General features: G+C 61.5%; 56 protein-coding genes (2 of these 56 cut by a window edge). 32 read left to right on the top strand and 24 right to left on the bottom strand.

Annotation, left to right across the window (positions count from 1 at the left end):
* From murG to lpxC, 7 genes are all read left to right on the top strand, one after another.
* Positions 1-161, top strand: the final stretch of a protein-coding gene (gene murG / locus REH34_RS10850) for an undecaprenyldiphospho-muramoylpentapeptide beta-N-acetylglucosaminyltransferase (RefSeq protein ID WP_226502927.1). 910 nt of this gene lie to the left of the window's left edge; 161 of the gene's 1,071 nt are visible here — the last part of the coding sequence; the start codon falls outside the window, past its left edge; it ends in the stop codon at positions 159-161.
* Positions 154-1,608, top strand: coding sequence for a UDP-N-acetylmuramate--L-alanine ligase (murC, locus tag REH34_RS10845; RefSeq protein WP_226502928.1), 1,455 nt, complete (start codon positions 154-156; stop codon positions 1,606-1,608). The genes murG and murC overlap by 8 nt, the downstream gene beginning before the upstream one ends.
* On the top strand, positions 1,605-2,564 hold the full coding sequence (locus REH34_RS10840; protein WP_311971637.1) for a D-alanine--D-alanine ligase: 960 nt from the start codon (positions 1,605-1,607) through the stop codon (positions 2,562-2,564). Before murC ends, REH34_RS10840 begins: the two co-directional genes overlap by 4 nt.
* 3 nt (positions 2,565-2,567) lie before the next feature.
* Positions 2,568-3,434: a cell division protein FtsQ/DivIB gene (locus REH34_RS10835; RefSeq protein ID WP_311971636.1), complete on the top strand. Its 867-nt coding sequence runs from the start codon at positions 2,568-2,570 to the stop codon at positions 3,432-3,434.
* A 14-nt stretch (positions 3,435-3,448) separates the two neighbouring features.
* A complete protein-coding gene (gene ftsA / locus REH34_RS10830; RefSeq protein WP_226502931.1) occupies positions 3,449-4,711 on the top strand; it encodes a cell division protein FtsA in 1,263 nt (420 codons plus the stop codon).
* Positions 4,712-4,769: 58 nt separating this feature from the next.
* Positions 4,770-5,960: a cell division protein FtsZ gene (gene ftsZ / locus REH34_RS10825; RefSeq protein ID WP_226502932.1), complete on the top strand. Its 1,191-nt coding sequence runs from the start codon at positions 4,770-4,772 to the stop codon at positions 5,958-5,960.
* A 112-nt stretch (positions 5,961-6,072) separates the two neighbouring features.
* Positions 6,073-6,984 (top strand): UDP-3-O-acyl-N-acetylglucosamine deacetylase, encoded by a 912-nt coding sequence (gene lpxC, locus REH34_RS10820; RefSeq protein WP_226502933.1) that lies wholly within the window; start codon positions 6,073-6,075, stop codon positions 6,982-6,984.
* 659 nt (positions 6,985-7,643) lie between these two features.
* On the opposite strand, the gene REH34_RS10815 is transcribed toward lpxC, so the two are convergent.
* Positions 7,644-8,099, bottom strand: coding sequence for a DUF721 domain-containing protein (locus REH34_RS10815; protein WP_226502934.1), 456 nt, complete (start codon positions 8,097-8,099; stop codon positions 7,644-7,646).
* 261 nt (positions 8,100-8,360) lie between these two features.
* Here REH34_RS10815 and secA point away from each other — a divergent pair, with 261 nt between their 5' ends.
* From secA to REH34_RS10800, 3 genes are all read left to right on the top strand, one after another.
* On the top strand, positions 8,361-11,105 hold the full coding sequence (secA, locus tag REH34_RS10810) for a preprotein translocase subunit SecA (RefSeq protein WP_226502935.1): 2,745 nt from the start codon (positions 8,361-8,363) through the stop codon (positions 11,103-11,105).
* Between the two features lie 116 nt (positions 11,106-11,221).
* Complete coding sequence (gene argJ / locus REH34_RS10805; RefSeq protein ID WP_311971635.1) at positions 11,222-12,439, top strand: bifunctional glutamate N-acetyltransferase/amino-acid acetyltransferase ArgJ; 1,218 nt, start codon at positions 11,222-11,224, stop codon at positions 12,437-12,439.
* A 68-nt stretch (positions 12,440-12,507) separates the two neighbouring features.
* Positions 12,508-13,449: a Nudix family hydrolase gene (locus tag REH34_RS10800; RefSeq protein ID WP_311971634.1), complete on the top strand. Its 942-nt coding sequence runs from the start codon at positions 12,508-12,510 to the stop codon at positions 13,447-13,449.
* Between the two features lie 108 nt (positions 13,450-13,557).
* On the opposite strand, the gene REH34_RS10795 is transcribed toward REH34_RS10800, so the two are convergent.
* From REH34_RS10795 to REH34_RS10785, 3 genes are all read right to left on the bottom strand, one after another.
* Complete coding sequence (locus REH34_RS10795; RefSeq protein ID WP_311971633.1) at positions 13,558-14,121, bottom strand: cob(I)yrinic acid a,c-diamide adenosyltransferase; 564 nt, start codon at positions 14,119-14,121, stop codon at positions 13,558-13,560.
* 2 nt (positions 14,122-14,123) lie between these two features.
* Complete coding sequence (locus tag REH34_RS10790; RefSeq protein WP_311971632.1) at positions 14,124-16,151, bottom strand: ATP-binding protein; 2,028 nt, start codon at positions 16,149-16,151, stop codon at positions 14,124-14,126.
* A 132-nt stretch (positions 16,152-16,283) separates the two neighbouring features.
* Positions 16,284-17,201, bottom strand: a complete 918-nt coding sequence (locus tag REH34_RS10785) for a putative 2-dehydropantoate 2-reductase (RefSeq protein ID WP_311971631.1) — start codon at positions 17,199-17,201, stop codon at positions 16,284-16,286.
* 222 nt (positions 17,202-17,423) lie between these two features.
* On the opposite strand from REH34_RS10785, the gene REH34_RS10780 reads away from it, so the two are divergent.
* Complete coding sequence (locus tag REH34_RS10780; RefSeq protein WP_226502941.1) at positions 17,424-17,903, top strand: YajQ family cyclic di-GMP-binding protein; 480 nt, start codon at positions 17,424-17,426, stop codon at positions 17,901-17,903.
* A 124-nt stretch (positions 17,904-18,027) separates the two neighbouring features.
* Positions 18,028-18,873, top strand: a complete 846-nt coding sequence (locus REH34_RS10775) for a mechanosensitive ion channel family protein (RefSeq protein ID WP_226502942.1) — start codon at positions 18,028-18,030, stop codon at positions 18,871-18,873.
* 100 nt (positions 18,874-18,973) lie between these two features.
* Here REH34_RS10775 and REH34_RS10770 read toward each other — a convergent pair whose 3' ends face one another.
* Positions 18,974-20,509 carry an AmpG family muropeptide MFS transporter gene (locus tag REH34_RS10770; protein ID WP_226502943.1) on the bottom strand — a complete coding sequence of 512 codons (1,536 nt, stop codon included), beginning with the start codon at positions 20,507-20,509 and terminating at the stop codon, positions 18,974-18,976.
* A gap of 55 nt (positions 20,510-20,564) precedes the next feature.
* Complete coding sequence (locus REH34_RS10765) at positions 20,565-20,921, bottom strand: MGMT family protein (protein WP_311971630.1); 357 nt, start codon at positions 20,919-20,921, stop codon at positions 20,565-20,567.
* 82 nt (positions 20,922-21,003) lie between these two features.
* Between REH34_RS10765 and REH34_RS10760 the strand changes: the two genes are divergently transcribed.
* The 5 genes from REH34_RS10760 to groL all read left to right on the top strand — a co-directional run bounded on the left by REH34_RS10760 (position 21,004) and on the right by groL (position 25,684).
* Positions 21,004-22,023: a DUF481 domain-containing protein gene (locus REH34_RS10760; RefSeq protein ID WP_226502945.1), complete on the top strand. Its 1,020-nt coding sequence runs from the start codon at positions 21,004-21,006 to the stop codon at positions 22,021-22,023.
* A 126-nt stretch (positions 22,024-22,149) separates the two neighbouring features.
* Positions 22,150-22,881 carry a DUF2470 domain-containing protein gene (locus REH34_RS10755; RefSeq protein ID WP_311971629.1) on the top strand — a complete coding sequence of 244 codons (732 nt, stop codon included), beginning with the start codon at positions 22,150-22,152 and terminating at the stop codon, positions 22,879-22,881.
* A gap of 63 nt (positions 22,882-22,944) precedes the next feature.
* A complete protein-coding gene (locus REH34_RS10750; protein ID WP_226502947.1) occupies positions 22,945-23,436 on the top strand; it encodes an FxsA family protein in 492 nt (163 codons plus the stop codon).
* Between the two features lie 255 nt (positions 23,437-23,691).
* On the top strand, positions 23,692-23,985 hold the full coding sequence (locus REH34_RS10745; protein WP_226502948.1) for a co-chaperone GroES: 294 nt from the start codon (positions 23,692-23,694) through the stop codon (positions 23,983-23,985).
* 52 nt (positions 23,986-24,037) lie between these two features.
* On the top strand, positions 24,038-25,684 hold the full coding sequence (gene groL, locus REH34_RS10740) for a chaperonin GroEL (RefSeq protein WP_226502949.1): 1,647 nt from the start codon (positions 24,038-24,040) through the stop codon (positions 25,682-25,684).
* Positions 25,685-25,779: 95 nt separating this feature from the next.
* Here groL and REH34_RS10735 read toward each other — a convergent pair whose 3' ends face one another.
* Together REH34_RS10735 and pta are read right to left on the bottom strand one after the other, a co-directional pair.
* Entirely contained in the window at positions 25,780-26,673 is an 894-nt protein-coding gene (locus REH34_RS10735) for an acyltransferase (RefSeq protein ID WP_311971628.1), read from the bottom strand.
* A gap of 6 nt (positions 26,674-26,679) precedes the next feature.
* Positions 26,680-28,776 (bottom strand): phosphate acetyltransferase, encoded by a 2,097-nt coding sequence (pta, locus tag REH34_RS10730; protein WP_311971627.1) that lies wholly within the window; start codon positions 28,774-28,776, stop codon positions 26,680-26,682.
* Between the two features lie 187 nt (positions 28,777-28,963).
* On the opposite strand from pta, the gene REH34_RS10725 reads away from it, so the two are divergent.
* Together REH34_RS10725 and REH34_RS10720 are read left to right on the top strand one after the other, a co-directional pair.
* Positions 28,964-29,449 carry a peptidylprolyl isomerase gene (locus tag REH34_RS10725; protein ID WP_311971626.1) on the top strand — a complete coding sequence of 162 codons (486 nt, stop codon included), beginning with the start codon at positions 28,964-28,966 and terminating at the stop codon, positions 29,447-29,449.
* A gap of 165 nt (positions 29,450-29,614) precedes the next feature.
* On the top strand, positions 29,615-30,097 hold the full coding sequence (locus REH34_RS10720) for a glutathione peroxidase (RefSeq protein WP_226502953.1): 483 nt from the start codon (positions 29,615-29,617) through the stop codon (positions 30,095-30,097).
* 151 nt (positions 30,098-30,248) lie between these two features.
* On the opposite strand, the gene cysZ is transcribed toward REH34_RS10720, so the two are convergent.
* Complete coding sequence (gene cysZ / locus REH34_RS10715; RefSeq protein WP_226502954.1) at positions 30,249-30,977, bottom strand: sulfate transporter CysZ; 729 nt, start codon at positions 30,975-30,977, stop codon at positions 30,249-30,251.
* A gap of 207 nt (positions 30,978-31,184) precedes the next feature.
* Between cysZ and REH34_RS10710 the strand changes: the two genes are divergently transcribed.
* Both REH34_RS10710 and trxB read left to right on the top strand, forming a co-directional pair.
* Entirely contained in the window at positions 31,185-31,784 is a 600-nt protein-coding gene (locus tag REH34_RS10710; RefSeq protein WP_226502955.1) for a peroxiredoxin, read from the top strand.
* Positions 31,785-31,957: 173 nt separating this feature from the next.
* Positions 31,958-32,923, top strand: coding sequence for a thioredoxin-disulfide reductase (trxB, locus tag REH34_RS10705; RefSeq protein WP_311971625.1), 966 nt, complete (start codon positions 31,958-31,960; stop codon positions 32,921-32,923).
* Between the two features lie 93 nt (positions 32,924-33,016).
* Here the strand turns inward: trxB and REH34_RS10700 are convergent, their stop codons facing one another.
* Positions 33,017-33,358 carry a HopJ type III effector protein gene (locus tag REH34_RS10700; RefSeq protein ID WP_311971624.1) on the bottom strand — a complete coding sequence of 114 codons (342 nt, stop codon included), beginning with the start codon at positions 33,356-33,358 and terminating at the stop codon, positions 33,017-33,019.
* A 109-nt stretch (positions 33,359-33,467) separates the two neighbouring features.
* Entirely contained in the window at positions 33,468-34,382 is a 915-nt protein-coding gene (locus tag REH34_RS10695; protein ID WP_311971623.1) for an AraC family transcriptional regulator, read from the bottom strand.
* 554 nt (positions 34,383-34,936) lie between these two features.
* On the opposite strand from REH34_RS10695, the gene REH34_RS10690 reads away from it, so the two are divergent.
* From REH34_RS10690 to REH34_RS10675, 4 genes are all read left to right on the top strand, one after another.
* The gene (locus tag REH34_RS10690; RefSeq protein ID WP_226502959.1) at positions 34,937-36,184 is read left to right on the top strand and encodes an MFS transporter; all 1,248 of its coding nucleotides are present in this window, start codon (positions 34,937-34,939) and stop codon (positions 36,182-36,184) included.
* A 109-nt stretch (positions 36,185-36,293) separates the two neighbouring features.
* Positions 36,294-36,995 carry a fumarylacetoacetate hydrolase family protein gene (locus tag REH34_RS10685; protein WP_311971622.1) on the top strand — a complete coding sequence of 234 codons (702 nt, stop codon included), beginning with the start codon at positions 36,294-36,296 and terminating at the stop codon, positions 36,993-36,995.
* A 35-nt stretch (positions 36,996-37,030) separates the two neighbouring features.
* Positions 37,031-37,801, top strand: a complete 771-nt coding sequence (locus REH34_RS10680) for an SDR family oxidoreductase (protein ID WP_226502961.1) — start codon at positions 37,031-37,033, stop codon at positions 37,799-37,801.
* A 26-nt stretch (positions 37,802-37,827) separates the two neighbouring features.
* Complete coding sequence (locus tag REH34_RS10675) at positions 37,828-38,784, top strand: 2-hydroxyacid dehydrogenase (RefSeq protein ID WP_311971621.1); 957 nt, start codon at positions 37,828-37,830, stop codon at positions 38,782-38,784.
* Between the two features lie 13 nt (positions 38,785-38,797).
* Here the strand turns inward: REH34_RS10675 and REH34_RS10670 are convergent, their stop codons facing one another.
* The 5 genes from REH34_RS10670 to REH34_RS10650 form a co-directional block, all read right to left on the bottom strand.
* Positions 38,798-39,094, bottom strand: coding sequence for a DUF1244 domain-containing protein (locus tag REH34_RS10670; RefSeq protein WP_311971620.1), 297 nt, complete (start codon positions 39,092-39,094; stop codon positions 38,798-38,800).
* 100 nt (positions 39,095-39,194) lie between these two features.
* Positions 39,195-39,566, bottom strand: coding sequence for a dihydroneopterin triphosphate 2'-epimerase (gene folX / locus REH34_RS10665; RefSeq protein ID WP_226502964.1), 372 nt, complete (start codon positions 39,564-39,566; stop codon positions 39,195-39,197).
* Positions 39,566-40,129 (bottom strand): GTP cyclohydrolase I FolE, encoded by a 564-nt coding sequence (gene folE / locus REH34_RS10660; RefSeq protein WP_311971619.1) that lies wholly within the window; start codon positions 40,127-40,129, stop codon positions 39,566-39,568. Before folE ends, folX begins: the two co-directional genes overlap by 1 nt.
* 24 nt (positions 40,130-40,153) lie before the next feature.
* The gene (gene folM / locus REH34_RS10655) at positions 40,154-40,852 is read right to left on the bottom strand and encodes a dihydromonapterin reductase (RefSeq protein ID WP_311971618.1); all 699 of its coding nucleotides are present in this window, start codon (positions 40,850-40,852) and stop codon (positions 40,154-40,156) included.
* Between the two features lie 108 nt (positions 40,853-40,960).
* Positions 40,961-41,542, bottom strand: coding sequence for an antibiotic biosynthesis monooxygenase (locus REH34_RS10650; protein WP_226502967.1), 582 nt, complete (start codon positions 41,540-41,542; stop codon positions 40,961-40,963).
* Between the two features lie 269 nt (positions 41,543-41,811).
* Between REH34_RS10650 and REH34_RS10645 the strand changes: the two genes are divergently transcribed.
* Entirely contained in the window at positions 41,812-42,759 is a 948-nt protein-coding gene (locus REH34_RS10645; RefSeq protein ID WP_226502968.1) for a MerR family transcriptional regulator, read from the top strand.
* Between the two features lie 147 nt (positions 42,760-42,906).
* Here the strand turns inward: REH34_RS10645 and REH34_RS10640 are convergent, their stop codons facing one another.
* Positions 42,907-43,509 (bottom strand): hypothetical protein, encoded by a 603-nt coding sequence (locus REH34_RS10640; RefSeq protein WP_226502969.1) that lies wholly within the window; start codon positions 43,507-43,509, stop codon positions 42,907-42,909.
* A 62-nt stretch (positions 43,510-43,571) separates the two neighbouring features.
* Complete coding sequence (locus tag REH34_RS10635; RefSeq protein WP_311971617.1) at positions 43,572-44,045, bottom strand: PAS domain-containing protein; 474 nt, start codon at positions 44,043-44,045, stop codon at positions 43,572-43,574.
* Positions 44,046-44,220: 175 nt separating this feature from the next.
* Between REH34_RS10635 and REH34_RS10630 the strand changes: the two genes are divergently transcribed.
* Positions 44,221-44,676: a flavodoxin gene (locus REH34_RS10630; RefSeq protein WP_311971616.1), complete on the top strand. Its 456-nt coding sequence runs from the start codon at positions 44,221-44,223 to the stop codon at positions 44,674-44,676.
* Here the strand turns inward: REH34_RS10630 and REH34_RS10625 are convergent.
* Positions 44,666-45,562 (bottom strand): LysR family transcriptional regulator, encoded by an 897-nt coding sequence (locus tag REH34_RS10625; RefSeq protein WP_226502972.1) that lies wholly within the window; start codon positions 45,560-45,562, stop codon positions 44,666-44,668. The two genes, REH34_RS10630 and REH34_RS10625, sit on opposite strands and share 11 nt — an antisense overlap.
* Before the next feature lie 107 nt (positions 45,563-45,669).
* Between REH34_RS10625 and REH34_RS10620 the strand changes: the two genes are divergently transcribed.
* From REH34_RS10620 to REH34_RS10610, 3 genes are all read left to right on the top strand, one after another.
* The gene (locus REH34_RS10620; protein ID WP_311971615.1) at positions 45,670-46,056 is read left to right on the top strand and encodes a CidA/LrgA family protein; all 387 of its coding nucleotides are present in this window, start codon (positions 45,670-45,672) and stop codon (positions 46,054-46,056) included.
* Positions 46,046-46,732 (top strand): LrgB family protein, encoded by a 687-nt coding sequence (locus tag REH34_RS10615; RefSeq protein WP_311971614.1) that lies wholly within the window; start codon positions 46,046-46,048, stop codon positions 46,730-46,732. The genes REH34_RS10620 and REH34_RS10615 overlap by 11 nt, the downstream gene beginning before the upstream one ends.
* A gap of 288 nt (positions 46,733-47,020) precedes the next feature.
* On the top strand, positions 47,021-47,914 hold the full coding sequence (locus REH34_RS10610; protein ID WP_311972069.1) for an alpha/beta hydrolase: 894 nt from the start codon (positions 47,021-47,023) through the stop codon (positions 47,912-47,914).
* A gap of 310 nt (positions 47,915-48,224) precedes the next feature.
* On the opposite strand, the gene REH34_RS10605 is transcribed toward REH34_RS10610, so the two are convergent.
* Entirely contained in the window at positions 48,225-49,031 is an 807-nt protein-coding gene (locus tag REH34_RS10605) for a transglutaminase family protein (RefSeq protein ID WP_311971613.1), read from the bottom strand.
* A gap of 155 nt (positions 49,032-49,186) precedes the next feature.
* Between REH34_RS10605 and REH34_RS10600 the strand changes: the two genes are divergently transcribed.
* On the top strand, positions 49,187-50,209 hold the full coding sequence (locus tag REH34_RS10600) for a Glu/Leu/Phe/Val dehydrogenase dimerization domain-containing protein (RefSeq protein WP_226502976.1): 1,023 nt from the start codon (positions 49,187-49,189) through the stop codon (positions 50,207-50,209).
* A 95-nt stretch (positions 50,210-50,304) separates the two neighbouring features.
* Here the strand turns inward: REH34_RS10600 and REH34_RS10595 are convergent, their stop codons facing one another.
* A complete protein-coding gene (locus REH34_RS10595; RefSeq protein ID WP_311971612.1) occupies positions 50,305-50,571 on the bottom strand; it encodes a YebG family protein in 267 nt (88 codons plus the stop codon).
* Between the two features lie 273 nt (positions 50,572-50,844).
* Between REH34_RS10595 and REH34_RS10590 the strand changes: the two genes are divergently transcribed.
* Positions 50,845-51,291 carry a phosphate-starvation-inducible PsiE family protein gene (locus REH34_RS10590; RefSeq protein ID WP_311971611.1) on the top strand — a complete coding sequence of 149 codons (447 nt, stop codon included), beginning with the start codon at positions 50,845-50,847 and terminating at the stop codon, positions 51,289-51,291.
* Positions 51,292-51,421: 130 nt separating this feature from the next.
* Here REH34_RS10590 and REH34_RS10585 read toward each other — a convergent pair whose 3' ends face one another.
* The 3 genes from REH34_RS10585 to fecA form a co-directional block, all read right to left on the bottom strand.
* The gene (locus REH34_RS10585) at positions 51,422-51,745 is read right to left on the bottom strand and encodes a DUF3509 domain-containing protein (RefSeq protein ID WP_226502979.1); all 324 of its coding nucleotides are present in this window, start codon (positions 51,743-51,745) and stop codon (positions 51,422-51,424) included.
* Between the two features lie 251 nt (positions 51,746-51,996).
* Positions 51,997-52,404 (bottom strand): HPF/RaiA family ribosome-associated protein, encoded by a 408-nt coding sequence (locus REH34_RS10580; protein ID WP_226502980.1) that lies wholly within the window; start codon positions 52,402-52,404, stop codon positions 51,997-51,999.
* Positions 52,405-52,548: 144 nt separating this feature from the next.
* Positions 52,549-54,817: the 3' portion of a TonB-dependent Fe(3+) dicitrate receptor FecA gene (gene fecA, locus REH34_RS10575; protein ID WP_311971610.1), read on the bottom strand. The gene runs 86 nt beyond the window's last position; the window shows 2,269 of its 2,355 coding nt (coding positions 87-2,355); the start codon falls outside the window, past its right edge; its stop codon occupies positions 52,549-52,551.

The raw sequence follows: 54,817 nt of genomic DNA, 5'->3' as shown, positions 1-54,817 counted from the left end.
CACAAGCGACAACCGGCGCGGCCCAACTGGCCGAGCGCCTGAAAGAGGTTTTGATGCAACCCGAGAAACTCAACCAAATGGCCGCCACCGCGCGCCGTCTGGCGAAACCCGATGCCACCCGTAATGTCGTCGATGTCTGCCTGGAGGTGGCCCATGGTTGAAAACCAGAAAGGCATCCCACAGCCAGAAATGCGCCGTATCCGCCGTATCCACTTCGTCGGTATTGGCGGCGTGGGCATGTGCGGTATCGCCGAAGTGTTGCTCAACCTTGGCTACAGCGTGTCCGGCTCCGACCTCAAGGCCTCGCCGGTTACCGAGCGGCTCAAGTCCTTCGGCGCCGAAATCTTCATCGGCCACCGCGCCGAGAACGCCGCTGTGGCTGACGTGCTGGTGGTGTCCAGCGCCATCAACCCCAGCAACCCCGAAGTCGCCACCGCCCTGGAGCGTCGCATTCCAGTGGTGCCGCGCGCCGAGATGCTCGCCGAACTGATGCGCTATCGCCACGGTATCGCCGTGGCCGGCACCCATGGCAAGACCACCACTACCAGCCTGATCGCCTCGGTGTTCGCCGCCGGTGGCCTGGATCCGACCTTCGTCATTGGTGGCCGTCTGAACGCTGCGGGCACCAACGCACAGTTAGGCACCAGCCGCTACCTGATCGCCGAAGCCGACGAGAGCGACGCCAGCTTCTTGCATCTGCAGCCCTTGGTCGCCGTGGTCACCAACATCGACGCCGATCACATGGACACCTACGAGGGTGACTTCAACAAGTTGAAGAAAACCTTCGTCGAGTTCCTCCACAACCTGCCGTTCTACGGTTTGGCCGTGGTGTGCCTGGATGATCCGGTGGTGCGCGAGATTCTGCCGCAGATCGCTCGGCCGACCGTGACCTATGGCGTCTGCGAAGAAGCCGACGTGCGCGCGATCAATATTCGCCAGGACGGCATGCTCACCCACTTCACCGTGCTGCGCCGCGACCGCGAGCCGCTCAATGTGTCGGTGAACATGCCGGGCCTGCACAACGTGCTGAACGCCTTGGCGACCATCGCCATCGCCTCCGACGAGGGCGTCAGCGATGAAGCCATCGTCCAGGGCCTGTCGGGCTTCCAGGGCGTCGGCCGGCGTTTTCAGATTTACGGCGAACTGCCCGTCGAGGGCGGCAGCGTGATGCTGGTGGACGACTACGGTCATCATCCCCGTGAAGTGGCCGCAGTCATCAACGCCGTGCGCGGCGGCTGGCCCGAGCGCCGCCTGGTGATGGTCTATCAGCCACACCGTTACACCCGAACCCGCGACCTGTACGACGATTTCGTCCAGGTGCTGGGCGAGACCAATGTGCTGCTGTTGATGGAAGTCTATCCCGCCGGCGAAGAGCCGATTCAGGGCGCGGACAGCCGTCAGATGTGCCACAGCATCCGTCAGCGCGGCCAATTGGACCCGATCTACATCGAGCGTGGCGTCGAACTGGCGCCGCTGGTCAAGCCGCTGCTGCGTCCCGGCGACATCCTGCTGTGTCAGGGTGCTGGCGATATTGGCGCCTTGGCGCCGCAATTACTTAAAAGTCCGTTGTTCGCCGGCGCCGTTGCCGGTCCAGGAAAGTTGAAATGACCGTTAGCGCCTACTCCTCTCTGTTTTCCACTATCGCGCCGAAGGACTTCGGTCGCGTGGCGGTGCTGTACGGCGGCAAAAGCGCTGAACGGGAAGTGTCGCTCAAATCCGGTGCGCAAGTACTGGGTGCGTTGCAGAGCGCCGGTGTTGACGTGTTCGGTATCGATGTAGGCGACGACCTGCTCGAGATTCTGCAACGCGAAAAGATCGATCTGGCGTTCATCATCCTCCACGGCCGTGGCGGCGAAGACGGCAGCATGCAGGGCCTGCTCGAATGCCTGGACATCCCTTACACCGGCAGCGGCATCCTCGCCTCGGCGTTGGCCATGGACAAACTGCGCACCAAGCAAGTGTGGAAGAGCCTCGGTTTGCCGACCCCTCATCACGCCGTGCTGGCCAGCGAGGCCGACTGTATTTTGGCGGGCAGGGAACTGGGCTTCCCTTTGATCGTCAAACCGGCCCATGAAGGTTCCAGTATCGGTATGGCCAAGGTGAACGGCGTCGAAGAATTGATCGCCGCCTGGAAGGACGCCAGTACCTACGATTCGCAAGTGTTGGTCGAACAATGGATCACCGGTCCCGAGTTCACTATCGCGACCCTGCGCGATCAGGTTTTGCCGCCGATCGCCCTCGGCACCCCGCACTCGTTCTATGACTACGACGCCAAGTACGTGGCCAACGATACCCAGTATCGGATCCCGTGCGGCCTCGACCCGGTCAAGGAGCAAGAGCTCATCGAACTCACCGCCCGCGCCTGCGAAGCCATCGGCATCGCCGGCTGGGGCCGCGTGGACGTTATGCAGGACACCGACGGCCAGTTCTGGCTGCTGGAAGTGAACACGACCCCAGGCATGACCGATCACAGCCTGGTCCCCATGGCAGCACGCGCGGCCGGTCTCGATTTCCAGCAGTTGGTGCTGGCGATCCTGGCCGCCAGTATTCCGGTACGAGGGTAACCCATGCAGGGCGCATCGATTCGTCACCAGATTCCCGCTCCGAGCCGCAAGCCGGTGCCCCGTGGCGCCAGTCGTATGGTGGCCAAGGAGCCGATGTCGGTGCGCCTGCCGAAGGCCAATTTCGGCTTTCTGAAAATGCTCATGTGGCCAATATTGCTGGTGGCGCTGGGCTATGGCACCTACATCGGTGCCCAGCGCCTGATGCCTTATGCCGACCGCCCGATTACCAAGGTCGCGGTGCAGGGCGACCTCAGCTACATCAGCCAGCAGGCGGTGCAGCAGCGCATTGCGCCCTACATCGCTGCGAGCTTTTTCACCATCGATCTGGCGAGCATGCGCACGGAACTGGAGAAAATGCCCTGGATCGCCCACGCCGAAGTGCGTCGGGTGTGGCCCGATCAGGTGGTGATCCGCCTTGAAGAACAGCTGCCAGTCGCGCGTTGGGGTGACAGCGCCCTGTTGAACAACCAGGGTGAAGCCTTCGCCCCGCGCGAGCTGGCCAACTATGAGCACCTGCCGCAGCTGTACGGCCCGCAGCGTGCTCAGCAACAAGTCATGCAGCAGTATCAAGTGTTGAGTCAGATGTTGCGGCCGCTGGGCTTCTCCGTCGCCAGGCTCGAATTGCGTGAACGCGGCAGCTGGTTCCTGACCACCGGTGCTGGCAGCGCCGGGCCGGGCATCGAATTGCTGCTAGGGCGGGATCACCTGATCGAGAAGATGCGTCGCTTTATCGTCATTTACGACAAGACGCTCAAAGAACAGATTACGAATATTGCGAGCATCGACCTGCGTTATGCCAACGGCCTGGCCGTCAGCTGGCGCGAACCGATTGCCCCGACCGGGGAAAAACCCGCGGTCGCGAAGAATTAAGAAGAGGCAGGACCATGGCAAACGTGCAAAGCGGCAAAATGATCGTCGGTCTGGATATCGGCACCTCCAAGGTGGTGGCGCTGGTAGGCGAAGTCGCGGCCGACGGCACCCTGGATATCGTCGGGATCGGTACCCATCCTTCCCGCGGCCTGAAGAAGGGCGTGGTGGTCAATATCGAGTCCACAGTGCAGTCGATCCAGCGCGCCATCGAAGAAGCGCAGCTGATGGCCGGTTGCCGGATTCACTCGGCCTTCGTCGGTGTGGCGGGCAATCATATCCGCAGCCTCAACTCCCACGGTATCGTCGCCATTCGCGATCGCGAAGTGAGCATGGCCGACCTTGAGCGCGTCCTCGACGCCGCCCAGGCCGTCGCCATTCCCGCCGATCAGCGCGTGCTGCACACGCTGCCGCAGGATTACGTGATCGACAACCAGGAAGGCGTCCGCGAGCCACTGGGCATGTCGGGCGTGCGCCTGGAAGCCAAGGTCCACGTGGTGACCTGCGCAGTCAACGCCGCGCAGAACATCGAGAAGTGCGTGCGTCGCTGTGGTCTGGAAATCGACGACATCATCCTCGAGCAGCTGGCCTCGGCCTATTCGGTATTGACCGATGACGAGAAAGAGCTGGGCGTGTGCCTGGTGGACATCGGCGGCGGTACAACCGACATCGCGATTTTCACCGAAGGCGCCATCCGCCACACGGCAGTGATCCCGATCGCCGGCGATCAGGTCACCAACGACATCGCCATGGCCCTGCGCACGCCGACCCAGTATGCCGAAGAGATCAAGATCCGTTACGCCTGCGCCCTGGCCAAGCTGGCCGGTGCCGGCGAAACCATCAAAGTGCCGAGCGTTGGCGATCGTCCACCGCGCGAGCTGTCCCGTCAGGCCTTGGCCGAAGTGGTCGAGCCGCGCTACGACGAGCTGTTCACCCTGATCCATGCCGAACTGCGTCGCAGCGGCTACGAAGACCTGATCCCGGCCGGCATCGTGCTGACCGGCGGCACTTCGAAAATGGAAGGGGCCACGGAGCTGGCCGAAGAAATTTTCCACATGCCGGTACGCCTCGGTGTACCGCACACGGTGCGCGGCCTCGGTGACGTGATCCGCAATCCGATCTATTCCACAGCAGTGGGTTTGTTGATGTATGGCCTGCAGAAGCAGTCCGATGGCGTCAACCTGTCCGGAATCAGCAGTAGCAGCAACAGCGGTTATGGCGAAGAAGAGAAAGCCCCAGTGCTAGAGCGGTTGAAGCGGTGGGTGCAGGGCAATTTCTAGCTTCAAAAGCGGTAATGGGCAGTAGGCGAAAAAACTAGAGAACTGAAGGAGAGGGAACATGTTCGAACTCGTAGACAACATCCCACAAAGCCCGGTCATTAAAGTGATCGGCGTTGGTGGTGGCGGCGGCAACGCGGTCAATCACATGGTCAAGAGCAACATCGAAGGCGTCGAGTTCATCTGCGCCAACACCGATGCTCAAGCCCTGAAAAGCATTGGTGCACGCACCATTCTGCAACTGGGTACCGGCGTCACCAAGGGCCTGGGCGCAGGCGCCAACCCGGAAGTCGGTCGTCAGGCCGCTCTCGAAGATCGCGAGCGCATCGCTGAAGTGCTGGCGGGCACCAACATGGTTTTCATCACCACCGGCATGGGTGGCGGTACCGGTACCGGTGCGGCCCCGATCATTGCCGAAGTGGCGAAGGAAATGGGCATCCTGACCGTTGCGGTGGTCACGCGTCCGTTCCCGTTCGAAGGCCGCAAGCGCATGCAGATCGCCGACGAAGGCATCCGTATGCTGTCGGAAAGCGTCGATTCGCTGATCACCATCCCGAACGAGAAACTGCTGACCATCCTCGGCAAGGACGCCAGCCTGCTGTCGGCTTTCGCCAAGGCCGACGACGTGCTGGCCGGTGCCGTTCGCGGTATCTCGGACATCATCAAGCGTCCGGGCATGATCAACGTCGACTTCGCCGACGTGCGTACCGTGATGAGCGAGATGGGCATGGCGATGATGGGCACTGGCTGCGCCAGCGGTCCTAATCGTGCACGTGAAGCCACCGAGGCGGCGATTCGCAACCCGCTGCTCGAGGACGTCAACCTGCAAGGTGCTCGCGGTATCCTGGTGAACATCACCGCAGGTCCCGACCTGTCGCTGGGCGAGTACTCGGATGTCGGTAGCATCATCGAAGCGTTCGCCTCCGAACACGCGATGGTCAAGGTCGGCACCGTGATCGATCCCGATATGCGCGACGAGCTGCACGTGACTGTAGTCGCGACGGGCCTGGGCGCGAAAATCGAGAAGCCGGTGAAGATCATCGACAACACCTTGCAGACCATGTCCGCACAGTCCGCCGCTCCAGCGCCTGCCCGTCAGGAACTGCCATCGGTGAACTACCGTGACCTGGATCGTCCGACCGTCATGCGCAATCAGGCTCAGGCCGGTGCCGCTGCGGCCGCGAAGCTGAATCCGCAAGATGATCTGGATTATCTGGACATCCCGGCCTTCCTGCGTCGCCAGGCCGATTAATGCAATTTATCAGGGGTATTAGGGTGATTGGTGTTCAGCAAAGGTCGGAGCTGCTATTATCGCCAGCCTTTGTTGATACCAGTTCGCAATTTGCGCTGAAGCGGCCAATGCCATGATTAAACAACGCACCCTGAAGAATATTATCCGTGCCACTGGGGTAGGCCTGCACTCTGGGGAGAAGGTATACCTGACCCTCAAGCCTGCACCGGTGGATACCGGCATCGTCTTCGTTCGCGCCGACCTGGACCCGATCGTCCAGATTCCCGCTCGCGCGGAAAACGTCGGCGAGACAACGATGTCGACCACTCTGGTCAACGGCGATACCAAGGTAGACACGGTGGAGCATCTGCTCTCGGCCATGGCTGGCCTGGGCATCGATAACGCCTACGTCGAGCTCTCCGCGTCCGAAGTCCCGATCATGGATGGTAGCGCTGGACCCTTCGTATTCCTGATTCAATCGGCCGGCCTGGAAGAGCAGGACGCCGCCAAGAAATTCATCCGCATCCTGCGCGAAGTGACAGTGGAAGACGGCGACAAGCGCGCCACTTTCGTCCCTTTCGAAGGCTTCAAGGTGAGTTTCGAGATCGATTTCGATCACCCTGTGTTCCGTGACCGCACCCAGATTGCCAGCGTGGATTTTTCCAGCACTTCGTTCGTGAAAGAAGTCAGCCGCGCGCGCACTTTCGGTTTCATGAGTGACCTCGAGTACCTGCGCAAGCACAACCTCGCACTCGGTGGTAGCGTCGAAAACGCTATCGTGGTCGACAAGGACGGCGTGCTCAACGAAGACGGCCTGCGGTATGAGGACGAGTTCGTCAAGCACAAGATCCTCGACGCCATTGGTGACCTCTACCTGCTGGGCAACAGCCTGATCGGTGAGTTCCAGGGCTTCAAGTCGGGCCATGCACTGAACAACCAGCTTCTGCGCAAGCTCATTGCACAGAAAGATGCCTGGGAAGTGGTGACTTTCGAAGATGCCAGTACGGCACCGATCTCTTACATGCGTCCTGTCGCGGCCGTGTAAGTACAGTTTCGAACGTTTCTCTCTCAGTTTGAAAAGCCATCTTCGGGTGGCTTTTTTTATGGTCGCTTTTCGAGGGCGGGGTGTGGTGCTTTGCTGCGGGCCTGTGCGGCTCGCCCTGCCCATTGGCCCTTCGCCAAGGCTCAGGGTACCCGCGTGCAGACGCCTGAAGAGAGGGCACGGCGCAATGGGCCATCCATGGCCCAACACGCCTGACCCGGCATCCTGTCGGGATCTCCCTCTCTTCAGGCGCCTGCACGCGGCCTGCTGGAGGGGCGATCCGCACAGGCCCGCAGCAAAGCACCAGCCGAGATTTGAGGTGCGTGGAGCAGCTTTGAAAAGCTGAACAAACGACGCAGATGTCACTGTTCTGCTTTCGAGGCGGTCTTGGGGTTGCGGCCCCCTTCCAGCAGGCCGCGTTTCGACGCACTGGCGAGGGGATAGCCGGCATGGATGCCGGCTAAGCCCCGTTGGGCCACGGAAGGCCCATCGGGGCGTGCCCCTCGCCAGTGCGTCGAAGCGCGGGCACCCTGAGCCAAGGCGAAGGGCCAATGGCGGGGGCCGCAACCCCAAGGCCGGCTCGAAAGCAGAACCACCCCGATCCCCAACCCACTCTGGTCATCAAGCGGCCGTAAACCCAGCCCAGGCCGACACCCACGCGATCAAGTTTTAGGCTTGCCATGACTGGCCAATCGCTCCAGCGCCGCACGCAACCCAGGATTGGTAATCCCCTCGGCAGTGGCCTGGATATTCTCGGCCGAGCGTACCGACAGATCGATCGCATGCCCGGCCGCTGCGCTCTGCACCGTGGGCGGTTGCACCTTGAAGAGGATGCGCGTCAGGCTGGCGAATTCCTCCAGCGCCGTGAGATCGCGCTGCAGGCGTTTTTGCTGGTAGCGCAGGCGTGTGGCCCAGTGCCCGTCGGTGACCACCAGCAGCAAAGTGCCTTCGCGCCACGACGCCACGCGGCAGAATTCCCGCGCCGCAGGTTGCAGCTGACTCTCGAGCAATCGTTGCAGATGACCCAGACGCTGGGCCTGGCTGAACAGCGCCTTCAGCGGCTTGGCTTCGCGCAACAAGGCGGCGGGAGCCTTGGCGGGGAGGGGGCGAAAGGCCATGGGGGGGACACCGGAGGTTACAGAGCACCTATGGTAACAGATGCCCTGGCAACATAACTTATGCGTCAATGGGTTGAAGTTGACGCAAAAGCCCTTATTGTAAAAAAGCCCCGTCACAGCGCTGTGCCAGCATCGTGGACATCGAGCCACTTTCCTCTCCATCGTTTCCGGGTAGAATGCTCGTTCGCATGCGGCCATCAGGGCTGCTCGGGCGACTCACGGGGCCGCCCTCCATCCCTATGTGTGGAAGAAACTGCCGATATGTTTGCGCCTTTGTTAAAGAAACTTTTTGGAAGCAAGAACGAGCGTGAAGTCAAACGCATGCTCAAGACGGTTGCTGTCGTCAATGCCTTCGAAGAGCAAATGGTGGCCCTCTCGGACGAGCAATTGCGCGCCAAGACCGAGGAGTTCAAGGCCCGCCTGGCAAAAGGTGAGACTCTCGATAAGCTGCTGCCTGAAGCCTTCGCCGTGTGCCGGGAGGCCGGCAAGCGCATCATGGGTATGCGCCACTTCGACGTTCAGCTGATCGGCGGCATGACGCTGCATGAAGGCATGATCGCCGAGATGCGTACCGGTGAGGGCAAGACCCTCTGCGCGACCCTGGCGGTATATCTCAACGCACTGTCCGGCAAAGGCGTGCACGTGGTCACGGTCAACGACTACCTGGCCCGTCGCGACGCCAACTGGATGCGTCCGCTGTACGAATTCCTCGGCCTCACCGTGGGCGTCGTCACGCCGTTCGCGCCGCCTGACGAAAAACGCATCGCCTACGCTTCGGACATCACCTACGGCACCAACAACGAATTCGGTTTCGACTACCTGCGCGACAACATGGCGTTCAGCCTGGAAGAGAAATTCCAGCGCGAACTCAATTTCGCCGTGATCGACGAAGTCGACTCCATCCTCATCGACGAAGCCCGTACGCCGCTGATCATCTCCGGCCAGGCCGAAGACAGCTCGCGCCTGTACACCGAGATCAACCGCCTGATCCCGCGTCTGGAACAGCACATCGAAGAAGTCGAAGGCGAAGTCACCAAAGAAGGGCACTTCACCGTCGACGAGAAGAGCCGTCAGGTCGAGCTCAACGAAGCCGGCCACCAGTTCATCGAGGAGATGCTCACCCAGGTCGGCTTGCTGGCCGAAGGCGAGAGCCTCTACTCGGCGCACAACCTGGGCCTCTTGACCCACGTGTATGCCGGTCTGCGCGCTCACAAGCTGTTCAATCGCAACGTCGAGTATATCGTCCAGGACGGCCAGATCCTGCTGGTCGACGAGCATACCGGCCGTACCATGCCGGGCCGTCGCCTGTCCGAAGGCCTGCACCAGGCCATCGAGGCCAAAGAGAACCTCAACATCCAGGCCGAAAGCCAGACCCTGGCGTCGACCACCTTCCAGAACTACTTCCGCCTCTACAACAAGCTGTCCGGCATGACCGGTACGGCTGACACCGAAGCGTTCGAGTTCCACCAGATCTATTCCCTCAATGTCATGGTCATCCCGCCCAACCGTCCGTTGGCGCGCAAGGATTTCAACGACTTGGTGTACCTGACCGCGGACGAGAAATACGCGGCCATCGTCACCGACATCAAGGAAAGCATGGCGTTGGGGCGACCGGTGCTGGTCGGTACGGCCACCATCGAAACCTCCGAGCATATGTCCGCCTTGCTCGACAAGGAAGGCATCGAGCACAAGGTGCTCAACGCCAAGTTCCACGAGAAGGAAGCCGAGATCATCGCCCAGGCGGGCCGTCCGGGCGCGCTGACCATCGCTACCAACATGGCTGGTCGCGGTACCGACATCCTGCTGGGCGGCAACTGGGAGGTCGAAGTGGCCTCGCTCGAAAATCCGACCCCCGAGCAGATCGCCCAGATCAAGGCCGACTGGCAGAAGCGTCACCAGCAGGTTCTCGAGTCCGGTGGCCTGCACGTGATCGCCTCCGAGCGTCACGAGTCGCGCCGTATCGACAACCAGCTGCGGGGTCGTGCCGGTCGTCAGGGCGACACCGGTTCGAGCCGCTTCTACCTGTCGCTCGAAGACAGCCTGATGCGTATCTTCGCCTCCGACCGCGTGAAGAACTTCATGAAGGCACTGGGCATGCAGTCCGGTGAGGCCATCGAACACCGCATGGTCACCAACGCCATCGAAAAGGCGCAGCGCAAGGTCGAAGGCCGCAACTTCGATATCCGCAAGCAACTGCTGGAGTTCGACGACGTCGCCAACGAGCAGCGCAAAGTGATCTATCACATGCGCAACAGCTTGCTGGCCATGGTCAACATCGGCGAAACCATTGCTGACTTCCGCCAGGAAGTGCTGAACAACACCATCGCCACCCACATTCCGCCGCAATCGCTGCCTGAGCAGTGGGACGTGGCCGGTCTCGAGGCGGCGTTGTTCACCGACTTCGGCGTCAAGCTGCCGGTTCAGCAATGGCTCGACGACGACGCCCAGCTGTATGAAGAAACCCTGCGCGAAAAACTCTTGGCCGAGCTGCTGCTGGCCTACAACGAGAAAGAAGAGCAGGCCAGTGCTGACGCGCTGCGCACCTTCGAGAAGCAGATCCTGCTGCGCGTCCTTGACGACCTGTGGAAAGACCACCTGTCGACCATGGACCACCTGCGTCACGGTATCCACTTGCGCGGCTACGCTCAGAAGAACCCGAAGCAGGAATACAAGCGCGAGTCGTTCACCCTGTTCCAGGAACTGCTGGACTCGATCAAGCGCGACACCATCCGCGTGTTGTCGCACGTTCAGGTGCGTCGCGAAGACCCGATCGAGGAAGAAGCCCGCCTGCGTCAAGAGGCCGAAAACCTGGCCTCTCGGATGCAGTTCCAGCACGCCGAAGCGCCTGGCCTGGATCAGCCTGAAACGCTGGCACTGGAAGAGCCGGTGGACGTTGCCCTGGCAGTTTCCGAGCCGGTGCGCAACGACCAGAAGCTCGGCCGCAACGAGCTGTGCTGGTGTGGTTCGGGCAAGAAATTCAAGCACTGTCACGGCAAGATTGACTGACAGCTGCCGGTAACCTGTTGTATCGCGCCGCGAACGGCTTGCCGTTCGCGGCGTTTTTCCATCATTGCCGCCGCGGCCCGATGCCGCGACGCAGATTCCATTCAAGGAGCGCTTACATGGCTGTCGGTCTTGGTCCTTTGCCTACGCTGCACCCGGTTCCCGGTTTTGAACTCGGCATCTCCAGTGCCGGCATCAAGCGCCCAGGGCGCAAGGATGTCGTGGTCATGCGCTGCGCCGAAGGCTCCAGCGTCGCCGGCGTGTTCACCCTCAACGCGTTCTGCGCCGCGCCTGTGATCCTGTCCAAGCAGCGCGTCGGCGGCCCCGTGCGTTATCTGCTGACCAACACTGGCAACGCTAACGCCGGTACCGGCAAGCCGGGCCTGCTGGCCGCCGAGCGCACCACTGCCAAACTGGCCGAGCTGACCGGTGTCGACGCCAGCGCCGTGCTGCCGTTCTCGACCGGTGTGATCGGCGAGCCGCTGCCGGTCGAGAAGATCGAAGGCGCACTGCAAGCTGCGCTGGACGACCTGTCTGTGGATAACTGGGCGGCGGCTGCCACTGGCATCATGACCACCGACACCTTGCCTAAAGGCGCCAGCCGGCAGTTTCAGCACGATGGCGTGACCGTCACCGTGACCGGTATCAGCAAGGGCGCGGGGATGATTCGGCCGAACATGGCAACCATGCTGGGCTACATCGCCACCGACGCCAAGGTGGCGCCGGCAGTGCTGCAAGACCTGATGCGCGACGGTGCCAACAAGTCGTTCAACCGCATTACCATCGACGGCGATACGTCCACCAACGACTGCTGCATGCTGATCGCGACCGGTCAGGCGGCGCTGCCGGAAATCACGGCGGCCAGCGGCGAACTGTTCACCAAGCTAAAGCAGGCGGTGTTCGAGGTGTGCATGGAAGTGGCCCAGGCCATCGTCCGTGACGGTGAAGGGGCAACCAAGTTCGTGACGGTCGAGGTCAACGGCGGTGGCAATCATCAGGAGTGCCTGGACGTCGGTTATACCGTGGCTCACTCGCCGCTGATCAAGACCGCGTTGTTCGCGTCGGACCCTAACTGGGGCCGGATTCTGGCGGCAGTCGGGCGTGCTGGCGTGCCGGACTTGGATGTCAGCCTGATCGACGTCTACCTGGGCGAGGTCAATATCGCCAGCCAGGGCGCTCGTGCGGTGACCTACACCGAAGAGCAGGGCTCGGCGGTGATGGCGCGTGAAGAGATCACTATCCGTATCGAACTGGGCCGTGGCGACTGCAGCGAAACCATCTGGACCACTGACCTGTCCCACGAGTACGTGAAGATCAACGCCGAATACCGCACTTAATATTTGCACCTCCCTCTGTGGGAGCGCGCAAGCCGGCTCCCACAGAGGGTTGGTCCCAGGAGGCACTTGTGAAACGCATCCACGTAGCCGCCGCCGTGATACGCGGTGCCGACGGCAAGATTCTGATCGCTCGACGGGCCGAGACCCAGCATCAAGGCGGCCTATGGGAATTTCCCGGTGGCAAGGTCAAGGACGGCGAAGATGTTCAGCACGCCCTCAAGCGCGAGCTGGCCGAGGAGTTGGGTATCCAGGTCACGCAAGCCCGGCCGCTGATCAAGGTCAGCCATGATTATGTCGACAAACACGTCTTGCTCGACGTCTGGGAGGTGTCGGCCTTCACCGGCGAGCCCCATGGCGCCGAGGGCCAGCCGCTGGTCTGGGTGACGTCCAGGGAGCTGCTGCACTACGACTTCCCTGAGGCCAATCGGCCGATCGTCGCGGCGGCCAGCTTGCCTAGCCAGTATCTGATCACCCCTGGCGAGCTGGACACGCCGGTGCTGCTGCGCGGCTTGCAAAAGGCTATCGCTGGCGGCATCAGGCTGGTGCAACTGAGGGCGCCCAATGGCTACGATCCGCAGTACCGCGATCTGGCGGTGGACGCTGCCGGTTTGTGTGCGGGCAAGGCGCAGTTGATGCTCAAGGGGCCGTTGGAATGGCTGGGGGATTTCCCTTCGGCTGGCTGGCACCTGACCTCAGCGCAGCTGCGCAAGTATGCGAGCAAGGGCCGGCCGTTTCCGAAGGAGCGGTGGCTGGCGGCGTCTTGCCATGATGCCGAGGAGGTCGCGCTGGCGCGGCAGATGGATGTGGATTTCATCACGTTGTCGCCGGTGCAGCCGACCCAGACTCACCCTGATGCGCAGCCCTTGGGCTGGGATCGGGCAGGGGAGTTGATCGTTGGCTTCAATCGTCCTGTGTTTTTATTAGGTGGGGTGGGGCCTTCGGACGCTTCCAGAGCGCATGAGCTGGGTGCTCAAGGTGTCGCCGGCATCCGCGCCTTCTGGCCTGATTGATTCGCGGCGTCTATGCTGGCCCTTTCGCGGGCAAGCCTTGCTCCTACAAATGTACACCCGTGGGAGCAAAGCTTGCTCGCGAAGAGGCCGGCAAACACACAGCCGACCTCAAGGTTTCGCCGCGGCCTGCCAGAGGATTTCCTTTACGCCTTGGCGCCGGGCGATGATCCTTGCGGCAACGAACAGCAGATCCGATAGGCGATTGATGTAGGCCAAGGCGACGCCTTCCAGCGGTTCTATGGCGTTCAGTTGCTGGCAACGACGCTCTGCTGTGCGGGCCAGGCTGCGGCAGACGTGGGCCTGGGCAATGAGCCTCGAGCCGCCCGGCAGAATGAAATTCTCCAAGGGCCCCAACTCCTCGTTCCATAGATCGATTGCCTTTTCCAGGCGCTCGACTTCCAGCTGATTCAGCGCCTGATAGGCCGGCATCGCTAGTTCGCCGCCGAGGTCGAACAAGCGGTGTTGGCAGGGGGTGAGCACGGCGAGTACTTCGTGCAACTCCGACTCCTGTGCCAGCCCGGCGAGCAGCAAGCCGAGTTGGCTGTTGAGGGTGTCGACTTCACCAATCGCCTCGACGCGGGGGTGGTCCTTGGGCACGCGACGTCCGTCGCCCAAACCGGTTTCGCCCGTGTCGCCAGTGCGGGTGTAAATTTTCGACAGGCGAAAGCCCATGATCAAAGCTCCGTTTGTTGAATGGCCGGGGGAGTGTTCTCCAGCGGCAGGCGCAAGGTGAAGCAGGTGCCGACGCCTTGTGTCGACTGCACCTCCATCTGGCCCTTGTGGTTGTTGGTGATGATGAAATACGAGACCGACAGCCCGAGGCCCGTGCCTTGGCCGATTTCCTTGGTGGTGAAGAACGGTTCGAAGGTGCGTTTGCGCACGTTTTCCGTCATGCCGACGCCATTGTCCTCGACCTGAATTTCCGCCCAGGGCGGGTTCAGCCGGGTGCGCAGGGTGATACGCCCTGGCTCGCCGCCGGGTTCGCGCTGGTGGATCGCCTGGGCGGCGTTTTTCAGCAGGTTGAGCAGTACTTGTTCGAGTTCGTTGGCGGTGCCGGGTACCGGCCCCAGGCGGGCGTCGAACTGACGCACGATGTTCTGGCCCTTGAAGTCGAAGCCGATGGTCAGGTCGAAGTCGTTGCCGGCGATGTCCACGGCCTGGTCGATGAGTGCCGGCAGGTCGCACGGCGCCATCTGGCGGGTGCTGCGGCGGCTGAAGCTGAGCATGTGGGTGACGATCTTCGCCGCTCGGCCGCCGGCCTGGGCGATGCCGTCGAGCAGTTGCGGGACCTCGCGGCTGATCAGGTAGCGGTTGACTGTCTCCAGATCGATGCCCGCCTGCTCGGCGTATTCGAGGTTCTTCGGCAAGTCCGCCGACAGACGCCGGCGAATGTTCTGCACGTTGTGCAGGATCGCGCCCAGAGGATTGTTGATCTCGTGGGCCATGCCCGCTGCCAGGCCGCCGACCGAGAGCATTTTTTCCGACTGCACCATCATTTCTTCCAGTGACAGGCGCTGAGTGATGTCATCGATGCGGATCACCACGCCACGTCCCGCGCCGCCGACCAGTGGGTAGAAGGTCAGGGCGTAGTGCTTGGCGGTGTCGTCGCGGGTCCAGGTGACGCGGTCGATCTTGGCGACCACGTGTTGCTCTACGGTGGTCTTGAGCTGCGGCAAGAACGGCTTGAGCGGCTCGAATGCGAGGAAGATCGGCTGATTCAGGGCTTCATCCAGCGGCGTGCCCGAGAGCGCGCTGGCCTCCTGATTCCACTGCGTCACGTACAGCTGTTCGTCGAGGGCGATGAGCGCCGAGGGCATGGAGTCGATGATGCTGTTGAGGTAGTTCTGGAAGCCGGTGAGTTTTTTCTCGATCTTGCTGCGCACCTGCACTTCGAGTTCGAGCTTGCGATTGGTGTGGCGGGTTTCCTCGGCCAGGCCCTGGGCCTGGGAGTAGGCGGCATCGGAGTCGTCACGGGCGCGCTTGAGCTGCTGCTCGCGGGCCTCGATGCGCGACAGCATGGTATTGAAGGCTTCTGCCAGGCTGCCGATCTCGTCATGATTGCCGGGGCGGGCGCGCAGGGCGTAGTTCTCTTCGCGAGTGACCTGGCGCGAGAGTTCTTCGAGTTGATAGATGGGTTGCGTGATCAGCCGCTTGATCTGCCGCGCGATGATCATCCACAGCAGCACGCTGAAGACCAGAATGCCGAGGCTGGCGGTGAGGGTGCCGGTGTAGAACGCCATCGGCAATTCACTGGTGGCCACCAGCAGCAGGTGGCCGGATGCTTTGCCAGCCCGTGGCAGCTCGATCAGCTGGTTGCTGCGGAACTCGCTCAGGCGCCAGTCCTGCATGTGGCGAAAATGCGCTGGCAGATCGAGGTGGTGACCGTGCTGAAGCTGGCCCATCAGGTTGCCGTCGCCGTCGTACAGCGCCGCCGCGCGCAAGGGCGTGTAGCTGTCGAGCTCCTGCAGCAGGTCGTTGGCGCGGTCCTTGGACTCCAGCGCCTGGCGCGCCAGGTCGGGGTTGGAAACCAGTCGGCCGATGGTCTGCAAGGCTTGGGGCGCCATGCTTTCCTGGGAGATCCAGTACGCAGCGCTGATGAACGTCAGGTTGGCGACCAGCAACACGGTAATCAGCAGTGCCAGGAGGGCGGCCAGGAGTTTCTGGCCGACGGGCAGGTTTTCAAGGCGCTGGCGCAGTGGCATCAAAGGTCCTGATAGAAGGCGAGGTGGCTACACAGTCTAACTCAAGCCCTGTGCAAATCCCTGTGGGCTTGCGCGCGTCCAGCTTTCGGCTTCAACCGCTTCGCGGGCAGAGCCCGCTCCCACAGAGGAAGGTTATTCGGTGGGCAGGCCAAGGGCGTTCAAATGTTGGACCAACCGCACCTGCAGTTGTTGCAGATGTGCCAGTACCAGACCATGGCGCTGGGCCGTCGCACAGGCATGCCCCAGCAGGTAGTGGATCTCGGTCCGGCGCCGCTGGCTCACATCCTGATGCATCGACGAGAAATTCGCCGCCGTGGCGTGAATCACCCGCTCGACCTCGCTGTGCAAATCCTGAGCGGCTGCCGGTTGGCCGCAGTGTTCGAGCAAGTGCGCCAGCTCGGCGCACAGGCTCGCCACTTCGCAGTGATGGCTTTGCAGCCCGCCATTGCGACAGTCGTACAGCACCGTCAGGGGGTTGATCGCGCAGTTGAGGGCCAGCTTGCGCCACAGGCGGGTGGTGATATCGGCGGTCCACTCGTGGGCGATGCCGCTCGCCGACAACGCGCCAAGCCAATCTGGCGGCTGCGGGCGCAGCGGGTCGCCAAGCCAAGTGAAACCGTGGCCGGCGAACACCACCTGCCAGTCTGCGTGGCGAAAGGCGCCTTCGGTACTGGAAGCCAGGATGCAGCGCGCGTGGCCGAGTTGGGCGGCGACCTCGTCCTGGCTGCCGAGGCCGTTCTGCAACAGGATCACCTCGCTGTCGGCGTTCAGTCGATGCTTGAGTGCGGCCACCGCAAGGGCGGCGTCGTAGGCCTTGCAGGCCACCAGCAGACGTTTGATCGGGGTTTGTGCTTCAGGGCCTTCGGCGTCTATCGCAAAGGTGTGGGGAACGCCCTGTTCGATCAACGTCAGGCCGCCGGCCGCTTGGTAAGCCTGCAGGCGGCCTTCGTTGCGCAGAATCAAGCGCACCGCCTGCCCGCTACGCGCCAGGCGGCAGGCCCAGAGGCTGCCCAGGCTGCCGGCGCCCAGTACATGCCAGGTGGTGTTCATGAAGGGTTCAGCATGAAAAGGCTCGCACAATGAGGATAAAATCCGCAGATCAGGGGAACGCCCGCGCCCGCGATGCATTCCAACGACTCTGTCGCGAATCGGCTCGCGGCCCTGGCAATCGTTATAATGCCGCTCGTTATAATGACGCTCTGTTGCAAGTCGTCAAGTCAAGCGTGGCCGGCCAATGTCGGGTGCCACGCTCACCTATCTGGAGAAATCAGCATGCCCTCGTTCGACGTCGTGTCCGAGTTGGACAAACACGAAGTAACCAACGCGGTCGACAACGCCATCAAGGAGCTCGACCGCCGCTACGACCTCAAAGGCAAAGGCAGTTTCGCGTTCAAGGAATTGACCGTGACCCTGACCGCCGAGGCCGACTTTCAGCTCGAGGCGATGATCGAGATCCTCAAGCTGTCGCTCATCAAGCGCAAGCTGGATATCAAGTGCCTCGAAATCAAAGACGCCTATGCGTCGGGCAAGGAAATGAAGCAGGAAGCGACGCTGCGCGAAGGTGTCGATAAAGAATTGGCGAAGAAGATCGTTGCCCATATCAAGGACGCCAAGTTGAAAGTCCAGGCCGCCATTCAGGGCGAGCAGGTACGGGTGACCGGCAAGAAGCGCGATGATCTGCAGGAAGCCATCGCGGCCCTGCGCGCCAAGGAGTTCGACATGCCGCTGCAGTTCAACAACTTCCGCGACTGAGTCGGGCAAGGTCCAGGGCGTTGAACCTCTCGCGCCCGGGGGCGTCCCACGCCCCATGCAATGGCAACTGCGGTTGCCATTGTTGTTTCAAACGAAAAGCGCGAATTGAAAAGAGGAAAGCTCCATGGATTTGAACGCTCAAGTCAACCATCTGGTCCAGGCGTCGCAGGCCTGGATTCCGATGGTCATGCAATACGGCAGCAAGCTGATCCTGGCGCTGGTGACCCTGTGCGTCGGCTGGTGGTTGATCAACCGGGTGACCAGCAATCTGCAAAAACTCCTGGCCTTGCGCCACATCGATCTGGCGCTGCAGGGCTTTATCGGCAGCCTGGCCAACATCATTCTGAAAATTCTGCTGATCGTCAGCGTGGCCTCGATGATCGGGGTCGAGACCACCTCCTTCGTCGCCGCTATCGGTGCTGCCGGTCTGGCCATCGGCCTGGCATTGCAGGGCAGCCTGGCGAACTTCGCCGGTGGGGTGCTGATCTTGCTGTTCCGCCCGTTCCGTATCGGTGACTGGATCGAGGCGCAAGGCGTTGCCGGCACCGTCGACAGCATCCAGATCTTCCACACCGTGGTGCGTACCGGCGACAACAAGACGGTGATCATGCCCAACGGCAACCTGTCCAACGGCATCATCACCAATACCAACCGTCAGCCGACGCGCAAGATCACCTATGACATCGGCATCGACTACGACGCCGACCTGCAGAAGGCTCGGGAGATCCTCCTCGATCTGGCCAAGGACTCGCGCGTGCTGGAATCCCCGGCGCCAGAAGCGGTGGTGGCCGCGCTGGGTGACAGCTCGATCACCGTTTCGCTGCGCATGTGGGTCAATACCGGCGACATGGGCGGCGTGACCAACATGCTCAACGGCGAAATCCGCGACCGTTTGCGGGCCGAAGGCATCGAGATCCCGTTCCCGCAACGGGTGGTTCGGGTCATGCAAGAGGCGGCTCCGGGGAAATAAGCCCCCTCGCCGCAACGAAAAAGCCCCGAATCGCTGAGCGTTTCGGGGCTTTTTATTGACCCGGCATTGTGCGGGCTGGGCTGGCCATCAAGGGCGCCGCCTAAGCCTCAGGCGCCTCGCTCTCGATCGGCTCGCGCCGCGCTTCCTGAAACCAGTGGATGGCGATCAGCACCAGCGTCGGCACGCCCATGATCGCGGTGATCAAAAAGAACTGGTGATACCCGTACTTCTCGACCATCACGCCCGAATAACCGCCGATCAAGCGTGGCAGCAACAGCATGATCGAGCTCAGCAGGGCGTACTGGGTGGCGGAAAACTTGAGGTTGGTCAGGCTCGACAGATAAGCGACGAAGGCCGATGTCGCCAGCCCCGAGCTGAAATTGTCGAGCGAGATGGTGACAATCAGCATGCGCAGATTGGGGCCCATGTCGGCCAGCATCAGGAACAGCAGGTTGGTGCCCGCCGAGGCCGCGCCGCCGATGAACAAGATCGGCAGGATGCCGAAGCGCACGATCAACAGGCCACCGACGCCGGCACCGACCAGGGTCATGATCAGGCCGAACAGCTTGCTGACGCTGGCGATCTGGTCCTTGGTGAAGCCTTGGTCGATATAGAACACATTGGCCATCACGCCCATCACTGTGTCCGACATCCGATACGTGGCAATCAGCCCCAACAACAGAAAGGCCTGCCAGCGGTAGCGCAGGATGAAGTCGTTGACCGGCGTCAGCACCGGCGCCAGGCCGCGGCGGCCGACGGCGGAGAGGCACAGCGCGGTGAGGGTGATGTAGAGGATGGCCCGCAGGAAGGCGCGGTCATCCATGAACAGCCCGGCCACGCTTTCGGTGCCCAGCACCACGCTGGCGAAGTCGGTGTTGTACAGCTGGGTGAACATGGCGGGCACCGACACCAGCAAGATGATCAGCACCAGCACCGAGGCCACCTGGTGGCTGAAGCTATAGCGGCCCGCCGACAGTTGCGTGCGCAAGGTGACCGCCGGCTCGCGCATCAGCAGCGTGGTCAGCAGCGCTGGCACCATCAACAGCCCGAACAGCAGGTAAGTGCCGGCCCACGCCTTGTGCAGGTACGCATAGCCGGTGGAGCCGAAGCCCTCGGCGAAGAACAAAGCGCCTGCGGTGGCCAACAGTGCGGCGACGCGGTAGCCCGCCATGTAACTCGCGGCCAGGGCGGCTTGCTGGCTGTCTTCGGCGATTTCCAGGCGATAGGCATCGATGGCGATGTCCTGGGTGGCGGACGCAAACGCGACGACCACCGCAATGGCGATCAACCAGGACAGATGTTTTTGCGGGTCGCAGAAGCTCATGCCGACCAGGCCCAGAATCACCAGCGTCTGCGCCAATACCAGCCACGACCGACGACGGCCCAGGCGATAGAGCAGGGGCAGACGCCATTGATCGAGCAGCGGCGACCATACCCATTTGAACGCATAGGCGAGACCGATCAGGCTGGCGTAGCCGATGGTTTCACGGGCCACACCGGCTTCCCGAAGCCAGACGGACAGGGTAGAGAACACCAGCATGTAGGGCATGCCGGCGGCAAAGCCAAGCAGCAACAGCACAAGGGTGGACGGGCTGGCATAAGCGGCGAGCGCGGCGCGCCAGGTTTTGCGGGGCATGGGCTGAAATCTGCCTCAAAAGTGCGAAAACAAAGCGCGCACTCTAACCGCACTGCTACATCGGGCGCCAGCCATGCCGAGCAATATCCACACGATTATTCATTATCTGAACACCCTCGCTGCGTAATCGCGCTCGTTGTTCGTCGCCGCTCGGGCTGCCGAGCGGCAGGCTCAGGCGACCGCCAGCAGCTACCACGCGGTGCCAGGGCAGGGTGCTGCCTTCTGGCAATTGGCTCAGTGTCCTGCCAACCCAGCGCGCAGCGCGGCCAAGGCCTGCCAACTCGGCCAGCTGTCCGTAGCTAACGACATGGCCGGCTGGCACCGCCGCCAGCGCGATGTAGAGCGCCTCGCGTCGACGGTCCGCGCCATCAATCGGAAATGGTCCTGAAAAATCAGGGAACTCATCGGTCATTCGCAAGTCTGTCCTTGTTCTGCCATCACTGAAACGAATTGTCGCACCTACAGTTCGTGAGCCAAGAGCCCCGATACCGCCTATGTTGACACCTACGTTGAAAAGAACCCTTCTCTGCGTTGCTGCCTTTTCTGCATCTTCCGCCGCCATGGCTGACACCGTCTGGATGAAGAATGGTGACCGTCTGACCGGGACGATCAAGGTGTTCGACGGCGGCAAGCTGATGCTCGATACCCCGTACGGCGGCTCCATCCCGATCGACATGAAGCAGGTCAAGACCTTGCAAAGCGATCAGGAACTGCTGGTCAAGCAGGACGCCTACACCGGCGAGAAGGCCAAGTCGATCAAGGCGTCGGACGACGGCAAGGTCACCCTGGAAAATGGCGAGGCGCCAAAAACGGTCCCCATTGCCAGCATCCAGCAGATCATGAAGCCCAAGCCGATCATCCAGGACCTGACCTTTACCGGCAACGTCGATCTGGCTCTGGACTTCAAGCGCGCCGATACCGATACCGATGACTACAACATCGCCTTCAAGACCCAGGCCCGCCATGGCAAGTGGCGCCATAACGCCACGGGCGAGTACAACCGCGAATCCCAGGACGGCATCACCACCACCGATAACTGGAGCGCCGAGTATGCCCTCGACCGTTTCATTACCGACAAGTGGTTCTGGCAAGGGCGCGTTGACTACAAGAGCGATCACGTCGAGGATCTCGAACGCCAGCGCACCGTCGGTACCGGTCCTGGCTACCAGTTCTGGGATGACGAGCTAGGCGCGTTCTCGCTGACCGGCTTGCTCAACCGTACTGATTACCGCTACAGCGATGGCAACCAGGTCAACTTCTATTCAACGGCGTTGAAATGGGATTACAGCCGCTACCTCATTGGCAAGACGGTGCAGTTCTTCACCACTGGCGAGCTGGGCCGGCCTTTGGATAATACTGCGACCTACAGCCTGGATGCCGATATCGGCCTGCGCTACAAGCTGACCGAATGGGCCTCGCTCAACCTCAAGGCCGAGAAGGACCAGGTGTCCGGTACTACCAACAGCGACCTCAACACCACCCGTTACACCGCAGGCCTGGGTGTGACTTGGTAAGCACAGGCTTACCTATGTAAAGAGGGGGCTTGCCCCCGATCCAGTAGACCCGTCAACATCGCTGTGGTTGACACACTGAATCGGGGGCAAGCCCCCTCTCTACATTATTTAGGAGGAGCCGTTGCGATGAGCGCCAAAGCCATCAAGCAAGCCCGCGAACTGCTGCTCAAGGATTATCGCGGGGTGCTGTCGACCCACTCCAAAGCCATGCCCGGATTTCCTTTCGGCTCAGTGGTGCCTTATTGCCTGGATGCCGATGGCTACCCGCTGATCCTCATCAGCCGGATCGCCCAGCACACCCATAATCTTGCGCTGGACCCAAAATGCTCGCTGCTGGTCAGCGAGCGCGGCGCCGAAGATGTGCAGGCGGTAGGCCGTCTTACCGTGTTGGCCGAGGCGAGCAAGCTGCTTGACCCGGCGGCCATCGAGTCAGCGGCGAACCGCTACTACCAATTCTTCCCCGACTCGCAAAACTACCACCAGGCCCACGATTTCGATTTCTGGGTGCTGACCCCGGTGCGCCATCGCTATATCGGCGGCTTCGGTGCCATTCACTGGCTCGACGACGTCACCCTGGCCAATCCTTTCATCGGCAAGGTCGAGACCAGCATGGTTGCGCATATGAATGCCGACCATGCCAAGGCCATTGCCCACTACGTGGCATTGGCCGGGTTGCCCGACGGCGAGCCAGCGGTGCTGGCAGGTATCGACAGCGAAGGGATGCACTTGCGCATCGGCCAGGCGCTTTGGTGGTTGCCCTTCGCAGCACCTTGTAATACGCCGATACAAGTCCGTGAGGCCCTGGTTTTACTGGCTCAAGCAACGCACTGGCCGGGTCGCGAGACCGCTGACGCTTGAATTCACGATTTATCGACGCCATCTACGGTCTACTGCAAGCGTTCTTGCGTAGAGGAAACCTTGATGCGTGCCTTTTTAGTGTTGTTTCTGCTGTTCCCGGTGCTTGAGCTGTATACGTTCTTCAAAGTCAGCACCGCGATCGGCTTCTTTCCGGCCTTGCTGATGATCATCATCGGTTCGGCCCTGGGTGTGATGGTCATGCGTCTGGCCGGCCTGGCCACGGTGCTGCGCACCCGTGAAGCGTTGCAGCGTGGCGAGATGCCCGCCGACCAGGTGTTCGATGGCCTGATGTTCGCCATTGGCGGTGGACTGTTGCTGTTGCCGGGCTTCATCAGCGATGTGTTGGGTGTCATCTGCCTGATGCCTTTCACCCGCAACATCCTGGCGCGCAAGATCCGTGCGCGCGCTCAGGCCCAGTCGATGCGCCAGCGCGCGTTCGCCGATGACCTGCAACCCCGTGGTCCTGCTGCCGGCTCGGCCACGCCATCGCGTCGCCCGCCGGAAGTCATCGAAGGCGAGGTGATCGAGGGCGATTTCGAGCGTCGCGATCACTGAACCCGTTCATGATTTTTCAGACGGCTCCTACGGGGGCCGTTTTGCATTGCAGACCTCTGAAAACGAAAAAAATTGTGCCGCAGCCCTTGTAATCGTTTAGCGCGACCTTATGTATGGGTCACCGAAAGGTTTCCAGCATCCATGCTGGACAAATTCCGCGTCTCGCCCGTCGAGCCGCGACCGGCAACGCCGGACTGAACCAACCCGCCGGTGAGAGCACTGGCTGATGAAAACCATAATTAGGAGAGATCGACAATGAAGCTTCGTCCTCTGCATGACCGCGTAGTCATCCGTCGTAGTGAAGAAGAAAAGAAAACCGCTGGCGGTATCGTTCTGCCAGGTTCGGCTGCTGAAAAAGCCAACCACGGTGTGATTCTCGCTGCTGGTCCTGGCAAGTCGCTGGAAAACGGCGAAGTCCGCGCGCTGGCCGTGAAGGTGGGTGACAAGGTTGTGTTCGGCCCTTACTCCGGCAGCAACACTGTGAAAATCGACGGCGAAGATCTGCTGGTAATGGCTGAGAACGAGATTCTCGCTGTACTGGAAGACTGATACCGCCCCGCCCATTTTCCCGTTACTACAAAGTATTTAAGGATTATCGATCATGGCTGCTAAAGAAGTTAAATTCGGCGACTCCGCCCGCAAAAAGATGCTCACCGGTGTCAACGTCCTGGCTGACGCAGTAAAAGCGACCCTGGGCCCTAAAGGCCGTAACGTGATCATCGAGAAGAGCTTCGGCGCTCCGACCATCACCAAGGACGGCGTTTCCGTCGCCAAAGAAATCGAACTCGAAGATCGTTTCGAAAACATGGGCGCGCAGCTGGTCAAAGACGTTGCCTCCCGTGCCAACGATGACGCCGGCGACGGCACCACCACCGCTACCGTGCTGGCTCAGGCTATCGTCAACGAAGGCTACAAGGCCGTCGCTGCTGGCATGAACCCGATGGACCTCAAGCGCGGCATCGACAAGGCGACCGTCGCCATTGTTGCCGAGCTGAAAAACCTGTCCAAGCCATGCGCTGACACCAAGGCTATCGCTCAGGTCGGCACCATCTCGGCCAACTCCGACAGCTCCATCGGCGACATCATTGCCGAAGCCATGGAAAAAGTCGGTAAAGAAGGCGTGATCACCGTTGAAGAAGGCACTGGCCTGGAAAACGAGCTGTCGGTCGTAGAAGGCATGCAGTTCGACCGTGGCTACCTGTCCCCGTACTTCGTCAACAAGCCGGAAACCATGGTTGCCGAGCTGGACAGCCCGCTGATCCTGCTGGTCGACAAAAAGATTTCCAACATCCGCGAAATGCTGCCAGTGCTGGAAGCCGTTGCCAAAGCCGGTCGTCCGCTGCTGATCGTTTCCGAAGACGTTGAAGGCGAAGCCCTGGCGACTCTGGTCGTGAACAACATGCGTGGCATCGTCAAAGTTGCAGCCGTCAAGGCTCCTGGCTTCGGCGACCGTCGCAAGGCCATGCTGCAGGACATCGCTGTACTGACCGGCGGTACCGTCATCTCCGAAGAGATCGGCCTGAGCCTGGAAAGCGCCACCCTGGAAAACCTGGGTAGCGCCAAGCGCGTGACCATCTCCAAAGAAAACACCATCATCGTTGACGGTGCTGGGGTTGATCAGGACATCCAGGCACGTATCACCCAGATCCGTACCCAGGTTGGCGAAACCTCGTCGGACTACGACCGTGAAAAACTGCAAGAGCGTCTGGCCAAGCTGTCTGGCGGCGTTGCAGTGATCAAGGTTGGTGCTGGTTCCGAAGTTGAAATGAAAGAGAAGAAAGCCCGCGTTGAAGACGCCCTGCACGCAACCCGTGCAGCCGTCGAAGAAGGCGTGGTACCTGGCGGTGGCGTTGCGCTGATCCGTGCTCTGGAAGCGCTGACCAATCTGACCGGCGAAAACGCTGACCAGAACGTCGGTATCGCTGTACTGCGTCGCGCCGTTGAAGCGCCGCTGCGCCAGATCGCTGCCAACTCCGGCGACGAGCCAAGCGTTGTGGTCAACGAAGTCAAGAACGGCAAAGGTAACTACGGTTACAACGCTGCGACTGGCGTCTACGGCGACATGATCGAAATGGGCATCCTGGACCCTACCAAGGTGACTCGTTCGGCACTGCAAGCAGCTGCTTCCATCGGCGGTCTGATCCTGACCACCGAAGCGGCCATCGCTGACAAGCCGAAGGCTGAAGGTTCTGCTGGCGGCGGCATGCCAGACATGGGCGGCATGGGTGGTATGGGCGGCATGATGTAATCGCTGCTTCATCCTGCTGAATAAAAAATCCCGCTCTCGTAGCGGGATTTTTTTATGCCTGGGATTTGTGCAGTAATGTCAGCAGCGATCCCGGATCAACCCGGATACTGCCGATGCAGCTGCCCCAGCCGCTCATCCTTGGCCACCCACAACGCATTGATCCACTGCTGAAACGCTTGGCGATAGTCCATATCCTGATCGTAACTCTTGCCGATGAACTCGGCCGGAATCGCCACTTCTTCGAACTGCGCGACGATCTCCGGCACATTCCCGCACAACATGTCCCAGAACCCCGGCCGCCCTTGCGGGTAATGAATGGTCACGTCGACCAGCGATTGCAACTGCTCGCCCATGGCATCCAGCACAAAGGCGATACCCCCGGCCTTTGGCTTGAGCAAGTAGCGAAACGGCGACTGCTGCTGGGCATGCTTGGCTTCGGTGAAACGTGTGCCTTCGACGAAATTGAAGATGCCCGTGGCCTGATGGCGAAACTTGGCGCAGGTGCGCCGGGTGGTCTGCAAGTCCTTGCCCTTTTTTTCCGGATGCTTTTCAAGATACGCCTTGGTGTAGCGCTTCATGAACGGGAAGCCTAATGCCCACATCGCCACACCGATGATTGGCACCCAGATCAGCTCCTGCTTGAGAAAGAACTTCAAAGGCTGCACCCGCCGGTTGAGCTGGTACTGCAGGACCATGATGTCGACCCAGCTCTGGTGGTTGCTGGTGACCAGATAGGAGTGGCTGTAGTCCAGCCCTTGCAAGCCGCTGACATGCCACTGCACCGGGTCGACCCAGATGCGGTTGTTGTTGATCCAGCTTTCGTGGATGAAGCGCAGCAGGCGGTCGCAAGCACGTTGCACCGGTACAACGCGTATGCAGGCCTTGACCAACGCCACGACGAACAGCGGGGTGCAGCAAAGAATGGTATTGAACGCCAGAATCAGCGCGGCGAGGGAGCCGCGCACTGGGCCGGGGAGAAATGCCAGCATGGATGCCTATAGCTCCAGAATTCGGTTGGCCTGAATGGCAGTCAGGGCGATGGTGTAGACGATGTCGTCCACTTGCGCGCCCCGTGGCAGGTCGTTGACCGGTTTGCGCAGGCCTTGCAGCATCGGCCCGAGACTGACGCAGTCGGCGCTGCGCTGTACCGCCTTGTGGGTGGTGTTGCCGGTATTCAGGTCCGGGAACACGAATACCGTGGCGCGGCCAGCCACCGGGCTGTCCGGCGCCAGTTGATGGGCGACATGCTCGTTGGCAGCGGCGTCGTATTGCAGCGGGCCGTCGATCAGCAGTTCGCGCTGAGCCTCCTTGGCCAGCAGCGTCGCCTCGCGGACCTTCTCGACCTCTTCGCCGCTGGCCGAGTGACCGCTTGAGTAGCTGATCATCGCCACTCGCGCAGGGATCCCGAACGCCTGGGCCGAGTCGGCGCTTTGCAGGGCGATCTCGGCCAGTTCGCTGGCCGTGGGGTGCGGGTTCATCACGCAGTCGCCGTACACCAGTACTTCTTCGGGAAACATCATGAAAAACACCGAGGACACCAAGGTGCAGCCCGGCGCTGTCTTGATCAGCTGCAGGGCCGGGCGAATGGTGTTGGCGGTGGAGTGGATCAGCCCCGACACCAGGCCGTCGACTTCATCGAGGGCCAGCATCATGGTGCCGATCACCACCGGGTCCTCGAGTTGCTGCTCGGCCATGGGGGCGTTGAGGTTCTTGCTTTTGCGCAGTTCGACCATCGGCTCGACGTAGCGCTCGCGGATCAGGTCCGGGTCGAGGATCTCCAGCCCTTCAGGCAATTCGATGCCTTGAGCGCGAGCCACGGCGTGCACGTCCTGGGGCTTGGCCAGCAGCACGCAACGGGCGATGCCGCGCGCCTGGCAGATGGCAGCGGCTTGCACGGTCATGGGCTCGGCGCCTTCGGGCAGGACGATGCGCTTGTTGGCCTGCTGCGCGCGCTGGATCAACTGATAACGGAACACCGCCGGCGACAGGCGCATTTCTCGCGGCGTACCGGAGCGCTGATGCAGCCAGTTGGAGTCGAGGTAGCTGGCGACGAAATCGGTGATGATCTCTGCACGTTCGCGGTCATCGATGGGGATTTCCTTGTTCAGCTGATTGAGTTGAGTCGCCGTATCGTACGACCCCGTGCTCACCGACAGCACCGGCAGGCCGCTCTGCAGGGCGCCTCGGCACAGCTCCATGATGCGCGGGTCGGGCAGCGAATCGCTGGTCAGCAGAATTCCCGCCAGCGGCACGCCGTTGAGCCATGCCAGGCTGGCGGCCAGGAGGATGTCGTCGCGATCGCCGGGGGTCACTACCAATACGCCGGGCTTGAGCAGCGGCACGGTGTTGAGCACGGTGCGCGCGCAGATGATGATCTTGGCCATGCGCCGCACTTCGAAATCGCCCGCGTTGATCACCTGGGCGCCCAGCAGTTCGGCGACGTCGCGGGTGCGCGGGGCATTGAGGTCGGCCTGGAAGGGGATAGCGCCGAGCACGCGGAACTCGCCGCTGCGCAGCAGGGCGGAATGCTCCTTGAGGCGCGTGGTGAACACCTCCAGGGATTCGTCGGTACGCACCTTGTTGAGGATCACGCCGAGCACCTTGGGGTCCCGCGGGCCACCGAACAGCTGCGCCTGCAGCTCCACTCGGCCGGACAACTCGGCCAGCACGTCGCCATCCGGGGCGGCCACCAGAATCACATCGGCGTCGAGGCTTTTGGCCAGATGCTGGTTGACCCGAGCGGCGTAGCTGGCGCTGCGGGTGGGGACCATGCCTTCGACGATCAGCACGTCCTTGCCGATGGCCGCTTCCTGATACAGCGTGATGATTTCTTCGAGCAGTTCATCCAGCTGGCCGTCGCCCAGCATGCGTTCGACATGGGCCAGGCCCAGCGGTTTGGGCGGGCGCAGGCCATGGGTGCGGGCGATGAGTTCGGTGGAGCGCTCGGGGCCGGTATCGCCCGGATGGGGCTGGGCGATGGGCTTGAAAAAGCCTACTTTGTGACCGGCACGCTCCAGGCTGCGGACCAGTCCGAGACTGATGGAAGTCAGGCCTACGCCAAAATCGGTCGGCGCGAGAAAAAATGTTTGCATGCGATCATCTCGGGGTCAGCACTGCACAGGCGTCGGCGTATGGGTCGCCGATCGCGGGATCCGTCGCCAAGGGTATCGACAATGGACGAGGTTTTCGAGTGGCCCCGTCTGTCAGTGTTCAGTTCGCTTTCGGGCGGATGCTTGGTTACACTTGATCGTTCTACATTCTTTCGTAAAGGTCTCGCCCATGCCGATTGCCGCTAACAAGGCTGTCTCTATCGACTATACCCTCACCAACGACGCTGGTGAGGTCATCGACAGCTCCGCCGGCGGCGCGCCGCTGGTTTACCTGCATGGCGCAGGTAATATCATTCCAGGTCTGGAAAAAGCCCTCGTCGGCAAAGACGTTGGTGACGAACTCACCGTTGCTGTCGAGCCTGAGGACGCCTACGGCGAGTACTCGGCCGAACTGGTCAGCACTCTGAGCCGCAGCATGTTCGAGGGTGTCGACGAGCTGGAAGTCGGCATGCAGTTCCACGCTTCGGCCCCCGATGGCCAGATGCAGATCGTCACCATCCGCGATCTGGACGGCGACGACGTGACAGTCGATGGCAACCACCCGTTGGCCGGCCAGCGTCTGAATTTCCAGGTCAAGGTCGTCGACGTGCGTGATGCCAGCCAGGAAGAAGTCGCTCACGGTCACGTGCACGGCGAAGGCGGTCATCACCACTGATTGAGCTGCTAAGCTCAAGGGTAGCCGCGAAGGCGCCCGTTCGAGTTCCGCGCCACCTTTGATACGGTGAGCGAAGGGCTTGGACGGGCGCCTTTTCAGTCTGTTAGTGTTGTTCGAAAGGACAGGCTCGCGGGCCGTGACGGGATTCGAACAGGGGATTACTCCATGAGTGCATTTCATGAACTCAAGCTCAAGGCGCTGGACGGCAAGGAGCTGCCGCTGGCGCCGCTGAAGGGCAAAGTGGTATTGGTGGTGAACGTGGCCTCCAAGTGCGGGCTCACGCCCCAGTACGCAGGGCTGGAGAGCCTCTACCAGAAGTACCACGATCAAGGCTTCAGCATTCTGGGCTTGCCTTGCAATCAGTTTGCCGGCCAGGAGCCAGGCACCGAGGCCGAGATTCAGGAATTCTGCACGCTCAACTATGGTGTGACCTTTCCCCTGGGCAGCAAGGTGGAGGTCAACGGCCCGCATCGTCATTCCCTATATCGCCTGCTGGCAGGAGAGGGCGCGGAGTTTCCCGGGGATATCACCTGGAACTTCGAAAAGTTTCTGGTCGGCAAGGACGGCCGCGTGCTGGCGCGCTTTTCGCCGCGAGCCACGCCGGATGATCCGGCTATCATTGCTGCGATCGAAAAAGCGCTGGCTTGAATGTCGCGGGCTGCTGAATCTGTCCTGGCCAACCGGGCCACTTCGCGAGTAAGCTTTGCTCCCACAGTGCAAGCAGTTCCGGTGTCTTACACCTGTGAGCGCGAGGCTTGCCCGCGAACGCGTCGGTACCGTCAATACATGACGTGAAGCCTCACCCCCGCTCCCGTACCCAGAACAATGTCGCCCCCGCCACCGCTGCTGGCATCATCAACACATTGACCAGCGGTATCAGCAGCACCAGATATACGATCCCGCCAAAACTCAAACACTTCCAGCGCTTTTGCCTAAGCCAGGCGAGCATGTCCTGCCAGCTCATCTTGTGGTTGTCCGCCGGGTAGTCGATGTACTGGATCGCCATCATCCAGACCCCGAACAGCAACCACAGTGGCGCGGCGATGATGTTGACCACCGGAATGAACGACAGCACCAGCAGGGCCGCCGCGCGCGGCAGGTAATAACCGAGCTTGCGCATTTCGCGGGAGAAGGTGCGCGGGACCATTTCAATCAGTTCGCCCATGCTGAACGCCGGGAATTCATCCTTGCCGGTCACCACCACCTCAACCTTTTCCGCCAGGAAGCCGTTGAATGGCGCGGCGATGACGTTGGCGAGCATGGTGAAGGTAAAGAACACCATAAAGGCCACCAGCACTACGAACAGGGGCCAGAGGATGTAGCTGAGAAAGTCGAGCCAATGGGGCAGGCTGGGCATCAACGCGTCGACCCACAGGCGGAATTCGTGCCCGGCGAAGTAGATCAGGCCGACGAACAGGATCAGGTTGATCAGCAGTGGCATCAGCACGAACATTCGCAGGCCCGGGCTCAGGACCAGTTTCAGGCCCTCGCGCAGGTAATCGGGACCGGACAATACGGGGAGAGGCATTAGAGCTCCATCGATGGTGCGCAGGAATCGGGCGTCTGTGGTAGCGGGAACGCGAGCGATAAGCTACCAAGGATGGATAGCCCATCGCTATGGGTCGAATTGTAAAAGGGCATTTCACTAATCGCCTGCACCTCGTTAAGCTGTGCCCATCGAATTTGAAACCCTTCAGTCCATCAACTTTCGAGGCCAACGCCTCAAGGAGATTGCGTGAGTATTCTGGTCAACAAACAAGCCCCTGACTTCGACGCCCCGGCCGTGCTGGGTGATGGCTCGATCGTCGACAGCTTCAAGTTGTCATCGCTCAGGGGCAAGTACGTTGTGCTGTTCTTCTGGCCGCTGGACTTCACCTTCGTGTGCCCATCCGAAATCATCGCCCACAACAACCGCATCGGCAAATTCCGCGAGTTGGGTGTTGAAGTGGTGGGTGTGTCGATCGACTCGCAGTTCACTCACTACGCCTGGCGCAGCACGCCGGTCGAAAAAGGCGGCATCGGCGCCGTCGAGTTCCCGATGGTCGCCGACGTCAAGCACGAGATCACCCGCGCCTACGGCATCGAGCACGAAGACGGCGTGGCCCTGCGAGCGTCCTTCCTGATCGACCAGCAAGGCGTGGTGCAGCACCAGGTGGTCAACAACCTGCCGCTGGGCCGCGAAGTGGACGAGATGGTCCGCCTGGTCGAAGCCCTGCAGTTCACCGAACAACACGGTGAAGTGTGCCCAGCCGGCTGGCGCCCAGGTCAGAAAGGCATGAAGGCCGACGCCAAGGGCGTTGCCGATTACCTGGCCGAGAACGCCACCAGCCTGTAAGGGTGAGGTGTTGTGATCCACCTGCGCCATACTGCCCTCAAAGCTATATGGCTACAGTTTCAGGATCGGCGACATAAAGCCTTCCCCAAGTGCTGCGTCGATCCTTTTTATTTTCCGCCGGTATCCGGCGATGCGACCCAGGCGATGCAAAGGCCGGTCGATAGGAGAGTGTCATGTCTGAAGTTCGTCATTCGCGGGTCATCATTCTCGGTTCCGGCCCTGCCGGTTACAGCGCGGCCGTCTACGCCGCGCGGGCCAACCTCAAGCCGCTGCTGATCACCGGCATGCAGGCGGGCGGTCAACTGACCACCACCACCGAAGTCGACAATTGGCCGGGCGATGTCCACGGCCTGACCGGCCCGGTATTGATGGAACGCATGAAAGAACACGCCGAGCGTTTCGAAACCGAAATCGTCTTCGACCATATCAACTCCGTAGACCTGGCGGGCAAACCGTTTTCGCTGACCGGCGACAGCGGCACCTACACCTGCGACGCGCTGATCATCGCCACCGGTGCAAGCGCTCGCTACTTGGGCCTGCCGTCGGAAGAGGCCTTCATGGGCAAGGGTGTATCGGCCTGTGCCACCTGTGACGGCTTCTTCTACCGCAACAAGCCGGTCGCCGTGGTCGGCGGTGGCAACACGGCCGTCGAAGAGGCGCTGTACCTGGCCAACATCGCCAGCAAGGTGACTTTGGTTCACCGTCGCGAGACTTTCCGCGCCGAGAAGATCCTGATCGACAAGCTGCACGCACGTGTCGCCGAGGGCAAGATCGAACTCAAGCTCAACGAAACCCTGGACGAAGTTCTGGGCGACAAAGCGGGCGTCACTGGTGCACGCTTGAAGAACAACGACGGCAGCCTCAGCGAGCTGAAGGTCGACGGCGTGTTCATCGCCATCGGGCACACCCCGAACACGTCCCTGTTCGAAGGTCAGCTGGCGCTCAAAGATGGCTACATGGTGGTGTCGGGCGGCCGTGAAGGCAATGCCACCGCGACCAGCGTCGAGGGTGTTTTCGCTGCCGGTGACGTGGCTGACCACGTGTATCGCCAGGCGATTACCTCGGCCGGTGCCGGCTGTATGGCCGCGCTGGACGTCGAGCGTTATCTGGATGGCTTGGCGAACGCTACGTTCACCTGATCCGATTCGCGTGGGGCCGGTACTGCTGGCGAATATCCCCGAACATAAAAAACCGGCCATCGACAGCCGGTTTTTTTATGCCTGCAATTCAGTTCAGCCCTTGCGGCTCAACGGCTGCCCGGCGAACTTCACTCCGGCCAGGCCGTGGGCGATCAGGTTGCGGATATTGCCGTGGTCGCTGCCATCGGGCGTCGCCACAACCGAGCGATAGTGCTCGCCGAATGCCAGCAGGACTTCCTGGTCGCTGAGGCCTTCGAGCACGGCCAGGCCGATGGTCTTGCACGAGCCTTCGTTCTGGCCGGCGGCGTTTTCGACACTGCCGTTGTTGAATGCCTGAGGCGTGTAATCGTAATGCTCGGCGACGAAAGCCAAGGTGTCGGCAAATAGGTTGCTGCCTGTTTCGAGGCTGGCGCGGAAAGCGTTGATTTCGGTCATGGCAGTGGGCTCCTGCTTAACGGATGGATATTTGCGAAAGTTTTCAATCGGTTACCTATATTAACTTTTTCGCGCGCGCCATGGCTGTTTAAACATCAAGTCAGTCGGGTCAGGGCACCTGTAACTGCGTCTGCTGGCGGCGGAACTGACCGGGTGGCAAGCCGTGGGCATGACGAAAGCGCCGGGAGAAATAAGCCTCGTCGGCAAAGCCACACAGCCGCGCGATCTCGCCCACCGGCTTGCTGCCGGTCAACAGCAGCTGACGCGCCAGGTGCATGCGCCGCTCCAGTACCAACTCGCTGAAACTCTTGCCGATCTCCTTGCGCAGCCAGTGGGTCAAATAGTTGGGGGACAGGTAGGTTGCCGCAGCCACCTTCTTTAAATCCAGCTCGGGATCGGCCAGGTGTTCGCGCACATACTCGGTCATACGCCCCAGTGCGTCACGGCGGCTAGCCTGCGCGGCGTTGCTGCCGGCCAGGGCCAACAACGGCTCGGCGTATAACTGGCAGACTCTACCGATCAGTTGCAGCAGGCAGCCCTTGAGCCCTTCACGGGTGCCGAACTGGCGCGAACCGTCGAGGCCGCGCATCCGTTCCAGCAGCGCGAGCACCTCAGCGAACGCGCTGTCGCCCAGCGTGAAATCCAGTTGCTGCTGAAAGCGAAACGGTGACAGCTCCGGCGCCTGCTGAATCGACACATCTTCGAGATCGAGTGGATCACAGTGCAGATGCGGCAGCAGAAATTCCTGGGAAAAATTCAGCACCACGCCTTTGCCATCCACCGGATGCGGGATGAAATGCACACGGTGCGGCAGGATGAACGCCAGGGTGTTGCGCGGAAATGGCCGTTCGATGCCACCAATGAGCTGCACGGTATCGCCGCCCAGATTGACCTGGATCTGAAAATATTCGTGACGATGGGGGCCGGGCTCGGCGCTGCGCTCGAATTGCTCGCGGATATGAAAGTCGGCCCGCTCGCTACGTTGTTGCATGCCGTAAGTCGGCACCCGAGAAGTCAATTGCATGGAAAGGCTTCCTTTCTTGTATGGCAACCATGGTAGGGGAAGCGGCGCTTGCATTCGAGGGGGTAATGAGCGTTTTGAGAAAATTTAATGGATGCTTGTCCGATAACTTTTTGCATTAATCCGGTCTGGCGGATGATCGGTCAAATCCAAAAAAAGCGCAAAATACTGATGCATAAAAAAGGCTCTATTTCAGTACTTACGGCGACTTCGTACATGCGTATTGGCGAATTTTATCTTGATATTATTTTTGTACTTGGCAGCTTTCGATCTGTTTTAAAGCATAAAAGAATATAAGCGATCGATTGATTTGGCGAACTTGTACGATAACGTAGGGCCATGTTGTGATGGTGTCTGACGCCAGCCACAGCACTCGATACTCAATAAAAATAATGAGGAATATCATGTCGAGTCGTCCCGAAGGTCCCGTGTTGCGGGCTTCTGGCGCGAGCGTTCACGCTGGCGCAGTGCCCCTTGTCGATAATCGCGAAAATACCATTGGAAGCCCGCCACAGGCCGCAGCCAGTACGCGTCTGCCTACGCGCCGGCGCTGGATCATGCTCTCGCTGCTGTTGATAGCGACGATCATCAACTACGTCGACCGGGTTAATATCTCTATCGCCGCGCCCTTCATGGCCAAGGATCTGGGCCTCGACAAGGTGCAGATGGGCCTGGTGTTCTCGGCTTTCGCCTGGACCTACGCGTTCGCGCTGGTGCCGGCCGGTTTTATTGCCGACCGCTTCGGCTCGCGGGTGACCTACGGCGTGTCGCTGGTGTCCTGGTCGGCGGTGACCGTTTGCCAGGGCTTGGTGGGCGGCTTCGCTTCGCTGTTCGGCCTGCGTCTGGCCATCGGTGCGATGGAAGCGCCTGCATTCCCCGCCAATAGCCGTGCGGTCACGGTGTGGTTCCCGGCCCGTGAGCGCGGTCTGGCCAGCAGCATCTATGTGTGCGGCCAGTATCTGGGCACCGCGTTGTTCACCGGCGCACTGCTGTGGCTGGCGACCACCTACGACTGGCGCCACGTGTTCTACAGCACCGGTATCGTCGGCATCGTGTTCGGGGTTTTCTGGCTGTATGTCTATCGTGATCCGCTGAATTGCAAAAAAGTCAGCCCTGAAGAGCTGGCCTATATCGAGGACGGCGGCGGCCTGGTCAGGAGCAGCCAGGAGCGCACCCGCTTCAACTGGCGGCAGATCACCGAGCTGTTTCGCTATCGCCAGGTGTGGGCCATCTGTATCGGCAAGTTCGCCAACACCTCGGTGCTGTATTTCTTCCTGACCTGGTTTCCGACCTACCTGATCGAGGAGCGTCACCTGACCATGGTCAAGGTGGGGATCTTCGCGGTACTGCCGTTCATTGGTGCCACGGTCGGCATTCTGTTGGCGGGGATTGTCTCCGATTTGCTGATCCGCCGCGGGGTGAGCCTGTCGTTCGCCCGCAAGCTGCCGCTGGTCGTGGGCTCGGCGCTGGGCATGTCGATCGTGCTGGTCAACTTTACCGACTCCAACGTGCTGTGCATCGCGGTGCTGACCGTGGCGTTCTTCGCTCAAGGCATTGCATCGGCCTCCTGGGCGGCCGTCTCGGAAGTCGCACCCAAGGAGCTGATCGGCCTCACCGGTGGCATCACCAGCCTCGCGGCCAATATCGGCGGCATCGTCACGCCCATCGTGATCGGCTGGATTCTGCATGAAACCGGCAAGTTCTCGGCGGCCTTCTGGTTCATTGGCGCGGTGGCCATGATCGGTTGCCTGTCCTATTCGCTGTTGCTCGGGCGCCTGCACCGGATCGTCCTGCAGGCACGCTGAAGCCCCGTGTGCGAGGAGCTTGGATAAGTCCAGTTTCCTCACCGCATCGTCCAACTTTGCGGTGCTGGCATGCCTTAGGCTTTAGCCAGCACCGCACTCTAGCCAAGGAATGATAATGAACGACTATGTGATTGCTCCCCCGGCAGTGAGCAGCCTGCCCGTGGACGGCAGCACTCAGCGGTTTCCCGTGGCGCGAGTTTTCTGCCTGGGCCGCAACTATCTGTGGGGCGACGCCGTGGCCGCGCCACGCAGCTTTCCGCTGTTTTTCATGAAGCCCGCCAGTGCCGTGGTCGAAGCCACCGCGCGCGTGGACTTCCCGGTACAGACCGACGAGTTCTGCCCGGAAATCGAATTGGTCGTGGCGATCGGCATCGGCGGCGTGGATATCCCCGAGGCGCGCGCGCTGGAGCACGTGTGGGGTTACGCCGCAGGGCTGGACATGACGCGCCGCGATCTGCAGATGGCGGCCAAGGCTGCCGGCCAGCCATGGGAGGCCGCCAAGGCGTTCGATGCCTCGGCGCCGGTCACGCCCATCGTGCCCAGCGCCCGTATTGGCCATCCCCAACAAGGGGCGTTGTGGCTGGCGGTCAATGGCATCGAGCGCCAGCGCTCCGATCTCGAGGCGCAGATCTGGTCGGTCGCCGAGGTGGTCAGCCAGCTGTCACGCTCGCTGCGCCTGGAGGCGGGCGACTTGATCATGACCGGCACGCCACCGGGGGTCGAGCCGCTGCAGCCGGGCGATCTGATCAGCGCAGGCATCGAGGGTATCGCCAGATTGCAAGTGCGCGTGGGCCAACGGCCCACACGCTGAAGCTTTGATCATTTTTACGCCAAGGAGTCATTACAATGTCCAACAACACTGATTCTTCCGCAAAAATCGCGCTGGTCACCGGCGCCGGCAGCGGGGTCGGTCGCGCCGTGACGCTCGCCTTGATGGCTGACGGTTATCGTCTGGCTCTGGCCGGGCGCCGCCCCGAGCCACTGCAGACGCTGGTCGAGGAGATCCGCGCCCAAGGTGGCGAGGCCATCGCCATACCGACGGATGTTCGCGATCCGGCCAGCGTCGATGCGCTGTTCGCGAGTGTCGAGGAGGTCTATGGCCGCCTCGATGTGATTTTCAACAACGCGGGTATCAACGCCCCCGCAGTGCCGATGGACGAACTGCCGGTGCAGAACTGGCTGGACGTCATCAATACCAACGTGACCGGTGTGTACCTGTGCAGCCGCGGCGCCTTCGAACTGATGCGCCGCCAGCAGCCTCAGGGAGGGCGGATCATCAACAATGGTTCGATCTCGGCCCATACCCCGCGGCCCTTCACCGCGCCCTACACGGCCAGCAAGCATGCGGTGCTGGGGTTGACCAAGAGCCTGGCCCTGGACGGGCGCGAATTCAATATCGCCTGCAGCCAGATCGACATCGGCAACGCTCTGACCGAGCTGTCGCAGCGCATGACCAAAGGCGTGCGCCAGGCCAACGGCACCATGGCCACCGAGCCCATGTGCGATGTCGAGCACATCGCCGGAGCGGTGCGTTACATGGCCTCGCTGCCGCTGTCGGCCAACGTGCTGAACATGACGGTGATGGCCACCAACATGCCATTTGTTGGTCGCGGCTGAGCCCTTTTCGCCTGGAGATTTCGTTCATGAAGCCTGAAGTTCTGCAACTTAGCCCCATCCTCATCCCCCACGTGCGCGAGCAGCTTGAAGCCTTGTACACCGTGCATCCCTACTACCTGCAGACCGACAAGCCAGCCTACCTGCGTGAAGTGGGCGGCAACGTGCGCGGCGTGGTCACCGGCGGCCATACCGGTATTACCCGGGAAGTGATGGCGCAGTTGCCGCAGCTCGAAGTGGTGGCGGTCAATGGCGTGGGCACTGATGCGGTGGACCTGGCCTATGCCCGCGACCGTGGCATCCATGTCACGGCCACCCTGGGGGCCTTGACCGAAGATGTCGCTGACCTCGCCATGGGGTTGCTGATCGGCGTGTGCCGCGGCCTGTGCACCAGTGACCGCTATGTGCGCAGCGGCCAGTGGGCGACCACCGCCACGCCACTGGCGCCCTTGCCCCTGGCGCGTCAGGTCAGCGGCCTGCGCGTGGGCATCGTCGGCATGGGGCGCGTAGGACGTGCGGTGGCCACTCGGGCGGCAGCGTTTGGCTGCCCGATCAGTTACACCGACTTGCGCGCCATGGACGACGTGCCGCACACCTTTGTTGCCGACCTGCTCGAGCTGGCACGGGGCAGCGATGCGCTCATCGTCGCGGCCGCCGCCGACAAGGCCGAGGGCCTGATCGATGCGGGCGTGCTGGAGGCTCTGGGTGCTGAAGGGTATCTGATCAATGTCGCCCGTGGCCGGCTGGTCAACGAGCCCGATCTGCTCGCCGCTTTGCAGGCGGGCACTATCGCCGGCGCTGGCCTGGACGTGTTCGTCGATGAACCGCGGGTGCCCGAGAGCCTGTTTGCCCGCGAGAACGTGGTGCTGCAACCGCACCGCGCCAGCGCGACCGTACAGACCCGCACGCGCATGGGCGAGATGGTACTTGCGAGTCTGGCGGATGCCTTGGCCGGCAAGGTCCCGGCCAATAGCGTGACGGCCTGAGGCGGCGCCGACGTTACGCTTGAGGTTTGCCTTTGGCGAACGCGGCGGACTGCTCGGCGCTCGCTTCTTTCTGATAAAGGGACTTCCACTCGTTATACGGCATGCCGTACACCACCTCGCGGGCGTCATCGAGGCTGACCTCGATGGCGCGCTCGTCGGCGGCGGCCTTGTACCATTTGGACAGGCAATTGCGGCAAAAGCCCGAGAGGTTCATCAGATCGATGTTCTGCACGTCGGTGCGGTTGCCCAGATGTGCGACCAGTCGGCGGAACGCGGCGGCTTCGAGCTCCAGGCGTTGTTGATCAGTCATGTTGGCTCCTCGCGAGCAGCGCCTGTGGCGGCGCTGAAGTGAATTATCGAAGGCGCGATGATAAGAGTCGCAGGCCGGGGCGGCAATGCCCCAGCGGCGATCAGCGCTGGGCGGCGAGGGTGATCGATACCGATTCGGCAAAGCGCAGCGCGTGAGGCTTGTCGACCTCGACCTCGGCGTACCGCACGGCCTCGTGCTGCATGACCAGGTCGAGCAACTCCTGAGTCAGGCGCTCGAGCAGGGCGAAGCGATTGCCCTCGACGTGCTGAATCACCGCCTTGGTGATGGTGCGGTAGTTGAGGGCGTGATCGATGTCGTTGTCGCGCACGGCCTCCTGGGCCGGGTAGAGGATGGTGAGGTTGATCAGCACATCTTGCTTGTTGACGATCTCGTCTTCGTTGATGCCGATAAACGTGCGCAAGCGCAGATCCTTGACCCGGATGCGCGCAGTGCCTGGCTCCAGTTGTGGCATTAATCGTTACTCCGTCGAATCAATTGCAGAAATTCCTGGCGAGTGGTGCTCGACTCGCGAAAGGCGCCGAGCATCACCGAGGTATTCATCAGCGAGTTCTGTTTTTCCACGCCGCGCATCATCATGCACATGTGCTTGGCCTCGATCACTACCGCCACGCCGGAAGCTGCGGTAACGCTCTGTATGGCGTCGGCGATTTCGCGGGTCAGGTTTTCCTGGATCTGCAGACGCCGGGCGAACATGTCGACGATGCGGGCGATTTTCGACAGCCCCACCACTTTACCCGTTGGAATGTAGGCCACGTGCGCCTTGCCGATAAAGGGCAGCAGGTGATGTTCGCACAACGAGTAGAGCTCGATGTCCTTGACGATCACCATCTCGTCGTTGTCGGAGGCGAACAGCGCGCCGTTGACGATCTCCTCGACCGTCTGGGTGTAGCCGTGACACAGGTATTGCATGGCCTTCGCGGCGCGTTTGGGGGTGTCGCGCAGTCCTTCGCGGTCCGGGTCTTCGCCCAGCTTCCTGAGAATTTCACGGTAGTGGTCTGGCAGATTGGAAGTCATCGCAGGGTCATCCTCGCGGGCGCTTTATTTCAGATGGCGGCCGCCGTTGACGGGCAGAGTGGTTCCGGTGACGTAGGGATTGTCGAGCAGATAGCGCAGGCTCTGGTAGATCACTTCAGCGCCGGGCTCGATGCCCAGGGCCGATTTGCTCAGGGCTTTGGCTCGATAGGCCGCATCGTCATCGGGATTGAACTGGATCAGTGCGGGGGCGATACCGTTGACCTTGATCGCCGGGGCCAAGCGAGCGGCGAATGACAGGGTCAGGCTATCGAGGCCGGCTTTGCTGGCGCAGTAGCCGATGTGTCGGGCACTGCCCTTGCGGGTGACATCGTCGCTGATATGGATGATGTCGGCCGGGCCGCCGTGCTGGAGCAGCTCGGCGCAGTGCAGGTTGATCAGGTAAGGGGCGCGCAGGTGCACATTGAGCATGCGTTGCAGCGCGTCCTCGGCGTCGTCGGTCAGCCACAGCGATGCGTTGTGGACGATGGCGCGTAGCGTCGGCGTGGTGGCCTTGAGCGTGGCAATGAAGGCTTCGATGCCGGCCTCGGTGGCGAAATCGGCAAACAGCGTTTGCGCGCCGGCGGCCTGCAACTGCTTTACCCCAGGGCGTTCGCTGCGATAGCTGGCGATGACCGGCTGCCCCTGTTCCAGCAGGCGCAGTGCGCAATGCAAACCGATGCGCTGGCTGGCGCCGGTGATCAGAATAGGGGCGGGGGCAGGCATGACGGGCTCGTGGTGTGTGCAGAGGGCCGTGGCATCCTGGGGCCGGGTAGCACGGGGTTTGCAGCAAAGTTATACCACTGGCCAGTCTTGTACAACCTTACCCGTGCATTAGCGTGTAGACGTCGCGGCCTGCACTGGGGACGCTATCGCGGGCTTCGGCGCCGGATGCAACCAGCCGGCCAGCAGGCGCGAAGAGAGCGGTATGAACCAGCACACCATGATCGGCGTCAGCACCAGGGTGCTGAGCATGATTCGTGGCACCAGGCTCATCTCGCTCAACCAGTGGCCCAGCAGAAAGTTGAAGGCCAGGTTGACCGGGAAAAACGCCAGCCACACGGCCACGGACTGCTTCCAGCGCGGTGGGTGAGAAGGGTGGGCGACGTTGCCGAACCAGCCGTCGGTGCCGGCCACGCGGTGCTCGTGGGGCTGGGCGAACAGACCGCTGCCACGCTGTAGCCAGGATTGGCGCGAGGCCGAATGCTCCCAGGCGTGCAGGGTTGCCTCATCGGCGAAGCGGAAGATGATCTGGAATTCGTCGTCGTCGGGGGGCGGAGCCAGCACGCCGGAACCCAGGTAGCCAGGAAAGTCGGTGGCCAGGTGTTCGCCTTCGTGCAGCCAGGCAATCAGTTCCTGGTAATGACCTTCGGCAGCGCGGCGCGCGACCATGAGGGTGACGGGTGAGGTCGACATTGTGTATCTCCGTACGTATCGAGCGTCCTGGGTAAGGGGCTCAAAAAAAGCGCAGCGCCGGGGTGGTGGGCTGTGCTTCAGGGCTGGGCGGCTGCAGGTAGTGCAGCCATCGGCGATAACGCCTGATCAGACAAGCAAGGATTATTCCGGATTGTGAGGTGTGTTGCAGCATGTATCGGACAGGCCGACGAATTCAGCGGCGCTATCCTGCACGAGCGCCATGAGGGTTAGAATGTCGGCACACTCGCTAACCCTCGGTTTTGCTCGCAATGACTGATTTCTCCTCCGATCTGCGCGATAGTCAGGCTCTGCACAGCGAAGAGCTGTTCCCGATTCGCGAGGTGTCGCGAGTCACGGGTATCAATCCCGTCACGCTGCGGGCCTGGGAGCGGCGCTACGGTCTGATCCAGCCAACGCGCACTGAAAGCGGGCATCGCTTGTATTCGCGCGCCGATATCGACGACGTCCGTACCGCCCTGATGTGGATCGAGCGTGGCGTAGCGGTGAGCAAGGTCGGCAAGATTCTCGCCCGCACTCATGGCGCTCATGGCGACAACGCAGAGCAGGGTGGTGCCCGTGCCGAGTGGCATGAGTGGCAGGCTCAGGTGCGCCGGGCCGTGGCCGCGTTCGATGAGCCACAGCTGGAGCGCATCTACGGCCAAGTGTTCTCCAGCTACCCGCTGGTGGTGGCATTTCAGGAAGTGCTGATGCCGGTCTGGCAGACCTTGCTGGGGCGCCAGGAAGGCTACGGGCATACCAGTGAATGGCTGTTTCTTGACAGTTTTCTGCGAGCCCGTGCCCTGCAGCGTCTGCAGCTTACGCGTGGGCATGGCCAGGCCTGGGTCGTGGTGGTGGCCGCCATGCCCGGGCCGACCCGCGAACTTGAAGTGCTGGTGGCAGGCTTGATGCTGGCCGGTCCGCAGGTGGATGTCCACGTGCTGGCGTTGGGGCAGCCCTTGAACGAACTGAGCCTGGTGTGCGAGAAGATCCAGCCCCATGCCCTGGCGCTGTTCTCACATCGCCCGCTCAATGGCGAGCAGCCGCGGCAGTTGCTCAAGCTGGGGATGACGCTCGAGTGCCCGCTGATGCTGATGGGCGAGGCTTCCGAGCTGGCGCATGAAGTGCTGATCGGCACGCAGATCGCTTGCCTGGGCGGCGAGGGGCGATTGATGCAGCGACGTCTTTTGCAATATCTGGAGGGCCATCTGGATACTTGAGCGAAGGCGTTGCATGTGTACTGGCTTCACCGGCCTCTTCACCGCCGAACGCGCACCCTTGTTCCCACAGGGTTGAGCGTGAGTCGTACGCCCACAGGAGCAAAGCTTGCTCGCGAAGAGGCCAGCGAACGCGACACAAAGCGGCGATCAGGCATGCAGCTGAGGATGGCTCAACTGGTGCTGCTGCAAAATGAATTGCCGCAGGCGCTCGGTTTCCTGTGCGGTATTTTCCTGCAGGCGGTACGCGAACAGGCCATCGGCGGTCTTGCGCTGGCGCTTGCCTTTCATGGCCATGGCACTGAAGCCGTCTGGCGCGAACCACGCCGACAGTACCAGTGGCGCCGCGCGGTCTCGGGCTTCGATGAGCATGCCGTTGAACGACAGTTCCCGTGCCCACAGGCCAGTCGGCTTGCCGTCATCGCTCTGCAGCGAGACTGGCGTCGCCAGCGTCAAGCGCCACGGGCGAATCATCGGGCCGTCCTCATAAATGGTCGGCGCCCCGAGCTTGATGTGCTGGGCGTGAAATTCGTCTTCGACCAGCTGCAGTGGAAAACTGATCTGCTGGTTTTCAAATTGTGCCTGGATCGTCACGTGATCCTGGGCCACCAGTCGGGTCAGCAAGTCCTTTATCTGCACACCGCCATTCACCAGCAAGCTGGCCGTGGCATCGCGCACGTTCAGCTGCGGGTTGTGTTGCATCGTCTGAATGAAGTCCAGCTCATCCTGTGTCAGGAGGGCGTCAGATTGCATGCTCGTGCTCGACAGATAAAAGACGGAAGGGCGATTATTTCGACCGCAGTTTATCAATTTTGTTACGGCCGCTGGTCACCTTCTTGCTGGTCACCTTGAAGTGCTGCGATTTGCTTTTGAGCCCGCTCAAGGCTGCGCTCCAGTTCGACGATTCGCTGCCGTGCCGCCACCACGTCGCTGACGTCCTTCTGAATACCGATGTAATAGGTGCGTTGGCTGGCGTCGTGGCGCACCGGGGTAATGGACAGTTCGTTCCAGAACAGGCTGCCGTCCTTGCGATAGTTGCGCAGAATCTGCCGGCTCGGCTGGCCGTTGTCGATCGCCTCGCGCAGCGATCGCAAGGCAGCGTCATCCCGTTCGCCGTTCTGCAGGAAGCGACAGTCGCGATACAGGGTTTCATTGGCCGAGTAGCCCGTGAGGCGCTCGAAGGCCGGATTGGCGTAGATAAGGATGTTGTCTTCGCCTTCCTGTTCGGCAATGACGATGCCGTCGTTTGAGGCGTTGACCATCAGCTGTAGCAGATTGGCATTGATCATCGGGCTTTTTTGCTCCACTGATTGGCCCCTATAGGCGCGATTGAGCGGGTATTGCAGAGGATACGCAAAAACCGGCGGCGCGGATCATGGCTAACTGCGATTGGCGCGCGGGCATTCGAAGTCTTTCGGGGCAGCTGGTATCATCTGGCGTTTAACCTGTTACAGGACCTGCGCCATGAAAGTCGCTGTGTTTTCCGGTTCCGTCTACGGTGTGGCCGAAGATGTCGCCCGCCGCGCCGAGTCGCTGTTCAAAGCGGCGGGCTTCGAGGTGTTCTACAGCCCTCGCGCCACGTTCGACGAGTTGCTGGGCTTCGCACCCCAAGCGCTGCTGGCGGTAACCTCGACCACGGGCCTGGGCGAATTGCCGGACAGCCTGCAAGCGCTCTACGGACAATTGCGTGATCAACTGCCGGCGGCCTTGCGCGGTTTGCCAGGCGCGGTGATCGGCCTTGGCGATGCCAGCTACGACGACACCTACTGCGGCGGCGGCGAGATCATCCGTGAGCTGTACGCCGAGCTGGGCGTAGAGGAAGTGCAACCGATGCTGCGCCTGGATGCCAGCGAGACGGTCGACCAGGAAGACGATGCCGAGCCCTGGTTGCAGGCACTCATCGCCCACCTCAAGGGCTGACCGGCGTCAGTCCACGTTCGCGCAGCAATTGCAGCCAGGCTTGGGCCGCCCGCGACAGATAGGCGCCCTGGCGCCAGATGAACGCGATATCCCAACGCAGATGGCTCGCCTCCACCAGTCGCAGGCGAATCACCCCCGGCCGCACCAGGGCGCGGGCGACCACGCTGGGCAGCAGCACCACGCCTTGGCCAGCCGCCACCAGTGCCGCGAGGAAATCCGCCTGGCCGCTGCGGCCGCCCTCCTTGGGCGTGAAGCCTGCCGCCTGGCACGCTTGCAGCAAGCGATCGTTGAGTACGAAGCTGCGCTGATATAGCAGGAACGGCGTATCGGCCAGTTCCGCCAGGTGCACTTGTTGATTACCTGCCAAGGGATGGTCGGCGGGCAACAGCGCATCGAGCGGCTCATCGCAGAACGGCTGGGAAGCGAACGCCGGATTGTTCGAGGTCAGTGCACCGCCCAGCTCGAGCTCACCGTTGAGCACCGCTTGCTCGATCGTCCGGCTGCCGCCTTCGAGCAGGTGCACCTCGATGTTCGGATACCGCAGGCGATAGGCCGCGAACAGGCTGGCGAACAAGGTGTTGCTGCCCAGCAGCGGTAGCCCCACGCGCAGCTCGCCGCGGGCGAGTTGGCTGAGGTCGTCGAGTTCGCGGTGCATCTCCTGGCGCAGCCGCAACATGGCGTCGGCATGTTGCAGGACGGTATGGCCGGCTGCCGTCAGTTGCAACGGTTGGCCCTGGCGCTCGATGAGCTTCACACCTAGGCTCTGTTCAAGCTGCGCGACCTGTTTGCTCACTGCCGATTGGCTGATATGCAGGGTCAGGGCCGCTTGGGTGAACCCGCCTTGGCGTACCACCTCGGCAAAGCTGCGTAACTGCTTGAATTCCACGATGCAGCCCCATTGGCATTCCGGATTGGAATCGAGTGTAGTCTAATAATTCTCTTTTGGGATGGCGGGGGGCTTCGTAAACTGCCTCTACTGCAGAGGTCCAATCGATGAATCCCACCCGCGTTAAATACTGGTCCAGGGCCGCCACCGAAATGGCTATCCTGCTGGCACTCTGCCTATTCGGCGGTCAAATGGCTGCATGGTTTCACTGGCCCATTCCGGGTGGCGTGATCGGCCTCGGTTTGCTGCTGTTGGCTTTCGCCTTCAACGTGGCCAAGCCCGCTTCGCTGCAACTGGGCGCCGGGCTGTTGATGGCCGAAATGCTGCTGTTCTTCATACCGGCGCTGATGAGCATGCTCGATTACGGCACTCTGCTGCGTCAGGAGGGCCTGCGTATCGGCGTGGTGATCGGCATCAGTACCCTGGTGGTGATGCTGGTGACGGCCTTTACCGTGGACGCCGTATGCCGCTGGAAAATGCGCCATGACGCTTGAACCTATGCCGTTGTTCTGGCTCGCGCTGACGTTGCTGGCCTATCTGTTCAGTCGCTGGTTGTATCGACGGACTCGCCGCTACTTGTTGTCGCCGCTGATTCTGGTGCCTGCGCTGCTGTTTGCGGTGGCAGTACCGATGCACACTGGCTATGCCGAATATTCCAGCAGTACTCATTGGCTACTGCTGGTGCTGGGTCCGGTGACCGTGGCCTTTGCTATTCCGATCTGGCAGCAGCGGGCGTTGCTGGCGCGGCACTGGCTGGCGTTGCTGCTGGGCATGCTGGTGGGCAGCTGCGCCTCGATCGCCAGTTCCTGGTGGTTGGCGCGGGCCTTGGCACTCGACAGCTCAGTGGCGCTTTCGCTGGTACCGCGCTCGATCACCACACCGTTCGCCATGCCGTTGTCCCATGACCTGGGTGGCTTGCCGGATCTGACGGCGGTATTCGTGCTGTTCACCGGGGTATTCGGTGCGATGCTCGGCGGCATCCTGCTCAAATGGCTACCCTTGCGCAGCCCGCTGGCACGTGGCGCATTGTTTGGGGTAGGCGCACACGGCGCGGGCGTCAGCCGTGCGCAAGAGGTCGGCAGCGAAGAGGGCTCGGTGGCGGGCCTGGTGATGGTGCTGACCGGCCTGCTCAACCTCTTTGCCGCGCCACTGCTGGGCGCGATTATCTGATCAGCGGTGACGTGCCGGGCAGCCATGGTCTGAGGCGTTGGCGCCCTCAGGTCGCGCCTTGGCGCCCAAGGCCTGACTCGCAAGGCCATCAAGCTGGCTGCCAAGGCAACTGCCCGCTGCCTTTTGCTCTGCGTAGACTCGCCCCAAGGACGCACAAGCAAGTGCCTGGGTGAATGCCATGATTGCAATCCGTATAGGCGCCGTCGCGCGTGCCTCATCGACGATACCCGACGCCCCGCACTGCGCAATCCCGCGCAGTGGCGGCCGTCGACAGCCGGGGCAGCGATGATGCCCCTGGGCGAGATCCCGCTGGGCGTCTGGCGCACGCGGTCGCAGGCTCTGAGCTTCAATGGCCACAGCATCCGCTACTGGACTGCGGGGCGCGGCGAGCCGTTATTGCTGTTGCACGGCTTTCCCACCGCCAGCCACGATTGGCATTATCTGTGGAAGCCGCTGGTCAGCCAGTACCGTGTGATCGCCTGCGACATGCTGGGGTTCGGTGACTCGGCCAAGCCCGGTCGCCACGCCTACAGTCTGCTGGAACAGGCTGATCTGCAGCAGGCGCTGCTGGCGCATCTGAATATCACCGAACCCGTGCATCTGCTGGCCCATGATTACGGGAGCAACGTCGCTCAGGAGCTGATATTTCGCCATACCCAGCAGCGGATCCGAATTGCCAGCTGTGTGTTTCTCAATGGTGGGCTGTTCGCCGACGCCCATCGCCCCGCCAGGCTGCATCGGTGGCTATCGGGGCCTGTGGGGTGGTGGGTGGGGCGGGTCTTCAATCGCGCCGCTCTGGTGCGCAGCATTCCCGAGCTTTACGGCCCCGACACCGGCCCCAACGAAAGCGAGCTGGACGACTGCTGGCAACTGCTGACGCATAATCAGGGCCCGCGGGTGTTTCATCGTTTGATGGGATATCTGCAAGAGACCCGCGCCAATGGCGAACGCTGGACTCAGGCCATGCAGGAAGGGGGCGTGGCCATGCGCATGATCGTCGGCGGCAGCGACCGTATCGCCGGTGTGCGCATGCTCGAGCGCTATCGGCAGCTAATGCCGGGTGCCGATACGGTGTTGCTGCCGGATATCGGCCACTACCCGCATACCGAAGCGCCGACCCAGGTGCTGCGCCATTTTCGCGAGTTTCATGCACCCGTCACACGTCGCGTTGCCGTGCTCTGACGCCACGCGCAGCTGTGTGCCAGTGATCAACCCCCACAAAATGCGGGCATAAAAAAGGCCACTGCATAGGCAGTGGCCAAAACAAGACGTTCACTTGAAGGAGCAACAAAACGTCAGAACAACGGAACAACACAGGAGCAAACAAACACAGTTCGACAACAAGGGCAGGATGCAGCGCTTTGATTAACAGAGCGTTAACCGCCGTGATCGTCGATCAGTGAGTTGATTTTAGGCGCTTGAGGTGTCGGGAAAAACTACTGATCGCGACATTCACTGTTACCTGCACCGCAACAGTGAGGACTGCGCCATTTCAGTGCATGACGGTGACGGCCGTCGGCAGGTGATGCAAGCGATCGGTCAGGCGCAGGCGCTGGATCGGGTCCTCTGTCAGCAACAGGGCGTGCTCCAGATCGTAGCGCTCGGCCTGCGGGCACTCTAGGCGCTGGTACAGTCCGGCCCTGGACAGGTAATCGGCGGCGGTGGCCGATCCCAGCTCCATTACGCGTTCGGCATCCTTGAGGGCCGCGATGGGATTGTCGTGGCTGGAGTGCAACTGGCGCAGATTGCGTGAAAGCCGTTGCAGCATCTGGCGTCCCGAGGCTTCCAGCAGGTGATCGGCTTTCAGGGATACCTGTGGGCCGAACTGGCGACCGAGCAGTTCGCGGCAATCCACAGGATAGAGACGGCGCCCACCGCAAGGATCCAGCAGGTGATCGGCACCGGGCACACGGAGCAGAAAGTGACCGGGAAAATTCACGCCTGTCAGGGGAATATCCAGGCGACGCGCCAGCTCCAGCGCAATCAACGCCAAAGGCAGGGATTGCCCGCGCTTGCGCTCCAGCACTTTGTCGAGCAAGGCGGCCTGGGGGCGCAGGGGGTGGAAGTCGTCTTGTTGAAAACCCAGGCTGTTGAGGCGGCGCAACAAGGGTTGCGCAAGTTCGCTGACGGGCAGCATAGGCAGCCCGATACTGACTTCCAGCTGTAATTCGCGAAAGCCGCGCAGGATCTTGTCGGGATGCACTTGCGGGTCGTGCTCGGCGGCGATCCACAGCGCCGCCTCAAAGGTCGCGACAGGACTGCGCGTCAGGCATTCGAGGCAAGCATTGCGTGGGCTCATGGCGGTCTCCGCGTTTGCACCAGTTTTAGTCCTGCCAGCGAGTTTCGTCCAGTGTCACGGGCGCCAGTGGTGAAGAGATCGTCATTCATGAATCTTTCTGCATGGCAACGGCGGGCTCCTATACTCATCCGATAACAAAAAACCGGAGCTCGCCGATGTTCGCGCTGATGCAAAGCACCCGTACCGAGTCCGTGCACCTGGCCTACGACCAGCCCACCGGGTTGCGCGCCGTCATCGCCATTCACAACAGCAGCGCCGGCCCCGCCATTGGCGGTTGTCGCTACCTGGCGTACCCCGACGACGAGAGCGCCATGGGCGATGCCATACGCCTCGCCCAAGGGATGAGCTACAAGGCGGCGCTGGCGGGCTTGCAGGTGGGCGGCGGCAAGGCCGTGATCATCCGCAGCCCCCATGTGGAAAATCGCGCGCTGCTGTTCGAGGCGTTCGGGCGTTTCATCGAGGGGCTGCAAGGCCGCTATGTGACCGCCATCGACAGCGGTACTTCAACGGCGGATATGGACTGCATCGCCCAGACCACCCAATACGTCACCAGCACCTCCGCTGCCGGCGACCCCGCGCCACATACGGCCATGGGGGTGTTCGCCGGCATCCGCAGCACGGCCATGGCGCGCTTGGGCACTGATGACCTGCACGGTTTGCGGGTAGCGATACAAGGGCTGGGGAAAGTCGGCTATGCCCTGGGCGAGCAGTTGCATGCGGCGGGTGTGGAGCTGCTGGTCAGTGATCTCGACCAAGGCCGGGTACAATTGGCGATGGAGCAATGGGGCGCCCGCCCGGTGGCGGCGGAAGCTTTGCTGTCGACCCCCTGCGATATTTTCGCGCCTTGCGGGCTGGGTGGCATTCTGACCGGGCAAAGCGTCGGTCAGCTGCGCTGCGCCGCCATTGCCGGTGCCGCCAACACCCAACTGACCACCTTGAACGTCGCCGATCAGTTGGAAGCGCGGGGGATACTTTACGCTCCGGACTACGTCATCAACGCAGGAGGATTGATCTACGTCACCCTCAAGCATCAAGGCGACGCCCTTGGCAGCATTACTCAGCGCCTGGCCGGGATCAGCACGCGCCTGACCGAGATCTTCGCCCATGCACAGGCCGAGAAGCGCTCACCGGCGCGAGTCGCCGAGTTGCTGGCGGAGCGCTTGGTGTACGGGGCTTGACGTTGTCGGGGCCAAGCCTCCTCGTTACACCAATCCCCTGTAGCGAAGGGGCTGCCCCCCAAAAAAGCCCTCACGCGGCCGCAACACGGCGCCGATTACTCCTCGGCAGCGTTCTCGGCACCCAGTTCGGCCAGCGCGCTGGCGTTGTTTTTGAAGGCGGCGGCGAATACCGCGCGATTCTTGGCCATGTAGATACTGGCATCTTCGGCATTTTTTTCCGAAAGTCCCGGGACATTCTTGAGCAAGACTTCGGTCAGGGATTCAGCCAGCTCGAGCATTTGGTCGTGTGCATCGGCGAGTTTACGATCCACGAATGTCGTCTCCAGGTCTCGGGTGCTGCGATACAGGGTTTCAACAGCCATTGTTTGGCCTCGTCGTCAGTTGCAGTGAGGGAGGCGAAGCTGCCTCGTCAAGTACTGTGTATTTATACAGTTAAAAGTCAGGCAGAGCAATAGCTCTGGCCTGCGAGGTTTATAGCAGCCCAGCGACATCACGCCACGTGCCTAAGCATCGCCGACAACCATCTTATTGAACGCAATGGCCTTTTTTCTGCATGGAAGGGTCATGTTCGTCCCGTACTCTGCCTCACGGCGCGACGCCGTATCAGGGTCTTCTCAGCTACCGAGGTGTGATCGATGGAAATGAAATGGGCCGACAGGCTGCGCAAGACCCTGCATTCGCAGGCCGATTCCCTGGGCAATCTGTGCGTGGAGGCATTCCACTACCTGGCCTTGTTCGGGATCGGCGCAATTACCGCCTATGCAGCAGTGGCGACGTTTGTCGGCATGCTCGAGAAGGGCAGTGTATCGGTAGACGACATCCTGCTGCTGTTCATCTACCTGGAGCTGGGGGCGATGACCGGGATCTATTTCAAGACCAACCACATGCCCATCCGCTTTTTGCTCTACGTCGCCATCACTGCGTTGACACGCCTGCTGATTGGCGATGTCTCGCACCACAATCCACCGGATCTGGGCATCATCTATCTGTGCGGCGGGATTTTGTTGCTGGCGTTTTCGATCCTGGTGGTGCGCTACGCATCGGCGCGTTACCCATCGGTCAAGGAGAAGGCAGAGAGCTGATCAGCGCGTCCGCGAAGACACTGCGCACCATCGCCACCCAGAGCGCCCATGCGTGGGCCTAAGTGGTGCGGTCGATAGGATTGGGGATTTTCCAAACCCGGTCGGGAACCGGGTGTTGGCAGGTGATGAATCAAAGTCCGGCGAGGTTGGCGGATCGGTTCCAGCCCTTGTCGGGCTTGGGCAACAGCGCGGGGCTGTCGCGATCGGTCATGGCGGCGAGGATGGCCATGGCGCTGTCACCCTGCTCGATAGCGATGCCGAATTGCACGCTCTCGATCAGACGTTTCAGGCGCTTGGGATCGTTGCGCTGGGCGGCACTGATCATGCGCTTGGCGACCACCCCGGTTTCGTTGGACAGCGTCAACATGATGCTGCCGTCGAGGCGCTCGATGCTCAGATTGACCCGATACTGAGGTTGAAACGCGTCACTGATACTTTGAAAGGGATTGTCCATGGCGTTTCACCTGATCTGTTCAAGACTGCACTTATTGACTGGGCGTGATCACGATTAGTTCGCCGCGCCAGACCACTGGTGGGTCCTCTGCTCCTTGCTGGCAATTTGACTTCGAGATGTACGTCAAGCGTCGTTTGTAACAGTAGTGATAAAGCAAGGGCCATGCCGGTTTTGTCAGACAATCGATTGACGGTCATAAAAAAAGGCGAGCCCTTGGCTCACCTTTTTTGTGTGGACAATCAATCAACCAATCAACTATTGCGTAATTGCTCTTTCTCGAGGAATTCCTCTTCAAGCAGAGCGTCGGCTTCGCTGCCCTCGGTCGAGGTGCCGGGAGCGGATGCGCGCCGCTGGCGAAGTTTGCCGAACAGGTGCTCCAGTGCGTGATCGAGCTTGACCGCCGCGCCGTCCACAGCCAGGTCCAGGGTGGGCGCCTTGTGGGTCACGGAAATCGGTTGGTGGCCCTTGGGCCGTGCTTCCATCTGGCAGCGTTTGTCCTGCGGACCGGCCTTGTCGCCGTTCTCGTCGCTGAGATGGACTTCAATACGGGTGAGGTCTTCCTCGTAGCGTTCCAGCGTGCTTTCTACTGTGGTTCTTACCCACTCCTCCAGTCGGATGCTGCTCTCGATATGGTTGTCGCTATTGACTTGGATTTGCATAGTTCAGCCCTTATTCAGCTAGCTCGCAAGAAGTCGGATGGACCATCGCGAAACGCGGGTATTTCCATCCGCTCTTGATTACAAGGTCAGGCACCGGGAGTTGGAATTCAACCCCCAGAACTAAATAAATAATTAGTGAACGTTTCAGAAAGCCACAGAAGTCTGGAGATAGACGGTTCGCGGCTGCCCTACGTACTTGCCCTTGTTGTTGTCGTCGTACGAGCGCGTGAAGTACTCGTGGTTGAACACATTCTTGACCCCCACGGCGACGTTCAGGTTCGATAACTGCGGGCCGAAATCGTAGCCCGCGCGGCCATTGAACAACACGTATCCGGGGATTCGCCCGGTGCTGCCGTCGGCACTTTCAGCCACGGTATTCTCGTTGTCGGCGAACTGGCTGCTCTGGTACTCGCCATCGACGTTGAGCTTCCACGGGCCCTCGGTATAAGACACGCCCAGGGTGCCTTTATGTTTTGACGAGAACGGCACGCGATTGCCGTGGTTGACCCCCGCTTCGCGGATAGTCGCGTCTACATAGGCGTAGGTGGCATACACCTCGTAACCGGCCAGCGCCGGGCTCAAGCCATCCAGCGCGTAGTTGATGCTGCTCTCGATGCCCTGGTGGCGGGTCTTGCCGCGCGCGATGACGGTGTCGTTGGTCTGGTTGCTGTCGTACTGATTGTCGAAGTCGATCAGGAAGGCGCCCAGTTCGGCCTTGATGCGCCCGTCGTCATAGCGAGTTCCCAGCTCCCAGGTGCGGGCTTTCTCGGGTTTGACTTCGCCGCTGGTGACGCGGTTGGGCATCTGGCTGTACTGCACGCTGCCGAACGACCCCTCGGTATTGGCGTACAGATTCCAGCTGTCGGTCAGGTGATACATCACGTTGAGTGCCGGCAGCGGCGTGTTGTAGCTGCCGGAGTACTTGGCGCGGGTGAGCAGATTGGTCTGCTGCGAGTCGATCATCTCGTAGCGAATGCCGGGGGTGAACGTCCACTTGCCGATGTCGATGCGGTCATCGATGAAAAACGCATGGGCTTCGGTCGAGCCGCGGGTATCTCGGTCGTTGCGGCTGTCGGTGCTGGGCATCAGGCCCGAGGCGATGGACTCGCGATAGCGTAATTCGTGGCCGGCTTCGCTGATATAGCGATAGCCCACGCCTACCTCGTTCCAGCTGTCACCGAGGGCGAAACCCTGAGAGAAGTGGGTCTCGACCCCGCGTACCCAGTATTCGCGTGGCGACAGCGACATGAACGTGCCCTGATCGAGGTAGCCGCTGCGCAGGGTGTTGGTGAAGAAGCTGTTGACGGTGAACTCGCGAGCATCCTGCTGGTAGCGATAGCCGACGTTGAACAACGTGCGACGGCCCCAGAACTTGTCTTTCAGGCGTGTGGACTGGTAGGGATCGTCCTTGTAGGCCGCACTGCTCAGGCCGCCGGGCATGTCCGCTTCGCCCTCGTAGTACTGGGCCATGGCGTGCACGCTGTTGGCCTCGTCGATCTGATAGTTGCCCTTGAGGATCAGGTCGTCGATCTGCGTGTCGCTGTGTTCGCGCCAGTCGCCGCCGCGCACCCCGGAGTAGAGGATCGCGCCGCCCAGGCCGTTGGCGTTGGTGCCGCCGGCCATCAGATTGCCGGTGGTCTTGAAACCGTCGTGGCTGGAGGACGGCGCGGTTTCGGTCTGCAGGCCGCCCTTGAGGGTCGGCTCGTCGGGAATGGCGCGGGTCACGAAGTTGACGATGCCGCCGACGTTCTGCGGGCCGTAACGCACCGCGCCGCCGCCGCGCACCACATCGACGGCGTCCATGTTGCCCATGCTCACCGGCGCGAATGACAACTGCGGCTGACCGTAGGGTGCGAACGGCACCGGGATGCCGTCCATCAACACGGTGGAGCGGGTCGCCAGACGTGGATTGAGGCCGCGGATACCGAAGTTCAGCGCCATGTCATGGCTGCCGGTACCGTTGTTGAGCGGCGCGTTGACCCCAGGGATGCGATTGAGGACTTCGCGGGCGCTGGTCGCACCGCTGCGTTCGAAGGACTCTCGGCGAACCACGTCGCGTGCACCCGGATGTTCGAAGACGTTGGTCTGGTCGGCCTGGCCCAGCCAGTCGCCGACGACCGTGGAGGCGCCCAGCTCGATAGGGGCATTGACCGTGGCAGCCGCGCCGGGGGCTTTTTCGAGACTGTAGGCATTGGCGCCGGACGCCTTGGCTTGCAGGCCAGTGCCTTGCAGCAGCCGTTGCAGCCCCTGTTCGACGCTGAATTCCCCTTCCAGGCCGGGGCTTTGCAGACCGCCGACGCTGTCGGACGCGAAGGAGATCAACACGCCGGTTTCCCGGCCGAATTGATTCAGGGCGCTTTCCAGCGAACTGGGCGCGATGTGGTAGCTGCGGGTCGGCGTTTGCGCGCCGTGG

The sequence above is a fragment of the Pseudomonas baltica genome, assembly GCF_031880315.1.
Taxonomy (GTDB): domain Bacteria; phylum Pseudomonadota; class Gammaproteobacteria; order Pseudomonadales; family Pseudomonadaceae; genus Aquipseudomonas.
Note: the sequence above shows the minus strand (reverse complement) of the source record. Positions and strands in the feature narration are given on the sequence as shown.

What these genes read in the sequence shown, in the direction of transcription:
- REH34_RS10840 (WP_311971637.1), top strand. Translation starts at nt 1,605, where the DNA reads ATGACCGTTAGCGCCTACTCCTCTCTGTTTTCCACTATCGCGCCGAAG.
- REH34_RS10685 (WP_311971622.1), top strand. Translation starts at nt 36,294, where the DNA reads ATGATAATGAACGACTATGTGATTGCTCCCCCGGCAGTGAGCAGCCTG.
- REH34_RS10700 (WP_311971624.1), bottom strand. Translation starts at nt 33,358, where the DNA reads ATGACCGAAATCAACGCTTTCCGCGCCAGCCTCGAAACAGGCAGCAAC.
- REH34_RS10720 (WP_226502953.1), top strand. Translation starts at nt 29,615, where the DNA reads ATGAGTGCATTTCATGAACTCAAGCTCAAGGCGCTGGACGGCAAGGAG.
- REH34_RS10695 (WP_311971623.1), bottom strand. Translation starts at nt 34,382, where the DNA reads ATGCAATTGACTTCTCGGGTGCCGACTTACGGCATGCAACAACGTAGC.
- REH34_RS10735 (WP_311971628.1), bottom strand. Translation starts at nt 26,673, where the DNA reads ATGCTGGCATTTCTCCCCGGCCCAGTGCGCGGCTCCCTCGCCGCGCTG.
- REH34_RS10620 (WP_311971615.1), top strand. Translation starts at nt 45,670, where the DNA reads ATGAATCCCACCCGCGTTAAATACTGGTCCAGGGCCGCCACCGAAATG.
- folX (WP_226502964.1), bottom strand. Translation starts at nt 39,566, where the DNA reads ATGCCACAACTGGAGCCAGGCACTGCGCGCATCCGGGTCAAGGATCTG.
- REH34_RS10785 (WP_311971631.1), bottom strand. Translation starts at nt 17,201, where the DNA reads ATGAACACCACCTGGCATGTACTGGGCGCCGGCAGCCTGGGCAGCCTC.
- REH34_RS10780 (WP_226502941.1), top strand. Translation starts at nt 17,424, where the DNA reads ATGCCCTCGTTCGACGTCGTGTCCGAGTTGGACAAACACGAAGTAACC.
- REH34_RS10770 (WP_226502943.1), bottom strand. Translation starts at nt 20,509, where the DNA reads ATGCCCCGCAAAACCTGGCGCGCCGCGCTCGCCGCTTATGCCAGCCCG.
- folM (WP_311971618.1), bottom strand. Translation starts at nt 40,852, where the DNA reads ATGCCTGCCCCCGCCCCTATTCTGATCACCGGCGCCAGCCAGCGCATC.
- pta (WP_311971627.1), bottom strand. Translation starts at nt 28,776, where the DNA reads ATGCAAACATTTTTTCTCGCGCCGACCGATTTTGGCGTAGGCCTGACT.
- REH34_RS10760 (WP_226502945.1), top strand. Translation starts at nt 21,004, where the DNA reads ATGTTGACACCTACGTTGAAAAGAACCCTTCTCTGCGTTGCTGCCTTT.
- secA (WP_226502935.1), top strand. Translation starts at nt 8,361, where the DNA reads ATGTTTGCGCCTTTGTTAAAGAAACTTTTTGGAAGCAAGAACGAGCGT.
- REH34_RS10605 (WP_311971613.1), bottom strand. Translation starts at nt 49,031, where the DNA reads ATGAGCCCACGCAATGCTTGCCTCGAATGCCTGACGCGCAGTCCTGTC.
- REH34_RS10650 (WP_226502967.1), bottom strand. Translation starts at nt 41,542, where the DNA reads ATGTCGACCTCACCCGTCACCCTCATGGTCGCGCGCCGCGCTGCCGAA.
- REH34_RS10640 (WP_226502969.1), bottom strand. Translation starts at nt 43,509, where the DNA reads ATGCAATCTGACGCCCTCCTGACACAGGATGAGCTGGACTTCATTCAG.
- REH34_RS10835 (WP_311971636.1), top strand. Translation starts at nt 2,568, where the DNA reads ATGCAGGGCGCATCGATTCGTCACCAGATTCCCGCTCCGAGCCGCAAG.
- REH34_RS10580 (WP_226502980.1), bottom strand. Translation starts at nt 52,404, where the DNA reads ATGCAAATCCAAGTCAATAGCGACAACCATATCGAGAGCAGCATCCGA.
- REH34_RS10615 (WP_311971614.1), top strand. Translation starts at nt 46,046, where the DNA reads ATGACGCTTGAACCTATGCCGTTGTTCTGGCTCGCGCTGACGTTGCTG.
- argJ (WP_311971635.1), top strand. Translation starts at nt 11,222, where the DNA reads ATGGCTGTCGGTCTTGGTCCTTTGCCTACGCTGCACCCGGTTCCCGGT.
- REH34_RS10585 (WP_226502979.1), bottom strand. Translation starts at nt 51,745, where the DNA reads ATGGACAATCCCTTTCAAAGTATCAGTGACGCGTTTCAACCTCAGTAT.
- REH34_RS10635 (WP_311971617.1), bottom strand. Translation starts at nt 44,045, where the DNA reads ATGATCAATGCCAATCTGCTACAGCTGATGGTCAACGCCTCAAACGAC.
- REH34_RS10675 (WP_311971621.1), top strand. Translation starts at nt 37,828, where the DNA reads ATGAAGCCTGAAGTTCTGCAACTTAGCCCCATCCTCATCCCCCACGTG.
- REH34_RS10680 (WP_226502961.1), top strand. Translation starts at nt 37,031, where the DNA reads ATGTCCAACAACACTGATTCTTCCGCAAAAATCGCGCTGGTCACCGGC.
- murC (WP_226502928.1), top strand. Translation starts at nt 154, where the DNA reads ATGGTTGAAAACCAGAAAGGCATCCCACAGCCAGAAATGCGCCGTATC.
- REH34_RS10725 (WP_311971626.1), top strand. Translation starts at nt 28,964, where the DNA reads ATGCCGATTGCCGCTAACAAGGCTGTCTCTATCGACTATACCCTCACC.
- REH34_RS10815 (WP_226502934.1), bottom strand. Translation starts at nt 8,099, where the DNA reads ATGGCCTTTCGCCCCCTCCCCGCCAAGGCTCCCGCCGCCTTGTTGCGC.
- REH34_RS10750 (WP_226502947.1), top strand. Translation starts at nt 22,945, where the DNA reads ATGCGTGCCTTTTTAGTGTTGTTTCTGCTGTTCCCGGTGCTTGAGCTG.
- REH34_RS10745 (WP_226502948.1), top strand. Translation starts at nt 23,692, where the DNA reads ATGAAGCTTCGTCCTCTGCATGACCGCGTAGTCATCCGTCGTAGTGAA.
- ftsZ (WP_226502932.1), top strand. Translation starts at nt 4,770, where the DNA reads ATGTTCGAACTCGTAGACAACATCCCACAAAGCCCGGTCATTAAAGTG.
- REH34_RS10630 (WP_311971616.1), top strand. Translation starts at nt 44,221, where the DNA reads ATGAAAGTCGCTGTGTTTTCCGGTTCCGTCTACGGTGTGGCCGAAGAT.
- REH34_RS10755 (WP_311971629.1), top strand. Translation starts at nt 22,150, where the DNA reads ATGAGCGCCAAAGCCATCAAGCAAGCCCGCGAACTGCTGCTCAAGGAT.
- REH34_RS10690 (WP_226502959.1), top strand. Translation starts at nt 34,937, where the DNA reads ATGCTCTCGCTGCTGTTGATAGCGACGATCATCAACTACGTCGACCGG.
- cysZ (WP_226502954.1), bottom strand. Translation starts at nt 30,977, where the DNA reads ATGCCTCTCCCCGTATTGTCCGGTCCCGATTACCTGCGCGAGGGCCTG.
- lpxC (WP_226502933.1), top strand. Translation starts at nt 6,073, where the DNA reads ATGATTAAACAACGCACCCTGAAGAATATTATCCGTGCCACTGGGGTA.
- REH34_RS10600 (WP_226502976.1), top strand. Translation starts at nt 49,187, where the DNA reads ATGTTCGCGCTGATGCAAAGCACCCGTACCGAGTCCGTGCACCTGGCC.
- folE (WP_311971619.1), bottom strand. Translation starts at nt 40,129, where the DNA reads ATGACTTCCAATCTGCCAGACCACTACCGTGAAATTCTCAGGAAGCTG.
- REH34_RS10595 (WP_311971612.1), bottom strand. Translation starts at nt 50,571, where the DNA reads ATGGCTGTTGAAACCCTGTATCGCAGCACCCGAGACCTGGAGACGACA.
- REH34_RS10590 (WP_311971611.1), top strand. Translation starts at nt 50,845, where the DNA reads ATGGAAATGAAATGGGCCGACAGGCTGCGCAAGACCCTGCATTCGCAG.
- REH34_RS10775 (WP_226502942.1), top strand. Translation starts at nt 18,028, where the DNA reads ATGGATTTGAACGCTCAAGTCAACCATCTGGTCCAGGCGTCGCAGGCC.
- trxB (WP_311971625.1), top strand. Translation starts at nt 31,958, where the DNA reads ATGTCTGAAGTTCGTCATTCGCGGGTCATCATTCTCGGTTCCGGCCCT.
- REH34_RS10790 (WP_311971632.1), bottom strand. Translation starts at nt 16,151, where the DNA reads ATGCCACTGCGCCAGCGCCTTGAAAACCTGCCCGTCGGCCAGAAACTC.
- REH34_RS10670 (WP_311971620.1), bottom strand. Translation starts at nt 39,094, where the DNA reads ATGACTGATCAACAACGCCTGGAGCTCGAAGCCGCCGCGTTCCGCCGA.
- REH34_RS10645 (WP_226502968.1), top strand. Translation starts at nt 41,812, where the DNA reads ATGACTGATTTCTCCTCCGATCTGCGCGATAGTCAGGCTCTGCACAGC.
- groL (WP_226502949.1), top strand. Translation starts at nt 24,038, where the DNA reads ATGGCTGCTAAAGAAGTTAAATTCGGCGACTCCGCCCGCAAAAAGATG.
- REH34_RS10610 (WP_311972069.1), top strand. Translation starts at nt 47,021, where the DNA reads ATGCCCCTGGGCGAGATCCCGCTGGGCGTCTGGCGCACGCGGTCGCAG.
- REH34_RS10765 (WP_311971630.1), bottom strand. Translation starts at nt 20,921, where the DNA reads ATGACCGATGAGTTCCCTGATTTTTCAGGACCATTTCCGATTGATGGC.
- ftsA (WP_226502931.1), top strand. Translation starts at nt 3,449, where the DNA reads ATGGCAAACGTGCAAAGCGGCAAAATGATCGTCGGTCTGGATATCGGC.
- REH34_RS10795 (WP_311971633.1), bottom strand. Translation starts at nt 14,121, where the DNA reads ATGGGCTTTCGCCTGTCGAAAATTTACACCCGCACTGGCGACACGGGC.